A 56,673-nucleotide genomic window follows, 5' to 3' on the forward strand; every position below is an offset into this window, starting at 1 on the left:
GCACTACCAAGAAAAAGAGACGGACGAGAGTCTGCCTCGGCAGCGGGAGATGAGAATAATCGGCGGGGTTGGGAGCCTCACCCGCGGCCGGAACCAGCGAGACCACCGAATCCTGGGGCCGCTGCGCAACCCAGCGGGAGCAAGCTCCCTCGCCACAATAACCGCGCTCTACAATAAAATCGCAGGCAATAAAAAACCGTGCCCGGATCACTCCGAAGCACGGTTTTTTTGCTGCGTCTTACTTGTTAACAGCGTCGGTCAGGCCTTTAGCCACAACCAGCTTGATAACTTTCTTGGCAGCGATTTCGATGGCAGCGCCAGTCGAAGGGTTACGGCCAGTACGGGCAGGACGCTCGGTCACTTTCAGTTTGCCAACGCCTGGCAGAGTGATTTCGCCGCCATTTTCCAGCTGATCAGCAACAACTTGGCTCAGTTGGTCCAGCAGAGCGCGCACGGTAGTTTTCGGTGCGTCTACTGCTTCAGCCAGGTCAGCGATCAGTTGGTCTTTAGTAATAGCCATTGTGGTGTTCCTTCCCTATCAAATTCATATGGATTGCAGAGTGCAGTGTCAGCCGTCGAGCCCGACCGTCATGGCCTGGCATCCCCGGCCATAACCACGGAGATCGGGGTTATAGATGCTTGAAACGGGGATTGGTTCGACCTGACAAATGCTGAATGCACGCTTAACGCCGAGACTTGGCGTAAGACGGGGCAAAACTAGCACAGAGACGGGGAAATATCCGCCTCAACATACCCATTTGGTCAGCTTTATCGCTCTAAACCGTGAAAAAAAGGCATATGGCCAGTGGGAGGGCGTGCAAAATGCCGTTCGGGGCACGTCTTGACCAATGGGTGCGGTACACTGGGCGACTTTTCGGGGAGGCCAACCGCTCCCCTTCAACCAGCCGAGAAGCCTATGCCGATCCGTCATTGCATCGTCCACCTGATCGACAAAAAACCCGACGGCACACCCGCAGTTCTTCACGCCCGCGACTCGGAGCTGTCCGAGTCCGCCGCCATCGAGAACATGCTTGCCGACCTCAACGAGAGCTACAACGCCAAACAAGGCAAGGCCTGGGGTTTCTTCCATGCCGAGTCCGGCGCGCACCCGTTCAGCGGTTGGTTGAAGGAATACTTTGACGGTGGCCAGGACTTCACCACCTTCAGCCGCACGGCGGTAGAGCACCTGCAAAAGCTGATGGAGGAATCCAACCTCTCCACCGGCGGCCATGTGCTGTTTGCCCATTACCAGCAAGGCATGACCGACTACCTGGCTATCGCCCTGCTGCACCACAGCGAAGGCGTGGCAGTGACCGACGAGCTGGACGTGACGCCCTCGCGTCACCTGGACCTGGGCCAACTGCACCTGGCGGCGCGTATCAACGTCTCCGAGTGGCAGAACAACAAGCAGTCCAAGCAGTACATCTCCTTCATCAAAGGCAAGAACGGCAAGAAGGTCTCGGAGTACTTCCGCGACTTTATCGGCTGCCAGGAAGGCGTGGATGGCCCGGGCGAAACCCGCACCCTGCTCAAGGCGTTCAGCGATTTCGTTGAAAGCGAAGACCTGCCCGACGAGTCCGCCCGCGAGAAAACCAAGACCCTGGTGGACTACGCCAGCAGCCAGGCCAAGCTCGGCGAACCCATGGGCCTGGAAGAGCTCTCCGGACTGATCGATGAGGATCGGCCAAAAGCCTTCTACGACCATATCCGCAACAAGGATTACGGCCTGTCGCCGGAGATTCCGGCCGACAAACGCACCCTCAACCAGTTCCGGCGTTTCACCGGGCGCGCCGAGGGCCTGTCCATCAGCTTTGAAGCGCACCTGCTGGGCGACAAGATCGAGTACGACGAAGCCGCCGGCACCTTGATCATCAAGGGCCTGCCGACCCAACTGACCGACCAGCTCAAGCGCCGTAACTGATGCTGGGCGGGGTGCTCAAGAAAGTCCTGCTGGTGTTGCTGGTGGTGGTTGCGATCCAGAACTGGGGCAAGGTGGAGCGGCTGTTCAACCCGTCCCAGGTGGCGCCCGAGCACGTACGTGCCTCTGCGCGGGTGGTGCTCTATGCCACCGAGTGGTGTGGGTACTGCAAGCAGATCCGGCGTTTTCTGGACCAGAAGGGTATCCCGTACCAAGCCGTCGATATCGAGAAGGATGCCAAGGCGCGCAAGGCGTATGAGGCGCTGGGCGGTGGCGGGATTCCGTTTGTGGACGTGAACGGCACCTTGATTCGCGACTACAACCCCGAAGCAATCATGGCCGCCCTGAAGTAACACCCAATCAAATGTAGGAGCTGGCTTGCCTGCGATGGCGGTGTAACAGGTTCAATACCTGTGACTGACACACCGCTATCGCAGGCAAGCCAGCTCCCACACAAGTCTGCTCTGCGCATCGAGCTCTGGGGTGTGATTTAAAATTGGCCTCCAGCGACACCATCGCCGAGCGTGTCGAGCTGAGGTATTTCTTGCCTGACAGATTCAGCAGCGAAAACCCCAACGCAGCCCTAGCGCAGCACAATCATGCGGCCCAACAGGCTGTGCTGTTCAAAACCCAGCACCGCTTGCAAGGCGTTCAAGACCGCTACAGGGTCCTGGCTCGGAAAGCTGCCGCTGACGCGTTTGGCGGCCATGTCCTCGTTAAGCAGAAGAATTCGACCGGGGTAATAACGCCTCAGGTCCTCGACCACATCGGCCAGGGGGGCCTTGTAGTAGTTGAGCCAACCCTCGCGCCAGGCCAGGCGTGAGGCGCTGTCGACCCCATGCAAAGGGTCGGCAATACCATCGGCGTAGGCCACTTGCTGGCCTGCTGTCAGCACCTGTTGCTGGCCCTGTTTGGAGGGCGTCACGCCCACACGGCCGGACAGCACAGTGACCTCGGCGCCGTCAGGTTGCAGGCGCACTTCAAACTGAGTTCCCAGTACTCGCGTTTCACCGCCGCTCGCCTCCACCACGAAGGGTTGGCCGGTGTGGGTCACGCTGAAAAAACCTGCACCACGGCGCAATTGGATGTGCCGTTCGCCCTGGCTGAAATCCACGGCGATGGCGCTGTCGGCGTCGAGGGTGACCTTGGATTGATCGGCCAGGGTGAAGGTCTTCACCTCCCCCGGCGCCGTCACATAATCGGCGCCCCACTCATCGACCCAGCGTGACGGCTGCCAACCGATGCCCATCGACACCATCAGCAGCAAGCAGGCGGCGACGGCCAAGGCACCAGACCAACGCGCTACCCGGGAGCGTTTGGAGGCGTTGATCGTGTTGAGGTAGCCCTGCAACGCGAGCGCGTCCTCGTCGGCCAGCTGGCGCGCCGGTACTTCGCTTAATTCCCAGAGCACCTGGGCTTGGGAGTATGCCTCGACGTGTGCGGGATCTGCGCGTAACCAGCGGCTGAACGTGGCCTGGTCGCCGCTGCTGGGCTGGTCATGCAGCAGGCACAACCAATCGAGCGCGGCCTGTTCCTGGGCGGGCGTGGGCGTGACGTTCACGGGGCGTTCCCTGGCGTGCGTGGAGGCGATGGTTCGCGAAGGCTGGCCTTGCAGGCTTCGAGGGCGCGCATCATATGTTTTTCCACGGCGCTTTGGGACAGGCCCATGGCCTTGGCAATTTCGGTGTACTTGCGCCCGTGGATGCGGTTAAGCAGGAAAATCTGGCGGGTGCGCTCGGGCAAGCTGCGCAAGGCGGCTTCCACATGACGCAGATCATTGCCCGCCTCCAGCGCTGCCTGGGGTTCGCAGCCTTGGTGGTCGGATTGTTCCGGTAGCCAGCCTTCGCTGCTGCGCGCCCGTGCGCTTTCGCTGCGCAGGTGGTCGATGGCGATGTTGCCGGCGCAGCGCAGCAGGTAGGTGCTCAGCTCTTCGACCTGCACCAGCGGGCGACGCCAGAAGCGCAGGAACAGATCCTGCACCAGGTCGGCTGCCGTGGCGCGGCAACCCACACGGCGGCTGACCAACGCCTCCATTTGCGAGCGCTGGGACAAAAACACCTGCAGGAAATGCGCGCGTCCACCCGCTGCATCCGGGTGCGGAGTGTCCTGAGAAGATTGCGGTGGTTGGGTCCTCATGGCCGGCTCAAGAGAGGGCGAACGCCGCAACAGGGCTGGCCAGAAGAGCGAGCCCCGCGAGGATCAAGGCCAGCCTCGGCCGATACGGCAACAGCAACACCAGTAGCAAGGCGCTGAGCATCAACACCGCGCACCACTCCACCAGGCCCTGACTCCAACCGGCGCCCAGCACCGATGGCCAGATCGACACGCCCAGCAGCAACCAACCGCCCACCCGCAACCCCAAGCGCCGAATGGGCGTGGGTTTGCTGTGCAGCAGTTCGCCGTGGTGACGGTCGGTGGACAAGCACAGTGCCATGAACCCGGCGTAGCACATCAATAGCGCCAGAAGCATCAGTTGGCCTGCTGCTTGAGTGTTAACCCGCGGGCACGCTCGGCCTTGGGTAGCGGCGCGCTGCGGTGGTGCATCGTCCAGGCTGCCCAGGCGAGGAACACGCCACTCGCCAGGCAGGTGAGGTCGAAGCCGGCCATGGCCCAGTCGCCACTTGGCACGGAGACGCCCAAGTGGTGCGAGGTGGTGATGGCGTTAAGCAATGGAATGGCGGCAAACAATAGCGCGCCGAGGCTCAGTTGCTCGACCCAGCCCTGGCGACCGGGCCGCAGCAAGGCGTGCAACAGGCTCAGGCCCCAGGCGATAAAGAACGCCTGCACTTCCCAGTCCGAACGCTCGGTGAAGCTCACCGGCAGCAGGCGGTTGGCCCAGAAAAACGCTGCAATGGCGATCATCAATCCGGACATGCTGGCGATATTCAGCACCTCCACCAAACGCAGTTCAAAGGGCATCACCGAGGCCTTGGCGTGTTTGAGCTGGCGTTTACCCAGCCAGATCACCAAGCCTGTGCCGATCATCGCCGTGCCCGCCAGGCCGCAGATAAAGTACAGCCAGCGCAGCGCCGGACCGGCGAAATGGCCCATGTGCAAACCGTAGAAACTGCCACCAACGACCGCTGGCAACGATGGCTCGGCACTGGCCCGCAACAGCTCGCCAGTGGTGCCGCTAAACGACAACGTACTGCCCGACGCATGCACTACGCTGTCGGAGCCGGCGCGGAACACATTGACCGAGGCGTTGACATCGCCGGGGTTGTTGACCGCCACACGCCCTACATGACCACCTGCCCACTGCTCCCGCGCCTGCTGGTACATCGGCATCAACGGCAGCAGTTTGTCGGGCTGGTCGAGGGCCGGCGCATTGTCAGTAGCGGGGAACAGCTCACTGAAAAACGCCCGGCTGTCGTCACCGTAGGACGCCACGATGGGCGCGGGCATGACCATGCTCATGAAAATCACCAGGCTGCTGTAGGTGATCATCAGGTGAAACGGCAGCACCAGCACCCCCACCGCGTTGTGCCCGTCCAGCCAGGAGCGCTGGCCTTTGTGCGGGCGGAAGGTGAAGAAGTCCTTGAAGATTTTCTTGTGGGTGATGATGCCGGTGATCAGCGCGACAAACATCACCATGGCGGCGATGGTCGACAGCCAGCGGCCCCACGGGTAAGGCATTTGCAGTTGGAAGTGGAAGCGATAGAAGAACTCGCCGCCCTTGCTTTCCCGGGCCTGCACCGGTTGGCCGGTGACGGGGTCGAGCACTTTCTGGATGAAAGTGCCGCGCTTGCCGGGCTCGACCTTGTCTTGCCACATCACCGACAAGCCGGGGTCGCGGCGGTTCGGCAAGGTAATGAACCAGCGTGCGGCGGTAGGCGCCTGCTGTTGCAGGTAGTTTTGCGCGACGGCGAGGCTGCGCCCATCGTCCAGGGGATGGGCCTGCACTTCGGGCTGCATCCAGTGGGTTATTTCATCTTTGAAATAGGCCAGGGTGCCCGTCAGGAAAATCGCGAACAGCAGCCAGCCGAAGATCAAGCCGGCCCAGGTGTGCAGCCATGCCATGGCCTGGCGAAAGCCCTCTTTCATGTGCGAGCCATCCAGAAACCAATGCCGGCCAGGGTGGCCAAGAGTGCGCTCGGCACCATCACCCCTGCCCAGGCGCGCCATGCCGTGCGGCAGGCAAAACACCAGAGCACCGCCAGCAGGTAGAACACAAAGGAACTCATCATGCCGGTGACCACCGCATCGGCACGGGAGGTGGGCAGCCAGAGCGCCAGGCAAATGGCGGCCAGGGAAGCCATCAGGTAACCGCCAATCACCGCCGCCAGCACGCGCGAGGTGACGGCGAGGCGGTAGGACACGGGCAATGAGGTTTTGCTTTTCATGCGGCAGGCGCCTGGTTCATCAGCGCGCAATATTAATGATAAATATTCTCATAAGCAAAAGAGAACGGATGAATCACCTGCCTTGGCCGATTGCCGAACCTTGTCATGCGCCCTACAATGCGAACAATTCTTGTTCTCTAAAGCATGTCGAATGCTTGTGGAGTGATCGCGTTGCAGCCGTCCAACCCCGTCGAAGTGTTGTACAACGACCATCACCACTGGCTCACCGGCTGGTTGCGACGCAAGCTCGGCTGCCCGGAAAACGCCGCCGACCTGGCTCAGGACACCTTTATCCGCGTGCTCAGTGCGCGGGAAGCGCCAACGCTGATCGAGCCGCGCGCCTTCCTCACCACCGTGGCCAAGCGTGTGCTGTTCAACTTCTACCGCCGCCAGGACCTGGAGCGCGCCTACCTCGAGGCCTTGGCGCAGATGCCCGAACACGTGGCGCCGTCGGAAGAAGACCGCGCAATCATCCTGCAGACCCTGCTGGAACTGGACCAACTGCTCGACGGCTTGCCCAAGCAGGTCAAACGCGCCTTCCTGCTGGCCCAACTCGACGGCCTGACCTACGCGCAAATCGGCGCGCAACTGGGCATCTCCATCGCCACGGTCAAACGCCACCTGACCAAAGCGGCCATGCGCTGCTACTTCGCCCTATGAATGTCTCCAGCCAAGTCGCCGAACAAGCCGTGCACTGGTTGCTGGAAATGCAGCAAGGCACGCTCAACCCACGCCAGCAGGCGGCCTGGCAGCAATGGTTGAATGCCCACAGCGAACACCAACGCGCGTGGGAGCAGATCCAGCGCGTCAACCAACGCCTGCGCGGCGTGCCCTCGCCCCTGGCCCACGCGGCGTTGAACGCGCCCACCTCCACCAGCCGGCGTCAGGCGCTTAAATTGCTGTTGATTCTGGGTGCCGGTTCGGCCGCCGCCTGGAGCCTGCGCCAGCAACATATTCTGCCGCCGCTGACGGCTGACTATCGCAGCCCGGTGGGCCAGCGCCGCACAGTACAGCTGGCCGACGGCAGCCAGTTGCAGCTCAACACCGGCAGCGCGGTGGATGTGCATTTCGACGGCCAACAGCGCCTGGTGCGCCTGCTTGAAGGTGAAATCCTGCTCACCGCCCGTGCAGGCCAGGCGCCGTTGCACGTGCTGACCGGCCAGGGCCTGCTCAGCAGCCAGGCGGCGCGCTTGACTGTGCGCCAGTTCAACGACCACACCCAACTGGCGGTACTGGCCGGTCAGGTCGAGGTGATGCCCAACCGCTACAACGGCCTGCCGCTTAGTGTCGACGCCGCGCACCAAGTCAATTTCACCCGCAAAGGCTGGGACACCCCGCGCCCCACCGACGCCAACAGCGGCGCCTGGGCCGACGGCATGCTGGTGGCCGCACACATGCGCCTGGAAGACTTCCTCAATGAATTGGGACGCTACCGTCGCGGCCAGCTCCATTGCGATCCACAAGTCGCCAACCTGCTGCTGTCCGGCAGTTACCCACTGGATGACAGCGAACGCATCCTCGACCTGCTGGAGATCAGCCTGCCGGTGAAAGTGCGGCGCTTTACCCGTTATTGGGTGACCGTGCAGGCACGTGCGTGATGCATAGCGCTTTTTGTAGGAGCGAGCTTGCTCGCGAAAAACCTCAACCCACCGCGTTAAACCAGACAACCCGCGTGATCGTTGACGACCTTCGCGAGCAAGCTCGCTCCTACAGTGGGCGGTGAGCTCGAAATATTTTTTTGCAGCTGTGAGCCGTTTTCCGCACCTGGCGTGACAGAGAAGGAAAGCCACCTTGATCCTTCCTTCTCAGGACCGCCCTTCATGCCCCAGCACCCGACGCTTCTCGCCCGTACACTGCGCCAACTCCTGCTCGGTGCCAGTCTCAGCCTGACCACACTGCCGGCGGTGATGGCAGCCGACGCCAAGGCGTACCATATCGCCCCGACCACCCTGGAAGCGGCCCTGAATCAATTCGGTCGTGAAGCCGGCGTGTTGGTGTCCTTCGGTTCCGCCGTGACGGCCGGGATGCAAAGCCCTGGGTTGTCGGGCAGCTACAGCGCTGCCGAGGGCTTGCAAAAACTACTGGAAGGCACCGGCCTGCAAGCCCGCGCCGAGGGTGACAACGCCTACAGCCTGCAACCGGCTGGCGCCCCTGCGACCCTGGAGCTGCAGACCTCCAACGTGGTCGGCGACTGGCTCGGTGACGCGGCGCAAACCAACGTGTTCGAACACCCCGGCGCCCGAGATGTGATCCGCCGTGAAGAATTCGAACGCCAGGGCGCCACCCAGGCCCGCGAAGTGCTCAACCGCATCCCTGGCGTCAACGCCCCGGACAACAACGGCACCGGTAGCCACGACATGGCGCTGAACTTCGGCATTCGCGGGCTCAACCCGCGCCTGGCGTCGCGCTCCACCGTGCTGATGGATGGCATCCCGGTGCCCTTCGCGCCTTACGGCCAGCCGCAACTCTCCTTCGCGCCGATCAGCATGGGCAATATGGACGCGGTGGATGTGGTACGCGGCGGCGGTGCGGTGCGCTATGGCCCGCAAAACGTCGGTGGCATCGTCAACTTCGTCACCCGTGCCATCCCGGATGCGCCGACGGTCAAGGGTGGTTTGCAGACCGAGACCAGCCCCTCCTCCAGCCACGACGGCTTCAAGACCACCGGCAACTTGCTGGCTGGCGGCACCGCCGACAATGGGTTGGGTGGCGCGCTGCTGTACTCCGGCACCCGCGGCGGCGACTGGCGCGAAAACAGCAACACGCGCATCGACGACCTGATCCTCAAGGGCAAATACCAGTTGGACGACGCCAACAGCTTCAACGCCATGGCGCAGTACTACGAAGGCCAGGCCGACATGCCGGGCGGTTTGAACGTCAAGGACTACAAGGCTGATCCGTACCAGTCCACCCGCCCGTATGACAAGTTCTGGGGCCGCCGCACGATGTTCAATGTGGGCTATCGCTACGAGCAGGACCGCCGCGAATTCACGGTCAACAGTTTCTTCACCAAGACCCTGCGCAGCGGCTACCTGGACCAAGGCAGCTTCCTGTCGCTGTCGCCACGGGAATATTGGGTACGTGGCCTGGAAACGCGCTTCGCCCAGGGCTTCGACCTCGGCCCCACCAGCCACGAAGTGGGTGTTGGCTACCGCTACATCAATGAAGCCGGCCACGAGCTGCGCTACCGCACGCCGATTGCCGTCAACCAGCAAATCCCCACCACCAACAGCCGCAACGACCGCGACACGCGCGGCGGCACCGAAGCCAATGCGTTCTTCATCGACGACCGCATCGACATCGGCAAGTGGACCATCACCCCAGGCATTCGCTACGAGATGATCGAGTCCCAGCAGACTAACAACCTGAGCAACGTCAAATACAAGGGCGACTACAACACCGCACTGCCAGCGCTGAACGTGCTCTATCACCTCACAGATGATTGGAACCTCTACGCCAACACCGAAGGCTCGTTCGGCAGCGTGCAGTACAGCCAGATGCCCAACCGTGTGAACAGTGGCGAAGTGAAACCGGAAAAAGCCCGCACCTGGGAACTCGGCACGCGCTACGACAACGGCAGCTTGCGCGCAGAAATCGGCGCATTCCTGATCAACTTCGACAACCAGTACGACAGCAACCAGACCAACGACACCGTGATCGCCCGCGGTGAAACTCGCCACCAAGGCATCGAGTCGAGCATCAACTACGCCCTCGACGGCCTGAGCCCCGCACTGGCCGGCTTCGATGTGTACGCCACCTACGCCTATGTGGATGCGACCATCCGCGAAGACGGCCCCAACAAAGGCAACCGTGTGCCCTTCTCCTCCAAGCACAAAGGCACCCTCGGTGTGGGTTACACCGAAGGCCCTTGGAAGCTGAATGTGGACAGCAGCTACCAGAGCAGCCAGTTCGCCGACAACGCCAACACCCAGGCCGAAAGCGCCGACGGTGCCAATGGACGCATCCCCGGCTACATGCTGTTCAGCAGCCGCGCAGCCTATGACTTCGGCCCGCAGTTGTCGGACTTGAATGTGGCGGTGGGGGTGAAGAACATCTTCAACAAGCAGTACTACACCCGCTCGTTCGACGACAACAACAAGGGCAAGTATGTGGGTGAGCCGCGTACGGTGTATGTGCAAACCTCTATCGCGTTCTGACTGTATTTTGTAGGAGCGAGCTTGCTCGCGAAAAACTCACAGGCGCCGCGTTCATTCAGCAAACACGCGTTATCGTTGACGTTTTTCGCGAGCAAGCTCGCTCCTACAGATGGTTTTCAGTATGTTCAGGATCTAACTGCCCGCCAGGCAACTCGGGGTGGCCGCCACCAACGCGTCAATGGCACACCGCGTCTTGGCCGGCATATGCGCCGCCGTCGGCCAGATCACATGGATCGGCGCAGGTTGCTCACGGTAGCTGGGCAGCACGGCCTGCAACTGCCCGCGCAGCGCATAGTGGGCAATCAACCAACTCGGCAACCAGGCCAGGCCTACGCCCGCGATAGCGGCATCGGCTACCGCCTGGAGGTCGTCCACGATCAAGGGCGAAGCCAGCCGCGAGCGCTGCGCGGTGTTGCTGCGGTAGGCAATGCCACGATGAGCGGCCAGGTCTTCGATACTGCCAATAGCACCCTTGCGCTGCAAATACGCCGGTGACGCCGCCAGCCCCATGACCTGCTGACCCAAGAGGCGCGCACTCAGGCGGTCGGTGTCGGGCAACGGGCCGATGCGCACGGCCATATCGAAGCCTTCCTGCACCAAGTCGATCATGCGGTCGGAAAAACAAAGGTCGATTTCCAGTTCCGGATAACGATCCAGCAAGGCCCACAACGCTGGCGCGGCATAGTGATGCCCAAACGCCAGGGGCACACTCACTCGCAAACGCCCGCGAGGTTGCTGGCGGCCGCTTTCCAACACGGACTCGGCGGCCTCCAGCTCTGCCAATGCGCGCAGGCAATGCTCGTAGTACGCCTGCCCGTCCTCGGTCAACCGCTGGCGCCGGGTGGAACGCTGTAACAGGCACGTGCCCAGGCGCGCCTCCAGACGCGCCAGGCCCTTGCCCACCGCAGAACGCGTGAGGCTCAGGCGTTCGGCGGCTTCGGTGAGGTTGCCGCTTTCAACAATCTGCAGAAAGAGTTCGACACCATCAAAACGTGGGGTAGCCATGCTTAATTGTCGCCCTCTATTCCCTTGTTCAAGGAAAAATTATCGCTAATAAAGAACCTGATTCCCGAGAGAATAGCCCCTCCCGCTTTCGAAAGGAATGTCGTATGCCCCGCGCCGCCGCACTCTCGGCCCTCACTCCCCCGCGCACCGCCAGGAACGGCCTGGCCCTCACCGCCGTCTGCCTGGTGGCCCTGATGTTCGGCCTGGAAATCTCCAGCGTGCCGGTCATCCTGCCGACGCTGGAACAGGAACTGGGCACGGGCTTTCAAGACGCCCAATGGATCATGAATGCCTACACCCTGGCCTGCACCAGCGTGCTGATGGCGGCGGGGACCTTGGCGGATCGCTTCGGTCGTCGGCGTGTGCTGGTGGTGTGTCTGTGGGTATTCGCCCTGGCCTCGCTGGCCTGTGGCTTGGCCAACGATGCGCCGACACTGATCGCGGCGCGTTTCGTCCAGGGCATTGGCGCCGGGGCCATGATGATTTGCCAATTTGCGATCTTGTCCCATCAGTTCCGCGAACCGGCGGCGCGTGCGCGGGCCTTTGCGATATGGGGCGTGATCGCTGGCGTGGGCCTGGGTTTCGGACCGATGGTGGGAGCCATGATCCTGGCCGTGGCGGACTGGCGCTGGGTGTTCCTGGTGCATGTACCGCTGACCCTGCTCACCTTGGCGTTGTTGCACATCAGCGTGCAGGAATCCCGCGACCCGGCCAACCATCGCCTCGACATCGCCGGCATGCTGACCATGACACTCACGGTGTTTGCGCTGGTTTATTTCATCACCCAGGGCAGCGAAATCGGCTTTTGCGCCCCGGCGATGCTCGGCTGGGCTGGCCTGTCGGTCTTCGGGCTGCTGCTGTTTATCTTGATTGAGCGGCGCAGCGCCCATCCGATGTTCGACTTCTCGGTGTTCCGCATCCAACGTTTCAATGGCGCGTTGATGGGCTCGATCGGCATGAACTTCAGCTTCTGGCCGTTCATGATTTACCTGCCGTTGTACTTCCAGGCGGGCCTGGGTTACGACACGCTGACCACAGGCGCCGCCTTGCTCGCCTACACCTTGCCGACTTTGCTGGTACCGCCGCTGGCCGAACGCCTGGCCCTACGCTTTGGCGCCGAACGCATCATTCCCCTGGGCCTGGGGGTAATGGGCGCAGGGTTCATGGGAATGGCCGCCGTTAATTACGCCGAACAACCCAGCACGGCGCTGGTGCTGCTCAGTTGCGTGATCGCCGGTATCGGACTGGCGTTGACCAATTCGCCGACCACCAACACCACCACCGGCTCCGTCTCGAATGACCGCGCAGGCATGGCCTCGGGCATCGACTTCAGCGCACGGCTGATCACCCTGGCGCTCAATATCGCGCTGATGGGCCTTGTGTTGTTGTTAGGGATCAGCCACAACCTGGCCCATGTGCTGCCTGACAGCACGGCAATGGAGTGGGCAAGCCTCAGCCAGCATATTGCCGCCGGCAAGCTGGATGCGCCGGGGCTGACCATTCTGGATGCGCAAACAGCGCTGCGCAGCGGCGCCGGCTGGGCCATGTTGTTTGCGGGGTTGGGCGCCTGCGGGCTGGCGATGCTGAGCCGGCATTTCTTCCGGCGTGAGCGCTGAACGAAAAACGGGCCTGCATGTGCAGGCCCGTTTTCAGTGGGGGAATGAAAAAACAATCAGCCGTTAATGGCAGCGTTTTCGTTTTCCAGGAATTCCTCTTCCAAAGCGTCTTCGTTCACTTTGTTGATTGGCTGGTTTTTACCGGCAGCGCGCGGCTTGCCTTGCAGTTTGCCAAACAGATGTTCCAGTGCGTGGTCGAGCTTGACTGCGGCGCCATCGATCGCTTGCTCCAGCGTATCGGCTTTATGGCACACGGAAACTGGTTGATGGCCCTTTGGCCGTGCTTCCAGACGGCAACTCAAATCGTGGGGGCCGGGCTTGTCGCCGTTCTCGTCCCGCAGGTAGACCTCTACACGGGTCAGGTCTTCTTCATAGCGTTCGAGCGTGCTCTCAATGGTAGTACGTACCCACTCCTCCAGTCGGATGCTGCTTTCAATATGGTTATCGCTATTGACTTGGATTTGCATAGTTCTTCCCTTATTTCAGCTAGCTCGCCAGAGGTCACAAACTGCAACACCGGGGTGGTGAAACCATGACCTCTTGATTACACAATTGAGCACCTGCTGAAACATTTCAACCCCTTTGCAAAGATAAATCCTACATTACAAATTAACCCTGACGACGAGCAAAAACGCTGGTAGGGTGGGGAGTTAGTTACAACTTCTTACGTTCTGTTTTCCTCACAATTGCCCCTCTCCCAACGGGTGCAAGCTGCGAAAAATACCCGCTTCCTCCACCAGCCAGTCATGCACCGCACGCACGCCCGGATGGTTCAACGCGCCCGGCGCATACAGCAGCACGTAGCGTTTATGGTTGGGCACGGCCAGGCCGAACGGCACGATCAAGGTGCCGCGCTCCAGCTCATCGTTCAGCAAGGTGCGCCGCGCAATCGCCACGCCCATGCCGGCGATGGCGGCTTCGATAGTCAGATGATTGCGGTTGAAGGTGTGCCCGCGCCGTACGTCGGCACCGTGGTAGCCGATGGCATTGAGGTAAAACTCCCATTCGGCATATTCATAACTCCCACGCCAGGCCGTGATGTCGTGCAGCAGCGGGAAATGGGCCAGGTCCGCCGGGCCATGCAAGGGTGGGCGGCCACGCAACAGGCTGGGGGCGCACACCGGGAATATCTGTTCGTCCAACAGGGCTGTGGATAACAAGCCAGGGTAGCTGCCGTCGTTGAGGTCGATGGCCAGGTCGAAGTCGCCTTCATGCAGGGCGATGCTGCTGTCTTCGGCGACCATGCGCAGTTGAATGTCCGGAAAGCGCTGCTGAAAACGTGGCAGACGCGGGGTCAGCCACTTGCCCAGAAACGAGGGGATCGAACGCAGGCGCAAGGTGCCGCTGATCATCCCGGCGTCCAGGCGCTGCAGTTCGGCATCAATGCTGCCATAAGCCTCACCCACCACGGCCGCCAGGCGCTGCCCCTCGGCGCTGAGTTCAACGCCTCGCGCACGCCGATGAAACAGTCGAAAGCCCAGGCGCTCTTCTAACTGGCGAATTTGTTGGCTCACCGCTCCCGGCGTGATGTGCAGTTCCTCGGCGCAGCGGGTGAACGATAGATGCCGCGCAGCGCAGGAAAACACATGCAGCCAGACATAGGTCTGGCCATGGAGGGGGCGAGTCATAGCGTTTAGTCCTGCTAAAGGGTGTCTTAGGATAATTCGTTGGTCAGTACTGATCCAGAGGCTCAGTATCGCGCCAATTCCGCCTGCTCTACAAAACATGGCAGCGATTTCTACTCCATTGCTTGTAAGGCTTTAGCATGGCTATCAGTGTTTTCGATCTATTCAAGGTGGGCATCGGCCCTTCCAGTTCCCACACCGTCGGCCCGATGCGCGCTGCCGCGACATTCGCCCAAGCCCTGACCGACCTGCATTTGCTCAGCCAAACCCGTCGCGTCGAAGTGCGCCTGTATGGCTCGCTGTCCGCTACCGGTGTCGGCCATGCCACCGACCGCGCCTGTGTCATGGGCTTGATGGGTGAATGGCCAGATCGCGTCGACCCGACCTCGATCAATGCGCGTATCCAGCAACTGCGCGAGTCCGGCCAATTGCTGCTGGCGGGCTCTCAGGCAATTGCTTTCAACTGGCACACCGACTTGCTGCTGCTGGACGAAAGCCTGCCGTACCACCCCAACGCCATGTCCTTGCACGCCTATGGCGACAGCGGCCTGCTGAGCGAACAAACCTATTACTCGGTGGGCGGTGGTTTCATCATCGAAGCCGCCGAAGCTGCATCAGGCATTGCGCCGACCAGCGACGTGCAATTGCCCTACGACTTTTCCAGCGCCGTAGAACTGCTGGCCTTGTGCAACAAGCACGGCCTGCGGGTATCCGAGCTGATGATGGCCAACGAACGGGCGTGGCGCAGCGATGAAGATATCCGCAGCGGCCTGCTGCATATCTGGTCGGTGATGCGCGAGTGCGTGGAACAGGGCCTGCGCGATGAAGGCATCCTGCCCGGTGGCCTGGATGTGCCCCGTCGCGCCGCGAAGTTGCATCGCAACCTGTTGGAAATCGGTAAGCCCAACGTGATCACCTCGACCTTGTCGGCGATGGAATGGGTCAACCTGTTCGCCCTCGCCGTCAACGAAGAAAACGCCGCTGGCGGGCGCATGGTCACCGCCCCGACCAATGGCGCGGCCGGAATTATCCCGGCAGTGCTGCATTACTACATGAAATTCAACGCCGACGCGTCTGACGACGACGTGGTCAATTTCTTCCTGGCCGCCGCTGCCGTCGGCATCCTCTGCAAGAAAAACGCCTCCATCTCCGGCGCCGAAGTTGGCTGCCAGGGCGAAGTGGGCTCGGCCTGTGCCATGGCCGCCGCAGGCCTGGCCGATATCCTCGGTGCCACCCCGGAGCAACTGGAAAACGCTGCCGAAATCGGCCTGGAACACAACCTCGGCCTGACCTGCGACCCGGTCGGTGGCCTGGTGCAGGTGCCGTGCATCGAGCGCAATGCCATTGCGGCGGTCAAGGCGATCAACGCCACGCAGATGGCCCTGCGCGGCGACGGCAAACACTTCATCTCCCTCGACCGGGTCATCCGCACCATGCGCGATACCGGCGCCGATATGCATGACAAATACAAAGAAACTTCACGGGGCGGCCTGGCGGTCAGCTGGGTGGAGTGCTGATCGAAGCACTGCTACCCGCCCCAACGTGAGCCCGCGCAAAAATAATAACGAGGCAATACCGATGACTGATGTACGTACACCTGCTGCCGAAAATCCCGATGTCAGAGAAAACACAGTAACCACCGGTTGGACCAAACACGACACCACCTGGATGCTCGGCCTCTACGGCACCGCCATCGGCGCGGGCACCCTGTTCCTGCCGATCAATGCCGGCGTCGGTGGTTTCTGGCCGCTGATCGTGCTGGCGCTGCTGGCCTTTCCGATGACCTTCTTCGCCCACCGTGGGCTGACGCGCTTTGTGCTGTCGGGCAAATCCGGCGACATCACCGAAGTGGTCGAGGAACACTTTGGTGTCGGCGCCGGCAAGCTGATCACCCTGCTGTATTTCTTTGCGATCTTCCCGATCCTGCTGGTGTACAGCGTGGCGCTGACCAACACCCTGGGCAGTTTCATGGAGCACCAATTGCACATGGCGCCGCCGCCACGGGCGATTCTGTCGCTGGTGCTGATCCTCGGCCTGATGGCCATTGTGCGCTGTGGCCAGGGCGTGATCGTCAAGGCCATGAGCGTGCTGGTGTACCCCTTCGTTGCCGCCTTGCTGCTGCTGGCATTCAGCCTGATTCCCAACTGGAACGGCGCGTTCTTCGCCTCGGCCAGCGAAGGCATGCCGCTGCCGCTGTTCTTCAAAACGCTGTGGCTGGCGATCCCGGTGATGGTGTTCTCGTTCAACCATTCGCCGATCATCTCCGCCTTTGCCGTGGACCAGAAGCGCGTCTACGGCGCCCAGGCCGAGCGCAAAAGCAGCGGCATCCTGGCCACCGCCCACGGCATGATGGTGCTGACCGTGATGTTCTTCTGCTTCAGCTGCGTGCTGGCGCTGTCACCGGCTGACCTGGCCGCGGCCAAGGCGCAGAACATCTCGATCCTGTCGTACCTGGCCAACCACTTCCAGACGCCGGTGATTGCCTACGCCGCACCGTTGATCGCGCTGGTGGCAATTACCAAGTCCTTCCTGGGTCACTACATTGGTGCCAGCGAAGGCTTCCAGGGGCTGATCGTCAAATCTCTGCGTGGGCGCAACCGTTCGATGTCGTCCCAATGGCTGGAACGCTGCACCGCGTTGTTCATGGTGCTGACCTGCTGGGCCGTGGCCACCTTCAACCCGAGCATCCTGGGCATGATCGAAACCATGGGCGGGCCGATCATCGCGTGCCTGCTGTTCCTGATGCCGATGTACGCGATTCGCCGCGTGCCATCTTTGCGCCAGTATTCAGGTCAGGTATCGAATGTGTTTGTGGTGGTCATCGGCCTGATTGCGCTGTCTGCGATCGTTTTTTCCGTAATGCCCTGAATTAGCTCACGACATACATCCAATGTGGGAGCGGGCTTGCCCGCGATAGCGATCATTCAGCCAACTATTGATTGGCTGATACACCGCAATCGCGGGCAAGCCCGCTCCCACATTTGGATTTCTGTGCCGGGTAAATCGCTGTACGGCACGGCCTTTGCTGTAGAACTTTTGAGGAAAACGGAATTTGGCCAGTGGTCAGGCAATGCGAACTAATCCCGACACCGGCCGTCAATGACTGCATGTTCTTATCAGGCGGTAACGCACCATGGACAATCCTTTTCAGATCATCACCGACACGTTCAGCCCCCAATACCGCGTCAACCTGAGCATCCAACGGCTGGACGGCAGCATCATGCTCACCCTGTCTGACGAGACTGGCGTAGTGGCCAAGCGCATGATCAGCGCCGAACAACGCAACGACCCGCAGCGCCTCAGGCGCCTGGTGCAAAGCATCCAGTTCGGCATTGCCATCGAGCAAGGCCATAGCGCTGTAGAAATCCTGGAGCTGATGACGGACGGCGACAGCCACAAACTCCTGCAGCGACCGCCAGCCCGTACCCTGCCCTTCAGCGTCGGGCTTTAAAGCTCGCCCTTCTCGGTCTCCAGGCTCGCCTCGCCCTTGCGACGCGGGCTTTCGACCTTCACCGAAGGGAAGGCCGACGATGCGTAGCGCACCACCAGGATTGCAAACGCCAACAGCAAAATGCCGCCGCACAGGTAGATGATGCCCAGGTCCGGGGGGTTGTGGTGCGACACGTTGGAGATCAGCAAACGCGTGAGCGCAGTGATCGCCACGTAGATCAGGAAGCGCACCGGCATGTGGTTGGTCTTGAAGTAAATCCCGACCATGGCACCCAATTCCAGGTAGATGAACAGCAGCAAGATGTCATCGATCTTGATATGGCCGTTCTCCAGCATCCCCAGAAATTCCATCACCGCCGCCCAGGCGGTCACCGCACCAATGGCGAACAGCGCCAGGTAATGGAACGACTCGACAAACAGATTACCCAGCGACTCGGCCAGCCCGTGTACTTGCTGACGCAGCCTTTCGGCCCAATTGATTTTCACGATGATGCTTCCTTAGGTCGGCTCGACCGGATAATGCGGGGTGGACGTGACGGTTGTTCTGCATGCAGAAAAAAGGCCAGGGCTGGGGAATAAGATGGTGGCCGTGTGACACGAGGCACTTAAATTACCCCCCGATCGTTCCCACGCTCCGGGTGGGAACGCCGCCTGGGACGCTCCGCGTCCCTCAGACCTGCTCGTGGGTGACGCGGAGCGTCACGGGATGCATTCCCACGCAGAGCGTGGGAACGATCGACCTCAGCGTGCCGTGCGAAATTTCCGGTTCAGCCCCCTATTTCCCAACTACATTAAAAACCTACTACCCAAACCCCGACGTTTGGCTTATCCTTTTCGCTGTATATAAATACAGTAGTCGCAAAAGACAACTATCGTGAAGGCATGTGAGGTGGTGAATGGCCGTCGAAGTGGTATACCGCAGCAGCCGAGATCTGGAGCGTTTGTTCATGGATAAAGCCGAAGCTGACCGTCATGACAAGATGCTTGAACTCGCTGAGTTGCTGGCAGAGGTGTTGCAAAAAGCCGTGCCGTCGTTGAGCGAGCAGCAGGTGGAGGAAGCCGGGATTTACATGGCGAAGAACCGTGATGTATTTGCCAAGGCGTTCAAGAGCCAACCGGACGCGCTGTCCGAGTTGCTGAACCCGGCAGCCGAGTAAAGCCCGAATTGAACAGGCCCTGAATCATGGATTCAGGGCCTTTTTAATGCCTGGCCTATTTGTACAGCAAGCGTTCGGCCAGTTCATCGGCCACCCGCGCGGGGGAGCGTTTTTCGGCTTGGGCGTGGGCAAAGATTTCGGTCAGGCGGCTGCCGATGTTCGACAGGTGTGCGGTGATGCCAGGCAGGTCGGTGCCGGCGTGTTTGAGGGCGACGTAGATCAGCCCGCCAGAGTTGATCACGTAGTCTGGCGCGTAGAGGATGCCGCGGCCTTCCAATTGGTCGGCGATGTCCAGGTTGGTCAGTTGAGCGCTGGCCGAACCCGCCACGGCGGCGCAACGCAACTGGCCGACGCTGTTACGGTTGAATACGGCGCCCACGCCGCACGGTGCGAGGATGTCGCAGGGCGTGCTGAGCAAGGCGTCGTTGGCAATCGGGTGGGCACCCAGTTGCTCCATGGCCAGTTGCACCTTGCCGTGGTCGATGTCGCTGACCAGCAGCTCGGCACCGGCGGCGTGCAATTGTTCGGCCAGGGCATAACCGACATTCCCCAGGCCTTGCACCGCGACGCGCAGGCCCTCGAGGTTGTCGCTGCCCAGGCGCGCCATGGCGGTAGTGCGGATACCGGCAAACACCCCCATGGCAGCATGAGGTGCAGGGTCTCCGGCGGCGGTGGTGCTAGTGACAAAGCGAGTGTTCTGGGCAATGCAGTCCATGTCGGCGACCGAGGTACCGCTGTCGATCGAGGTGATGAAGCGGCCGTCGAGTTTTTCCACACAACGGCCAAACGCCTCGAACAGCGCCGCACGGCTTTCCACGTGCACTGGGCGGATGATCACCGCCGTGCCGCCGCCCACCGGCAGTCCGGCCAGCGCGGCTTTGTAGCTCATGCCTTGCGCCAGGCGCGCGGCATCGGCCACGGCGGTTTCATCATTAGGGTAAGCCAGGTAGCGACAGCCACCCAACGCTGGGCCCAGGCGACTGTTGTGGATGGCGATGATCGCCTTCAAGCCGGTCACCGGATCAACGCTCAGGTGCAGCGATTCAAGGCGGGTGCTGTGCATGAGCGCAAACATCAATGGGCTCCCGAATCACTTCTGGTAGTGGGCCAAGTATAGGCTTGCGGCAGAAAACTGCTGGATTGCGCTGGAATAAGCCGCGCGTTTTCGTGGGATCTACGACATAAGAGCGTGGGATATCTCTCAAGATGCTGGACGAAAATTCGCAGCAAGGCTAAAACGGGGGCATATGCCGGAGAACTCAATGAATCCCCGCACCGCCTTTTTCGCCTGCCTGGACCGTTCACCCCCCGCGCTGTTTGAGGCCGCGCTGTGGATTGCTGCCGAGCATGACGCCAGCGTGCAGCCGGCGTTGATCCTGCACGACCTTGGCGCGCTACGACAACAGGTCAGCCTGGGCATGCCCCTGCTACCGGCGGATGAACTCGGCCAGGCGCTGCTGCGGCGCATGAATGACCTGGGGTTTGCCCAGGATGACCACACGCCGTTGCGCCCCGCCGCCGCGCTGCTGGACAAAGTGCTGCAACGCAAACGCGGGCAACCCTTGGCCATGGGCCTGATCGCCCTGGAGATGGCACGGCGCCTGGATATCCCCATGGTCGGCGTGAACTTCCCTGGGCACTTCCTGCTGCGGGTACCGGGAGCCGATCACCTGTTGGACCCTTGCGGCGGCCGGCGCCTGTACCCCAACGACTGTCGCGAGTTGCTGGCGCGCCAGTACGGGGCGAAGCTGAAATTGCAGGCCGACCACCTGCTGACCGCCGAGCCACGGGCCATCCTGCAACGGCTGTCGCGCAACCTGCGCCAACTCTACCTTGCCAACGACGAGCCACTGGCCGCCCTGGTGGACGCCGAGCGCGTACTGGAACTGGGCAACGCCAGCGCCTCCGACTACCTGGCGCGGGCCAGCCTGTATCAACGCCTGGACTGCCCCAGCGCCGAACGCTTCGACCTGGAACACGCCCTGCTGCTCAGCGACGACCCGATCCAGCGCCTGCGCCTGACCGAGCGGCTGGGGCATCTGCCACCCAACTCAGTGGTGCACTGACCCAACTCCCAACTGTAGGAGCGAGCTTGCTCGCGAAAAAACCCAGGACACCCCGTTTAACCAGGATGCCCGCGTTATCGTTAACGTTTTTCGCGAGCAAGCTCGCTCCTACAGTTAGCGATTGAGAATATCGCCAGGCAATGGCGTGTTCGGTGTAGTGGGTCCCGGCGAGCGCACCTGAATAATCAGCAACGCTGCAATCACCGCCGGAATCGCGCAGAAGAAGAAAATCTGCTCGACCGGTATATGCATCGCCAGCAGCAGGCTGCCAAACAGCGGTCCCAGAATCGATCCGAATCGCCCCACACCCAACGCCCAACCCGTGCCGGTGGCGCGCACGTGCGCCGGGTAGAAGTTGCTCGCGAAGGCATTGAGGGTCAGTTGCCCGCCGATGATGCAGAACCCTGCTGCAAACACGCAGGCCACCAGGTAGCGTGGGTTGTCGTGGTTCAAGCCCAGCAGGATGGTGCACAGCGCTGCCGCCGCCAGCACGCCGGACAGCAACCGTACTTTGCTTTTCAGGCGGTCGGCAAACCAGGCCATGAGGATGGCGCCCAAGGTGCCGGCGAACAGGAACATGGAGGTGACCAGGTTGGCTTCGTTCAACGCCAGGCCGCTTTCGAGCAATAGCGACGGCAACCAACTGATCATGAAATACAGCAGGATCAGGCTGACAAAAAAGGTCGCCCAGATCAGCAGCGTCGGGCGCGCGTAGCCGTTGCGAAACAGCTCCACCACCGTCAGTTTGCTGCCCTGCTCCTGCAAGTTTTCCGCTTCGGTCGCGGGCGGTGGTTGCCAGTCGGGCAGCATCCGCGCCGTGACTTTGCGCAAACGCAGATAGGGCGGCGCATCGCGCAACAGGCGCGGCAAGGATTCGGGCAACAGCCACACCAGAAACGGGAACAGCAGCAACGGCGTCACACCGCCGGCCAGGAACACCGCCTGCCAGCCAAAGCTGTCGATAAACCCCGCCGCCACGAAGCCACCCGCCGCGCCGCCGAACGAAAAGCCACAGGCGGCCAGGGTCACCATCAAGGTGCGCAGGCGTGGCGGCGAATACTCTGACATCAACGCCATGGCACTGGGCATCGCACCGCCCATGCCGATCCCGCAGATAAAACGCGCCGCCATCAACGTGGTCAGGGAATTGGCGAACACCATCAATACCGTGAGGCTGGCGTAGATCAGCACGCATGCCAGCAGGATACGTCGCACGCCAAACCGATCCGCCAGCGGCGTCACCAACAGCGAGCCGAGGGTGAGGCCCAGCAGGTTGGCGCTGAACACGGGGCCAAACGCGGATTTTTCCAGGCCCCAGTCCTGAGCCAGCGCCGGCACTACATAGCCCAACACCTGGGCGTCGTAGCCATCGGTGACCAGTAGCAGTGCCAGCAGCAGGAGAATCAACCATTGGTAGCGCGACACCGGACGGGCGTCGAGTGCCGCACGAAAGCTGGCAATCTGATTGTGCATCGCAAGGTACCTGTTTTTTTATGATTGTTCCCACGCTCTGCGTGGGAATACAGCCCTGGACGCTCCGCGTCCGTTTTTAGAGCCGTGACGCAGAGCGCCACATGAGGCGTTCCCACGCTGAGCGTAGGAACGATCATTAAAGGGGGTTCAGGGGGTGTCAGGTTGACTGGCGGGGTGGGCCTGCACGAAGGCTGGATGTTGGGCCGCCAACCCCGCCACCCGCCCAATGCGTGGGTATGCCGCCAAGGGCACCTTGAAACGCTCGGCCGCGTACAGCTGTGGAATTAGAAACGCATCGGCCAAGCCCGGCTGCTCGCCAAAGCAAAACCCGGTGTCGCCAATCAACTGCTCCACAGCGCCCAGGCCCTGGCTGATCCAGTGCCCGATCCACTCCAGCAATTGCGCCTCATCGTGCCCCCACTTGCGCAGCAAGTTCTGGGTGCTGGAGTTATGCAACGGGTGGATATCACAGGCGATGATCGACGCCACCGCCCGCTCATGAGCGCGCGCTACCAGGTCTTTGGAGAGCAACGGCACCTGGGGATAACGCTCCTCCAGGTACTCAATGATCGCCTGTGACTGGATCAGCAACGCCCCTTCATCAGTACGCAATGCCGGCACCCGCCCTTGGGGGTTGATCGCCAGGTATTCAGGCTGGCGGTTGGCGCCGCCTGTCGGCACCAGCAGGTTGACCGGCAGCGCGGTGAAATCCAGGCCTTTGAGAGCCAGGGCAATACGTACTCGATACGACGCGGTAGAACGGTAGTAAGTATAGAGTTCCATGGCCCTGCCCTCTCAGCGCGCCGCAACCACGGTACCGCGGCATTCGCCGAAGCCGATGGAGGCAAAGCCCTCTCGGCTGCAACGGGCACGCAGAATGATTTCGTCGCCGTCTTCAAGGAATTTACGTACCTCGCCGGAGGCCAATTCAATCGGCTTCTTGCCGCCTTCGGTAATTTCCAACAGGCTGCCGAACTGCCCCGGCTGCGGGCCAGACAACGTGCCCGAACCAAACAGGTCACCCGCCTGCAACTGGCAGCCATTGACGCTGTGGTGTGCCACCATTTGCGCCACGGTCCAGTACATATGCTCGGTGTTGCTCAGGGTCAGGCGATGGGCGGGCAGGTTTTGCTCACGCATCGAGGCCGTGGTGAGCAGCACTTGCAGTTCGATATCAAAGGCGCCCGCGTTCTGATCGCGCTTATCCAGCAGGTATGGCAGCGGTTGCGGATCACCTTCAGGGCGTGGTGGCTGGGCTTTGCGGAAAGGCTCCAAGGCTTCGGCAGTCACCACCCACGGCGAGACGCTGGTGATAAAGCTTTTCGACAAGAACGGCCCCAGCGGCTGGTACTCCCAGGCCTGGATATCCCGCGCCGACCAGTCGTTGAGCAGGCAGAAACCGGCGATATGCTCGGCGGCATCGCCAATGGCAATCGCGTCGCCCATGGCATTGCCCTGGCCGATCCAGATGCCCAGCTCCAACTCATAGTCCAGGCGCGCACACGGACCAAAGGTCGGCTCGGTCTGGCCGGCGGGCAAGGTCTGGCCTTTAGGGCGTCGCACCTCTGTACCCGAGGGGCGAATGGTCGATGCACGGCCGTGGTAACCAATCGGCACGTACTTGTAGTTCGGCAACAGCGGGTTATCGGGGCGGAACAGTTTGCCGACGTTCTGCGCGTGCTCGATGCCGACATAGAAGTCGGTGTAGTCATTGATCTTGGCCGGCAGGTGCATCTGGCAATCGGCGGCACGGTGCAGCACTTGCGCCTCGCGGGTTTGCAGCTTGCTGCCTTCGGCCAGCAGTTCCAGCAGGCGCTGGCGCAGGGCAACGCGAGGCCCACGGCCCAGTTCGAAAAACGCGTTCAACTGCCCGCCCGCAGTGGCTTCGACGGCGCGCCGGGCATCACCGTCAAACTCATCCAGCGCGGCGTGCAGGTCGAGGATCATGTCGCCAATCGCCACGCCACTGCGCGGTGCCGAGCCGTTGATGCTGAACACGCCCAGGGGCAAGTTCTGCAGAGGGAAATCCGCGTGACCATTGGCCGAGGCCACCCAGCTGTGGGTCTGCGTTGGTTGAGTCATGGGTTATCTCCGGTTCGGGTTGAAGGTGGCGGGCAGCGAGGCCCAGCACGCGTCGTAAGCAGGTTGCAGTTGGGGGCACTCCAGGGCGAACTGGGTCGGACGCAGCACTTGGCTGGTCTCGAACATGAAGGCCATGGTGTTATCGATCTTGTGCGGCGCCAGGTCCACGTTGATGGCCTTGGTGCAGGTCTCGCCATCCGGGCCGTGGGCGCTCATGCAACTGTGCAGCGATGCGCCGCCCGGCAGAAAGCCTTCGGCCTTGGCATCGTAGGCACCCTGGATCAGGCCCATGTATTCGTTCATTAGGTTGCGATGGAACCACGGCGGCCGGAAGGTGTTCTCGGCCACCATCCAGCGCGGCGGGAAGATCACGAAGTCGAGGTTGGCCAGGCCATGCACGCTGGTGGGCGAGGTCAGCACGGTGAAGATCGACGGGTCCGGATGATCGAAACTCACCGTGCCAATGGTGTTGAAGCGACGCAGGTCGTATTTGTACGGCACATTGTTGCCGTGCCAGGCGACCACGTTGAGCGGTGAATGGTCCAGCTCGCAGGCCCACAGTTCGCCGAGGAATTTCTGTACCAGCGTGGTCGGTTGCTTGAGGTCTTCGTAACGGGCGACGGGCGTGAGGAAATCGCGCGGGTTAGCCAGGCCGTTGCTGCCAATCGGCCCCAGGTCAGGCAGGCGCAGCGGGGCGCCATGGTTTTCAGCGATGTAGCCGCGGGCTTGCGCGTCCAGCAGTTCGATACGGAACTTGAGGCCACGGGGCAGCACCACGATTTCCAGCGGCTCGACATCCAGCACGCCCAGTTCGGTGGCGATGCGCAAGCGGCCCTGCTCCGGCACGATCAGCAGCTCGCCGTCGGCGTTGAAGAACACGCGCTCCATGGAACGATTGGCGCGGTAGTTATAAATGCTGATGCCCGAAGGTTTTTCCGACCCCGAGTTGGCAACCATGCCGACCAGTCCATCGATAAAGTCCGTGGGTTCACTCGGAATATCCAGCGGGTTCCAGCGCAGGCGGTTGGGCGTCACCGCCCCCAGCGGGCCACCGGCCAATTGCCGCGCAAGTTTGACGAACGCCGGGTGATTGGCGGACGGCTGGATGCGGTACAGCCAGGTGCGCCGGGCTTCGCTACGCGCCATAGTGAAGGCAGTGCCGGAAAACAGTTCGGTGTAGAGCCCGTAGGGGGCTTTTTGCGGCGAGTTCTGGCCGACCGGCAGCGCGCTAGGCAAGGCTTCGCTGGCGAATTCGTTGCCGAAACCCGAAAGGTATTCGAGGTCCATGGATCTTCCTCTGTACAGAAGTTGTTTTTATCGTAATCCAGTTACGCATAACGTAATTTGATCACTGTCGACCGTCAAGCTATAAAGACGCCCATTCATCTCTCGGATTCTCGCCCTTCCATGGAAAAGCCCCGCGACACCGGTAAACAGAAAGTCCGCTCGGCGGAAGTCGGCACCGATATTCTCAAGGCCCTGGCCGAACTGTCCCCGGCCACCTCGCTGTCACGCCTGGCCGAGCATGTGCAGATGCCAGCGAGCAAGGTCCACCGCTATTTGCAGGCGCTGATCGCCTCGGGTTTTGCCGAACAGAACAGCGCCACCAATCATTACGGCCTGGGCCGCGAAGCGTTGCGCGTGGGGCTGGCGGCGCTGGGCAGCATGGATGTGTTGAAAGTCGGCGCCATGCCCTTGGCCGAACTGCGCGATGAGTTGAATGAAACCTGCTTTCTGGCGGTGTGGGGCAACCAGGGCGCGACCGTGGTGCAGATTGAGCCAGCCGTGCGCGCCGTCACCGTGGTGACGCAGTTGGGCTCAGTGCTGCCGCTGCTCAGCTCGTCCACCGGACTGGTGTTCAGCGCCTACTTGCCGTCGCGGGAAACCGTGGAGTTGCGCGAACGCGAGGTTCAAGCCGGCACCGCTCACACCTTGGCGGACGATCAAGCCTATGCCAGCGTGTGCGAGCAAATCCGCAGCCGCGGCCTGCACTTTGTACATGGCCTGCTGATGCCCGGCGTGGATGCGTTGTCGGCGCCGGTGTTCAATGCGGTCGGGCAAGTCGCGGCGGTGATGACCGTGGTCGGCCCAACCTCGCTTTTCCATGCCGATGAAGATGGCCCGGCGGCGCAGCACTTGCTGGCGGCGACCCGGGCCGTGAGTTGGCGGATGGGCTATCAGCCCTGAATTATTCTTCGCTGCGGGACAGCGCCACGGCCACGCGATCCTCCAACGCCTTGACCTGCGCGCCGGCCACCACGTAGTTGTTGGTCAGCATCGAGAACACCAGCTTGCGCCCGCCGGCAGTGGTGATGTACCCACTCAATGACGAAACGCCGCCCATGGAGCCGGTCTTGGCGTGCAGGTTGTTTTGCGCCTGCGTGTCGCGCAAGCGATAGCGCAGGCTGCCGCCGGTCATGCGGTCGGTGTTGCCGGCAATCGGCAGCGCGTTGTACCAGGCGTCGAACCACGGCTGTTTGCTGGCGGCCAGCAGCAGGTCGGTGAGGGTTTGCGACGACACCAGGTTGCGCCGTGACAGGCCGGAGCCGTCGACCTGGTTGAACGTGGCGGTGTCCAGCCCCTGGCGCTTGAGGAACCCGGCCACCGCCACAGCGCCCGCCGCTGCCGTGCCGCTATTGGCCGTCTTGCGCCCCATGGCCTTGAGCAAGGCTTCGGACATATTGTTGTTCGAAAGCTTGAGCAACGGTGTGATCAACGCCTGTAACGGCGCCGATTGGTGCTCGGCCAGCACCGTTACCGCCGCCGGGCTTGCCCCGCCCATCACCCGACGCCCCAGTACGGTAATGCCCTGTTGCGCCAGGGCCTGTTCAAACAGATTCGCGACCAGTTGCGTTGGCTCCCAGACGCTGACCAATTGCTGGCTCTGCTTTCCCGGCGCTACTGCGCCGCTGAGTTGCAGCAGGTTGGTGCCGTGACGGCGATTGATTCCATAGCTGTTGCCCGGTCCGCTCATGGCACGGTTGCTCAGTTGCAGGTAATCAGTAGGCGGGAAAATATCGACACTCACCGGCGAGCCGTTCCGCAATGGCGCCTTGGCCGTAACCAGTACGCTGCCCGCATCAAAATCCGCATTGGGCGCCACGGTCAGCGCCGAAATCTGCGCGCCGTAGTAGGTGGTTTCATCGTCATGGGACCAATCCACCCCCAATCGCTCGGCATCGAACCAGGTGTCGTCGAACACCAGATCGCCTTGTACCTGGCGTACGCCCTGGCTGGCCAACTGCGCGGCCAGCGCCTGGTAATCGGCAAACTGAATGCTTGGGTCACCCAGGCCACGCAGGTACAGATTGCCGGTCAGGCGGTCGCCCTGGCGTATGCCGTTGCTCAGCAGTTGGGTGGCGAAGCGGTATTGCGGCCCCAGCACACCCATGGCCGCCGCCGTGGTCAACAGCTTGAGGTTGGACGCGGGCACCAACCGGCTGCGTGGGTTGTGCTGATACAGCGTGGTGCCCGTGCGGGCGTCACGTACCATCAGCGAGACCGTAGCACCTTGCAGCGCCGGATCGCTCAGCAGTTTATCCAGGGTTGCCGAAGTGGAAGTTTGGGAGACGCTGGCGCAGCCGCCCAGTAAAAAACTCAAACCGACCAGCAGGGTGCCGGTGCGTAGCCATTTTCCAAAGTACATCAGTAGCGTTTTCCATAAGCATGCAATGGCGGCAACGCTAACAGCTCGCTATCAATGTGGCGACCGCTTTCCTGTAGGATCTGGCTTGCCTGCGATGCAGACAACTCGGTGTATCAGGTAAACCCAGTCGATGCCATCGCAGGCAAGCCAGCTCCCACAGATAAATGAATCAGAAGGTCAAGGTACTGGACACCGACACCTGCCGCGCATCGCCCATGGACACAAACTGCGTATTCACCGAGGACGTGTAGTAGGTACGGTCGAACAGGTTTTTCACGTTGAGCTGGAACTTGACCTTCTGCCCCTCAAGCCTGGTGTCGTAGCTGGCGAACACATCAGCCACGGTGTAGCTGGGCAGTTCGAAACTGTTGGCCGCATCCCCTGCCCGCTCGCCGACATAACGCGCCCCGGCGCCGACGCGCAGTTGATCACCGCCCAGGATGCTGCCGAAGTCATACACCGCTGACAGCGAGCCGGTGCTTTTTGCCACGTTCTGCAGGCGGTTGCCTTTGAGCTTGGGGTCTTCGGTGACCTCGGCATCGGTGTAGGCATAGCTGCCGATCAGGCTCCACTTATCCGTCAGCTGGCCGCTGGCATCCAACTCCAGACCACGGGAGCGCACTTTGCCGGCCACGCTGTACTCCGAGGTCAGGCCCTCGCCTACCTGCACCAACACGTTGCGTTTATCGATGGTGAACAACGCTGCGCTGGCGGTGATACGCCCCGGCAGGTCGAACTTGGTACCCAGCTCCCAGGCTTTGGATTCCTCCGGCTGCAAACTGCCATTCAACACGGTTTTATTGGCCAGTGGCGCGATGGTGGAGTTGGGTTTGAACGACTCGGTGTAGCTGCCGTAGAACGACAATTCGTCACTGTAGCGATACACCAACCCGGCCCGAGGCACCCACTTCTGGCCATTGCCGTCGGTGTTGGCGGTGAACGGCACGCCTTTGCCGGCGTATTGGTCGTACATCTGGTAGCGCGCACCGCCGACCAGAATCCATTGATCGTTGAGGTGGATGGCATCCTGGAAGAACAGCGAATCGCTGCGCAAAAGATCGGTCTGGTTGCTGTCCGGCGCGCTGACTTTGGAACCGGCGACTTCGTTGCCGTATACCGGGTTGGTGTAATCAAAGCTGCCCCGCGGTGCCTGGCGGATCAGGTCGGCACGGTAGATCTTGCGGTACTCATCGTCCAGGCCGAACACCAAGTCGTGCTGCATACCCGCGACATCTACCTTGCCTTCGAGGCTGGCGGTGGCGAAGCGGTCGGTGGTCAGTGCGCCCTGAGTGCCGTCCATGCTGCGGGTCAGGGTGCCGTTGGTGTTGACCTTGACCACGCGCACCTGGCTGGCGTCGTAGGTCTCGCGGTTCCAGCTGTAACCGAAGTGGGCTTTCCAGTCGTCGTTGAGATCATGATCGACAGTCAGGCGGTACAGATCGGAGCGGCCTTCCATGTTGTTGAACGGCTCGTCCAGACGGCGAGTGGCGGGGATGTTCAACGGATGGTTGGTCTTGGGATCGATGGCGGTGCCACGGTCGAACGGCGCGAGAAATTCGCGGTGCTCATAAGCCAGCAGCACTTGGGTGGTGTCGCCATACCAGGCCAGGGAGGGCGCCACCAGGGTTTCGCGGTGGGTGCCGTAGTTGCGCCAGTAGTCTTCGTCTTCATGGTCGACGATCAGGCGATAAGCCAGGCCGCTGTCACCCAGGGGCCCGGTGGTGTCGAGGTTGCCGCCGCTGCCGTTCTTGCCGCTGCCGAAGGTCGAACCGCGTGCGGTCAGGGAGGTGGACTGCACCAGCTCAGGCTTTTTGCTGACGATATTGACTACACCGCCTGGGTCCTGGATGCCATACAACAGCGACGACGGGCCCTTGAGCACTTCGACGCGCTCGGCTGTCGCGTTCAAGGCACGGCCCTGCACCATTGGCATACCGTCCTTCATGATCGAGCCGTTACGGTTGTCGCCAAAGCCGCGCAACATCACCGCGTCCTGGGTGCTGCCGAGGGTGTTTGTCTGGGTGATACCGCTGATATTGCCCAGCGCGTCATCCAGGTTGCGCGGTTGCTGGTCGCGCAGCACTTGAGCAGGCACTACGTTGACGGTTTGTGGGGTTTCCAACAGCAACCCATGGGAGCGCATTACCGAGCTGGTCGGCGGCGGTTGGTAGCTGGTGCTGTCCTGGGCGAGGTTGGCGCCGCTGATGGTGGTAGCGCCGAGGTTGACGGCGCCGTCGGTTGGCACCGGCTCCAGCGCCAGGGTGCGGGCATCGATCTGGCGGAACGTGAAGCCGGATCGGCTCAGCAGGCGTTGCAGCGCCTGCTGAGCCGTCATCGGCCCGCTGACTGCCGGGGCATTGAGGCCGTAGGGCGCTTCATCGGTATAGATCACGCTGATGCCGGTGACCCGGCTGAACTCGCTCAGGGCCTGGGGCAGTGGTTTGGCTGCCAGGGCAAAATTGAACTGGGCGCTGTGCTGCTCCTGCGCACGCGCAACGCTCAAGGGCAGCAACGCCAGCCCCGACACTGCCAAGACCGAAGCTCCCAGCCACTGTTTTACCCAACCGCCCGCCGTCGACTTCATGCTCTGAGAACCCGTGTTGAAAACGCTGTTAATGCGAATAGATCGCAGTTTCAAGCACTACACGGATGGGGCGCAGGTTTACCTCACATGGGTTCGCAACTATTTTTGTGTATGCCGCTCTCGAGGCCACTCGCGGCCAGGCACTCCTTGGCACTCTTCTTCAATTTCTTGATCAAGCGCTCCTGACGCAGCGCCTCGCCCTTGCTCGCACATTGCTCGGTATAGACCAAGGCCACGGCAGGGCTGGACAGAAAAAACCGTGCGCCCTTGCCGCTTTGGTGCGAGGCAAACCGGCGCACGGGGTCATTGCTGATACCGCAGTACAGCGAGCCATTGGCGGCCCGCACCAGATAGACGAACCAGGGTTTGGGTTCAGAGGGATCAGTCACAAGTCGATGTCGGCAAACCAGAAGAGCGCCAAGCTTATCAACGCCCGGCCTGAAATGCCTTCAAGCCTTTGAGCGCCTGGGCACGTACCGCGTTTTTCAGCGCGGGCGACCAACCCAGCAACAGGCCCTTGAGGCCCAACGCCTGGCGCGACCAACGCCACAGGTCGAAGTGGTCGTGGTGTTCACAGATCTTGCCGTCACGGAACACGAACCGCGCACCGATATCGTTGACCACGGTATTGCCGGTGGCGCTGAACAAATACGTCGCCACCCAATGGGCACTGCCGGTGCTGTCATCGCTGCGCACATGGTCGAACGTCAGGGAAAAATCCTTGGCCCGCGTGGTAAGCATGCGCCACATATCACCGGCATCCCGCCCGCGCAGTTCGCCGAACGCCGGGTCGCTGAAGACCACATCGTCGGTGTAGCAAGCGGCCATGGCCTCGGCGTCAAGGCGCTGAAAGGCCTCATAGAAGCGGTGGATCAGAGCATCGTGGGCAGCACTCATGGGCAGGTTCCGCAGCAATTATTGTCAGGCCTGCACGATAATCCGCACAGGCCGCGAAGACCATGGGCATTCATGACAAAAATAGCGCTGCCGTCGATCTGGATCTCTTCAGCGGTCGGCAGTGCGAACTTGGACACTAGCCGCGCGGCCTTGACGGCTATCAATGCAGGCGCGTTGCAACTGACCTCCGTCAGGGTCGCATCACTTACGGTCGATTAACCAGCGGTTACGCGGGCACAAGCAAGTACATCGCACAATGGGTATTTCGTCTCAACTAATTTGACCGGGAACTTAAACAACCCTCAACTAATGCCAGCAGGCGCTAACAACAAGTTAGAGCACTTAGCGCACCAACCCCATACAACTAATACGAATCCTGCACTTGGCCTTTAGTTAAACCACTGTCATAAAACTGCAACTTTCTAAGGCACCATTCCCGATGCACGCGCATAGGCGAACAGTTCAACATCGGTAGAGATACTCAGCCGCTGCATCGCTGTACTTTTCTGTTTGCTGATAGTGGAAATACTCCGGTGGACCTTGGCCGCGATCTGGCTGACAGTCATGCCGCTGGCCAACATACGCACCACCTCGCTCTCCTTGCCGGACAACTGCGGCTCATGGGACTGATTGCCTGTCCCCGCCTCCACCAGTTGCACCCGCAGGCATTCACTGGCGAAGGTCTGGCCTGCGCACACGGCTTTGATCGCCAGGGGCAACTCCTTGGCAGAGGCACTTTTGGCGACCACTGCCTTGGCACCATGGGCGAAGGAGGCACGCAAGGTGGCAACGTTGGCGAACATCGTCACCAGGATCACCGGCACGTTCGGGTACTGACGACGCAGCAGGCTCAACAGGCTGTAGCCATCGGCTTGCTGACCGCCCGGCATTGCAAAATCGGTGACCAGCACGTCACATGCCGTAGTACTCAACACCCCGAGCAGTTGATCGGGACCGTCGGCTTCGCCGACCACCTTGCACTTGCCATTCGCCTCAATCACGACTCTCTGCCCGACTCGGACAATAGGGTGATCGTCAGCAATAATTACTCGAAGCATAGATACCTACGAATGGTGGCAACTTGAATCCGCGCAAAATACCTCTGTCGGCGATTATCAACAACTGCTAACAAAGACCCGCTTGCAGCCGAAACCAATGTTTAGTAGTGGCTATTTTTTGGACTACAACATAATAGGAAACCACCTACAGCAAAAACTAGACTTCCAAATAACTTAAACCCTCTGTAAACACCTTTCACAGAGTGGACAGATAATCCAGATAGGTGCGCAAGCGTGCCTGGAACGATGTCAACTCCGCCTGGTGCGCAGACACGCCATCGCGCTGAACCTGCTCGATCAACCTCACGGCACAGGACTCAAGCCCTGTTCCTCCTATAAATACCAGGCTACCCGTCAATCGATGCAGGCGTTCGGCGGTCAATGATGCGTTCAATGCGGCACAGGCACGGCCCAACAGGTCGTGATCTTGCCAAGCCTCGACCAGCAGATTTTCCAACAGTTGATTGACCACCTGTTCACTGCCAAACGTCGCGACCAGGCTCGCGCGGGCGGGCCACCCCATAACCTTCGCAACAGGCTCCGCACCGATAGGCATGTGATCGGCACCCGGGAGCCATCGCGCCAAAACGGCACTTAATTGTTCCAGGGTCAGAGGCTTGAGCAGCCAGGCATCCATGCCCGCGTCGCGGCAGCGCTGGGGGCTGTCGTTTTGCAGGTCGGCGGTCAACGCGATGATCGGCACTCGCCTCAAGCCGACGTGGTGCTCATATTGGCGAATGGCGCGGGCCATGCTGTAACCGTCCATGACGGGCATCTGGCAATCAGTGATCACCAGGTCAAAGGGCCGACGAGCATAAGCCACCCGCCCGAGATACCCGTCGGCGACCAGCTCATGGTCCAACCCGAGTTTTCGCAGCAAGCAACCCAGCAATAGACGGTGGGCTGAATGGTCCTCCGCCACCAGGACATGCAACTGCCGCCAGTGAGGCGGGGGAGTAACAGGCGATTTCGATTTGCGGCTCGCGCCTGCGGTTGAACCTGACAGCGAACCCATCAGTACCTCTTCGTAGCTATTGATACGGCAGCAACCTTCGGCACTGGCGCAATAGCCATAGAGGCCTACTCAGGCAGCAACGATCGCCACATTCCTTTGAATGCTATCGACAAAAAACCAATAACCTTTTGAATGGCTTAAAGCCGATACAACAACTACGAAAAAACGCGAACTCACCCTATTCGATCCACCCTGCCAATGTCGTATTAGTTGTATTTCCCCCGCGCACACCTCTCGCTAAATTGTGCCCCACCCCAAAATAGGGACGGCTTGCCACTCCCCGGCCGCCGCAAAAAATATCGAGACCGTCGCACCGACAACCACCCGCCGACACCGAAGCGGGCGTTGCGTTGCACGCACCTCTATCTGCCAGCCTGCAATGGAAAAAACAGAAAAATGAAGAGCCCTGTAGCCCTATTGAGCAGTGCCCTGCTGCTCGCCATGAGTTCATCGGTATTCGCAGCCAGCAGCGTGGACTTGGCCGTCAAAGGGCTGATCACACCCAGCGCCTGTGCACCTAGCCTTTCAAGCGGCGGGATTGTCGACCACGGAAAAATTTCGGCCAAGGATTTGAGGCTGGATGGATGGACCGTGCTTAAAAGTCACAACCTGCAACTGGGCATCACGTGCGATGCGCCAACCCTGCTAGCCCTGAAGGGCATTGATAACGTTGGTGACGCCCACGATCCGATGAACAGCTATGGCCTGGGCTTGGTCAGCGGAAAAAAATTAGGCAGTTTCTCCCTGACCTTAAGCAATCCGATCGCCGATAGCGCAGCGATCTCCATGATTGAGTCCTCGGATAACGGCCTCACCTGGCGGGCAAGTTCCCCGGGTGACATGTGGCCAGCCTCCTACCTCGCTTCGTTTGGCGACAACACCACCGGCAGGTGGGCACCCACCCCGGTCCAGCAGGTGTTGGCAGACCTCATGGTGGCAACCATCATCGCGCCGACAGCAGGAATGGATCTGACCACAGAGGTTCCAATCAACGGGTCCGCCACGCTTGAAGTCAAATACCTATAACGCCTCTGCCCCATGCCCAAGGAGATTCACTGACATGAATGTTTTTGCATCCAGCCTGCTAGGTGCCTTGCTGCTCTGCCCGACCGCATTCGCCGCCAGCAACACAGACTTGCTCGTGCGCGGCAGCATCACCCCCAGCGCTTGCTCACCAGTCATCTTCGGCGGCGGGACTGTGGACTTCGGCAAGGTGTCGGTCAAGGACCTCAACACCGATACCTACACCGATCTGCCCAGAGAAACCATGCTGTTGAGTGTGCGCTGCGACGGGCCGACGTACTTCACCCTCAACACCATCGACAACCGTTCAGGCACCGCCGCCAGCCACTTCAGCTGGCATGGGCTGGGCACCACACCCAGCGATGAAAAAGTCGGCGATGCCGGGCTGGGTCTCTATATGCCCGTGGCCGACGGCGTCTCCGTGCGCACCATCACCTCAAGGGATGGCGGCGTGACCTGGATGCCTTCGGTGATGCTCAGCCATACCTTGCTGACGGCGATCGCCCACAGCGACGACGTGATACCGATTGCAGTTCAGGAACTGGACGCCGAGATCCGCCTGATCACCCACATCGCACCTGCCAACAACCTGACGTTGACCGACGAAGTCCCTATCGATGGTCACGCCACCGTACAAGTCAATTACCTTTAAGGAGTCCCTACGATGAAAACCCGATTGACCACCCTGGCCGCCGGCGTATTGCTGCTCGGCTCGGCCACAACCTTCGCTGCATCATCCGTTGACCTGGCCGTTAAGGGGCTGATCGTGCCCAGCGCTTGCACACCCAGCTTGTCCGGCGGTGGCGTGATCGACCACGGCAAGATTTCCGCCAAGGACTTGAATACAGACAGGCAGACATTTCTCGATAGACAGACCCTGGCAATGACAGTCAATTGTGACGCCCCGATTCAGTTTGCCCTGCACTCGGTGGATAACCGTGCAACTTCAAGCCCGTCAGGCTCAGGCTATTATGGGCTGGGCTTTATCAACGAGACCCAGCAACTGGGTTATTACTACATCCGCATGAACAACCCGGTCGCCGATGAAGGCGTGGTAGTGCAGACGATTTCCTCCAATGACCTTCAGAATTGGATGAGATGGCCAGAGTGGGACGCAGGCCTGTACATGTCGGTGGCCTCGATGGAGGACCACACCCAGCCCCTGGCAGTTAAGGATTTGACCGTCGACCTGAACGTGTACACCGCTATCAACCGCGCCGATGGCATGGACCTGAGCAACGAAGTGACCATCGACGGCTCCGCCACCCTTGAAGTGAAGTACCTCTGACCCATGGCGCCCCATGCCCTCATCCTTGATGGGCATGGGCTTCGCCGTGGGCTGTGTTCACCCGTGCCAGTGATGAATCGATGACTATGTTCACCCGTTTCCTTGCCGTGTTGTGGTTATCCCTGGGCGCTGCGACCAAGGCCAGTGCGGGCACCGCTGTCGACCTTACGGTAACCGGTCGTGTGACACCGGATGCCTGCTATATCGAGCTGTCGGATGAAGGTTTTGTCGACCACGGAAAGATCCCCGCACACACCCTCCTTGTCGACGAATTCACCGTGCTGCCCAGCCGGCAACTCGAACTGCAGGTGCAATGCGCCAGGCCCATGCTGTTTGCGCTGGTGGGTATCGACAATCGTACGGAGTCTTCCCTGGCACCGGATTTTTTCTATGGGCTGGGCAGAAACATCCATGCACCGGACGAACGCCTCGGCTCCGTGGCGTTGTCGTACCGCAACCCAGTGGGGGACTCACAGGCCATGCAAGTCCTGGCCTCCACCAACAGCGGCGAAAGCTGGACGCCCGAGCCCAATGGCTACCCGCGATCCTATATGGCCTTTGCCCCGACGGGCGACCGTCAACCCGACTTCATCAGCCAGTTGAGGGTCCAGCTTCAAGTGGACACCGCCATCAACTTTTCGCAGTACCTGACCCTGAATCAGGAAGTGCCCCTCGACGGCTCCATCGTTCTGGATTTGCGTTACCTCTGACCCACTCATTTCGCCTAATGGAAAACCCATCATGACGATGACATGCTCAAACACCGCGTTCGGCCTTATTGCCCTGCTGCTGATATTCGGCAACCAAGCAAAGGCTGACGGCATGGTCCCGGACACATCCGTGGTGATCGTCCACGAGGCCGATGGTGAAGCTTCCGTTTCGGTGACCAACTCCGACAATCAGCTCTCGTTGTTGCATGTGACCTTGCAGGACATTCCGGAAGACACCGAACCCCTGCTGGTGGTGACGCCGCCGCTGTCCCGAGTCGAAGCGTCCAAATCCCAGTTGGTGCGCTTTATTCTGCAAAACCAAAAACCGTTGCTCACCCAGCGGCTCAAACGCGCCGTGTTCGAAGGCATGCCCCAGGGCCGCGCAGCCACTGCCGCCGGTCATGCCCGCGTGGGCGTGACCGTGCGCCAGAACCTGCCGGTGATTGTGCATCCCAAGGGCCTGGCACCCAATCGCAGCCCCTGGACCGGCCTGACATGGACCCTGCGCGACGGCCAATTGCAGGTGCGTAATGACACGCCCTATGTGGTGCGCCTGGCCCAGGAGCTGCGGCTGTTGCCCGGTGACGGCAAGGCGATGCTGCCGCGCACCTACGTGCTGCCAGGTGAAGCCTTGAGCGTGCCTGCCAGCGGTGGCCAAGCCAAGACGGTCAGGCTGCAACCGGCCACTGTGTACGGGTTTGCGGTCAAGGCCTACGACGCCCCCATCACCCTCTGACAGAGAACCACAGGCGTCGCCAAGACCGCCGCCTGGATAACGAAGTGACGGCTTATCGACCGTCACCAGAACGCCCAAAGCCCCGAACCCAATGAGGGCTGTGCGTTCACTAAGCGAGTACCTTGCGTGAAAACAGTATTGAGTTACCGTGACGGCGAAGCCGTGCCCATTCGCCCAGCCTTGCCGCTGGTGTTGCTGCTGTATGCGCTTATGCCGGACAAGGCGTGGGCCGACGACACCAGCCCCGCAGGCTTCGACGCCCAGACCTTGCATCAGCGCGGCATCGATCCACAGTTGGCCAGCCTGCTGCTGGCAACACCGCGCTTTGCCGCCGGCCGTCATAACGTCAACCTGCGGGTCAATGGCCTGCGCCGGGGACGCCTGGAGGTCAGTTTCGATCAACAGGGCAACCCCTGCCTGGACCGTGCGTTGCTGGACGCCGCCAACCTGGTGATACCCGCTGACCCCGTGGGTTGTCAGGATTTTCTTCTGCGGTATCCGCAAAGCCTGGTGGAACCGGACCCGTCGACACTGACGTTGGCACTGGTCGTGCCCACCGAAGCACTGCGCCCCGTGCAACAGGACATCTCGGGCTACCAGACCGGCGGGTTTGCCGGGATGCTCAACTACGACCTGAGCGGGTTCTACAACCGCTTTGGCGAAGACGCCAGCCGGTTTGGTTCAGCCAACACCGAAGTCGGCTTCAACGCCGGCGACTGGATCGTGCGCAGCCGCCAAGTGCAGACCTGGCAGGATGGCTTATCGCGCAGCACCCACTTGGAGGCCTATGCGCAACGGACCTTCGCCAGCCATCAGGCAGTGCTGCAGGCCGGGCAGATCAACCTCTATAACCCGGTGTTGTCCGGCGCACAAATCACCGGCGTCCAGGTGCTGACCGAGCACGCCCTTCAGGAGCAAGGCCAGAGCGCGCAAATCCAGGGGATCGCCAACAGCCCGGCACAGGTAGAAGTGCGCCAGAACGGCGCGCTGATTCACTCCACCGTGGTGCCTGCCGGGCCGTTTGTGCTGAACGATGTACGTCGCCTGAATACGCGCTCGGACGTCGAAGTCACGGTCAAGGAAAGTGTCGGCGGGGAACGACGTTTCACCGTACCCGCCGCCATGCTCGGTCTCGGCCTGCCTGCACCCGGCTATTCGGTCGCAGCGGGGCGCGTACGTAACGTCGGCGGGGCCGAGGCAGAGGCGCCGTGGGTGGTCAGCGCCGGTTGGACCGGGAACTTGCATCCGCAACTGACCCTGGGCAGTGGCGTGCTGGCGACCGGCGAGTATCGCTCGGCGGGCGCCAGCCTGGGCTGGCTGCCGTGGCTGGACAGTCAGATCCAGGTGTCTACCCAATTGTCCAACACCCAGTCGTGGGAAAAAGTCTCGGGCGTGCAGACTGATCTTTCCTGGTCACAGCGCCTGAGCGAGCGATGGTCGTTCAGCGCCGCCAACTCCTGGCGCAGCAGCGGCTACCGCGAACTGGAGGAAAGCACCTACGAGCGCGACGACAGTCAGCGCAACTCACGCTATCGCGACCAACAAAGTATCAACCTGGGGTGGTCACATCCGCAGCTGGGCGCATTCAGCGCCGGCGTTTCACGTTCGAGTACCTTCGAGGGCAACAGCAGCAGCCGCGCGCTCGCAGCGTGGGGCACGAGCATTGGCGCAGTCTCGTTATCGGCCAGCGCCGAGTGGCAGATGGGCGGACGCCAGCAACAGGACAACGCGGTCTACCTCACTGTCAGCGTGCCGTTGGGCGAAAGCCGCCGGCTGCGCAGTTGGGTGCGCAACTCCGGCGGCCAAAACCGTACCGGTCTGGGCCTGACCGAACAGCTTGACGACCAACTGAGCTACCGCGTCAGCGCCGAACACGACAGCAGTGACCATGAGGTGGAAACCAGCGTGGGCATTTCGGCATTGCCACGCTATACCCAACTCGACTTGAGCTACAGCCGCTCCGATGCCGAGCGTTCTAGCTACCAGGGCGGCGCCCGCGGCGGTGTGGTCGTGCATGGCAACGGTATGACATTTACCCCCTACCCGGTGCGCGACACCTTCGCTCTGGTTTCCGTCGGCGACATGAGCGGCATCAAACTCAGCACCCCCAGTGGCCCGGTGTGGACCGACTGGCAAGGCCAGGCCGTGGTGTCGCAGGTGGCCGCCTACGGGCGCAGCCCAGTGGAAGTGCAGACCCGCTCTCTACCGCGCAACGCCGATATCAACAATGGCCTGGCCATGATCTCGGCGGGGCGTGGCGCTGTCGATCGGGTCGAGTTCGGCGTGGGCCTGACCCGCCGCATGCTGCTCACCGTCAGCGACGATCAGGGAAACCCCATGCCCGTGGGAGCGTCCGTTACGACGAACACAGGTGAGTTCATCACCTTGGTGCAGGACGCCAGCCAGGTGTTCCTGCCCAATGTGCTGGACCAAGGAGCGCTGTGGATCACCACCTCGCAAGGCAAACGCTGTGAATTGCGCTACCAACTGCCGGCAAAAGCCGACCCCACGGTGTATTTCGAAACCGCACCTGCTCGTTGCCACACACCATGAGGACTACTGCCATGCACCCTGCAATCTGTTTGCGCTACGTGAGCCTGGGGTTATTGCTCGCATTTGCCGGCACTGCTCAAGCCTTTGAGGAATGCCAATTCAACCTCAGCGAACCGCTGGTGGATTTGGGCTTGATGAGTCGCCTGGCGCAAAGCGACAGCGCGCCGCAACGCCTGCTCGGCGAGCGCCGTTTGAGCCTGACGTTCACCTGCCCCCAGGCCCAGGACCTGAGCCTGTTTTATCGCGGCACCGCCGCCTCCGCGCAACGCCTGCAATTCACTCCCAACGGCAGCTATGCCATAGAAGTCGGCAACGCCGTGCTGGACGGCCGGGCGGTGGAACTGGGCTTGTTACCCGACGCAGGCCAGGCGCCGGTGAGCAGCGCCAGCGTGCTGGAATGGCGGCCCGACCATGGCATCGCGCCGCTGCACCAAGGCACGGTATTGCAGGGGAAAACCCTGGCGTTGCAGTTGACTCTGCGCGCCTGGGCCGACCCGGCCGCCACCCAGGTGCGCGACGCCACCACCTGGGAAGTCAGCGGGATGATGTACCACAGCGCAAGCGGGCGTTACCGCGACCTCACGTTGCGCGCCCACTTCGCGCCGACCGCCTGCCAACCGACACTGTCGGACCAGGGCGTCGTGGACTACGGCACGCTGTACGCCAAGGATCTGAGTGCCACCCACGAAACACCGCTACCGACGCGCACCGTGCGCCTGAGCGTGACCTGCGATGCTCCGGCCCGCTTCGGCCTGCGCATGAAAGACAATCGCGATGGCTCAGCCACCGGCGGCACCGATGAAACGGCCTATGGCCTGGACCTGGACGCCAGCAACAACAAAATCGGACGTTTCTACCTGACGGTCGACCCAGCGGAATTCAGCGCCGACAGCGTGTCCACGCTGTACCGCACCGACTCCACCAGCAATGGCGCAGCCTGGAGCAGTTCGACTGCGCGGCAGATCCCCATGGCTGCCAACAGCCTCATGGGCTTTACCGACAAGACCGGCGTGACTACGGGCCCGCTCGCCATACAGGTCCTGACCGGCACGATGCGCATCAAGACGTACCTGGCCCCCATCCAATCGCTGGACCTGCGCGACGTCGTGCGTATCAATGGGTCCGGCACCCTCGAAATCATTTACTTGTAGGAGTGCGTACCATGAAAATTCCTGCCCTTTGCAGCCTTCTAATATTGACCAGCACCCAGGCGACGCTGGCGGCCTCGACGGTGGACCTCAGCGTCCAGGGGCTGGTCACGCCCGCCGCGTGCCTGCCGCAACTGTCAAACGGCGGCCTGATTGACTACGGCAAAATATCTCAACAAGACTTGAACCTGGAAACTCGCACCCGTCTACCCGCCAAGACCCTGTTCTTCGGCATGGCGTGTACCGGCCCGGTACGTTATGCCCTGCGCATGCAAGACAACCGCAGCGACTCGACCCTGGTCGAAAGCGAGATTTACTACGGGCTGGGGTTCGACAGCAACGGCACGCCCCTGGGCGTCTACTCCATGACCTTCGATCCTCGGCAGACCCAGGCCAGCAACAACGGGCAACTCTACGGCACCGAATCCACCACCGGGGGGCTGGCATGGCGCACGTCCAACCTCAACCCCATCGACATCGGTTCCCGCAGCTACCTGGGTTTTACGTCAATCGAGGGCAGCGTCAGCGGCCCCACCGCCATTGGCATAATAGGCAGCCACGTCACGGTGCAGACCGTGATCAATGCTCGCAAGAATCTGGATTTGAGCACGCAAACCCCGATTGACGGTTCGGCCACGCTGGAAGTGGTTTATCTCTAGACCTTCTCACAGGTGACGTGCACGTAGCGCGCACGTCCGGCGCCCAGGCCCGCCGCAATGGCGCCGAGGCCGATCACTGCGAAGATCCAGCCGATGGCCGTCCAGCCGCCGGTCCAGTCATGCACCACGCCCACAGCGAAAGGGCCAAGGGACGCCAGGGTATAACCGATCCCCTGGGCCATGCTCGACAGGTTGGCGGCTACGTGAGAGTCACGCGAGCGCAGCACAATCAAGGTCAGCGCCAGGCTGAAGGTACCGCCCTGCCCCAGACCGAGCAGAATCGCCCAACCCCACAAACCGTCCAGCGGCGCATACAGGCAGCCGAACAGGCCGCCGAGGGTCAGCAGCATCACCACCACGATCGCCAGGCGCTGGTCCTTGCCACGGGTAGCCAGCCATGGCGCGGCCAGGGAACTGAACAACTGCACAATGATCGAGCCGGACAACGCCAATCCCGCCTCTGTGGCACTCAGGCCACGGCCGATCAGGATCGACGGCAACCAGCCGAACACGATGTAGGCCAGGGACGATTGCAGGCCCATGTACAAGGTCACTTGCCAGGCCAACGGGTCACGCAGTAGCCCCTTCACACGGTAAGCGACGCGGTGTGCGCCGTGCTTCTGCCCGACTTGCGGCAACCAGAACAACGCCGCCAACAGCGCTGGCAGAATCCAGAACCCCAGACCAAGGGGCCAACTGTCGCCGAAGTAATGACTCAAGGGTACCGTGGCCCCTGCCGCCAATGCGGCGCCCAGGCACAGGGCCATGGTGTAGACGCCGGTCATGGCGCCCGCGCGTGCGGCGAAGTCGCGCTTGACGATACCCGGCAGCAATACGCCGATGATGCCAATGCTGGCGCCCGCGATCAGGCTGCCGGCAAACAGGCCCACTTCCCCGAATGAACTGCGCAGGATGATCCCGCCAGCCAGGGTCAGCAAGATGCCGAACACCACCCGCTCAGCCCCAAAGCGTCGGGCCAGGATCGGCGCCATGGGCGCGAACAGGCCCAGGCACAACACCGGCAGGGTGGTCAGTAAACCGGCTTGGGCGGCCGACAGGCCCAGGCTGTTGGAGACGTCGGCCAACAGCGGCGACAGGCTCGACAAGGCCGGGCGCAAGTTGAGCGCCACCAGGATCAGGCCCAGCAACAGCAACCAGGGCCGGCTCACCCGCGGGTGGCTGTGCTGCACCTCGTCGTCATCGGCCTCGGCGTCAATCAACAACTCTTCAAGTTCGGGCGTGCGTTGGGTTTCAGGGTTCATTGATCAACTGCCGGCAGAGGGATTTGGCACGTTCGGGGTCTTGCTGCTCCACGGCGTCAAGCAGGGCAACGTGCAAGTCGAACACGGCCTGGCGACGCGGTGAAAGGTTCAGGGTCTGGCGCAACTGCGCGCCGACGATAGCGGAGAAATACTGATACAGCTCGCTCAACGCCGGATTGTGTGCGGCGTCCACCAAGCGTTGGTGAAACGCCAGGTCAGCGCTGATATAGGCCTCGAGGTCGCCCTGATACAGCGCGGCGCTGGCATCCAGCGCTGTGCGCAATGCTCGCAGGTCACTTGCAGTACGGCGTTGCGCAGCAAGGCCGATGGCCTCCACTTCCAGAATCTGCCGCGTCTCCTGCGCCTGCCCCATGGTGCAATGAGACAACGCACGCATCGTGCCCAACGGGTCGGTCATCGAGCGCAGATAACTGCCGTCGCCCTGGCGGATTTCGATCAACCCGGAGAATGCCAACACGCGCATAGCTTCGCGCACGGTGTTACGGCTGATCCCCAGCTCGGCGCACAGTTCGGGCTCGGTGGGCAGGCGTTCGCCAACGGCCCACACACCCTGGGCAATGCGCAGACGTAGTTGTTCCAGCGTCTGGTCAACCAGGGAGCGTTTGATCAGCGGGGCAATGTCTGTCATGGGCTTTACGCTTTCGTCCAATCATAGGATGAATTTTCCTACAGCCTATTAGGAGTCGCCTACAAAGGCAACGCACTAGGGTTTTTAGGCAGGGAAAGGAGCAGTATTTTCGATTGGTAAAATTACCCTCAGAGGGTAATTATTGGACTCAGGTGTCTTATGGAAAAGTACACACCTCATTACGATCTGGCCTTGATCAAGGCGCAAGTCATCCGGCTGGGCCACAGAGCCTTTACGGCAACTGCGCGGGAGAGCGCTCGTCAACTTGAATTGAGCATCGGCCAGATGCGGTTGGCGGTCTGCGCCCTTGAAACGCGAATGTTGTACAAATCGATGACAACCTATGCAGACCACCGGATATGGCAGGACGTCTATCTGATCAAGATGTACGGTACGGAGATTTACATCAAGGTGACTCACCGCCCAGGCGGCGAAGCTCCCGTAATCTCCTTCAAGGAGAAAACCTTATGAAAACCCAACAATGCGTGAATTGCGGAACCCATGATGGAATGCAGTATTTCGCAGGTCGCACCTTCACCATCAACACACGCGGCATGATGCGCGACATTCCAAACATCGCGGGCTGGGAATGCCAGGTTTGTAAGGAAATCGAATTCGATCATGACGATGACAGCGCAGAGCGTTATTCCGATGCCAGTGACCAATTATTGATTGATGGCAGAAAAGTCATCGCGGCTGAAATGAAGCGAATCCGTCGCAAACTGCAGCTCACTCAGAAGGAGGCAGTGAAGCTGTTGACTGTGCGCGGGCAAAACTCATTTTCTCGCTACGAAAGGGCTGAGGTTTTCCCTCCTGAACCATTGTTTACACTCATGCGCCTACTGGATAAGCATCCGCATCTGCTGGCCGAGATCGAGGCGCTCAATGTCGGAGAAGACCTCAATCGCCTGCTCATTGCAAAAGATCAGCAACAACGTGCGGCACAAGCATCCTGAACAGACCAACAGGCAAAAATAAACCCGGCACCAGGCTAATGCCAGTCAGTTAAGACAGAATCGGTAACTGTGGCGAGGGAGCTTGCTCCCGCTGGGGCGCGAAGCGGCCCCCAAAATGGGACTGCTACGCAGTCCAGCGGGAGCAAGCTCCCTCGCCACAAGTCACTGGTTGTCTGCTCTAGCTCTTAACTGACTGGCATTAGGCACCAGGCCGGGTTTATTTTTTCAAACGTCGATCAATGCAATATCTGGCTCAAGAACAACTTGGTCCGCTCATTCTGCGGGTTATCAAAGAAGTCATTCGGCGCCGCCTGCTCGACGATCTCGCCCTTGTCCATGAAGATCACGCGATTGGCCACTGTGCGGGCAAAGCCCATTTCGTGGGTCACGCACAACATGGTCATGCCGTCTTCGGCCAGGCCGATCATGGTGTCCAGTACCTCTTTGACCATCTCCGGGTCCAGCGCCGATGTCGGCTCATCGAACAACATGATTTTGGGCTTCATGCACAGCGCGCGGGCAATCGCCACACGCTGTTGCTGTCCACCTGAAAGCTGCCCGGGAAACTTGTGGGCCTGCTCCGGAATGCGCACACGCTCCAGGTAGTGCATGGCGATTTCCTCGGCCTTGCGCTTGGGCATCTTGCGCACCCACATCGGCGCCAGCGTGCAGTTTTGCAGGATGGTCAAATGCGGGAACAGATTGAAGTGCTGGAACACCATACCGACTTCGCGGCGGATCGCTTCGATCTGCTTGAGGTCGTTGGTCAGCTCCACGCCATCGACCACGATGCGGCCTTGCTGGTGCTCTTCCAGGCGGTTGAGGCAGCGGATGGTGGTGGACTTGCCCGAGCCCGACGGGCCGCACAGCACGATACGCTCGCCCTGCTTGACGTTGAGGTTGATGTCTTTCAACACGTGGAACTGGCCGTACCACTTGTTGACGCCCTGCATCTGGATAATGCCTTCAGGGCTCACAGGCTGTTTGATTGCTTCGCTCATCAAAAAACTCCTAACGCTTGTGGCCAGTGTCGAGCTTGCGTTCCAGATGCATGGAATAGCGCGACATACCAAAACAGAAAATCCAGAACACCAGGGCGGCGAACACATAGCCTTCGGTGGCCATGCCCAGCCATTTGGGGTCGGCGGCGGCTTGCTTGACGCTGTTGAGCAGGTCGAACAGGCCGATGATGATCACAAGGCTGGTGTCCTTGAACAGGGCAATGAAGGTGTTGACGATCCCAGGGATCACCATCTTCAAGGCTTGCGGCAAGATCACCAGGCCCATGCTGCGCCAGTAGCCCAGGCCCATCGCCGCAGCGGCTTCATATTGGCCCTTGGGAATCGCCTGCAAACCACCGCGCACCACTTCGGCCACATAGGCCGACTGGAACAGGATCACACCGATCAGCGCCCGCAGCAGCTTGTCGAAGTTCATGCCTTCGGGCAGGAACAACGGCAGCATCACCGAAGACATGAACAGCACGGTGATCAACGGCACGCCTCGCCAGAACTCGATGAAGGTCACGCAGACCACCCGAATGGCCGGCATGTTCGAACGCCGCCCCAGCGCCAGCACAATGCCCAGCGGCAATGCGCCGGCGATGCCCACCGTGGCGATCACCAGGGTCAGCATCAGGCCGCCCCATTGGCTGGTCGCCACGTTGCTCAGCCCGAACACGCCGCCATGCAGCAAGCAGTAGGCAATGATCGGGTACAGCACCAAAAAGCCCAGGCCATAGATCGCCTTGCGTGGGAAACGCGAGATGAACAACGGCGCCACGCCCACGATGGCCAGCCATACCGTCATGTCCACGCGCCAGCGCAGGTCGACGGGGTAATAGCCATACATGAACTGCCCGAAGCGCTGTTGGATAAACACCCAACAGGCGCCCTCCTTGGTGCAGTCGGCGCGGGTGGTGCCCACCCAGTTGGCATCGAGGATGGCCCAGTGCAGGATCGGTGGCACCACCAGGTACACCAGGTAGATCGCCAGCAAGGTCAGCAGTGTATTGAGCCAGCTCGAGAACAAGTTGGCGCGCATCCAGGCCACCGGCCCGAAGACTTTGCTCGGCGGCGGCATATCAGGTTTGAACGTATGCGTAGTCATGGGTGTGTCCTCACCGCTCGATCAGCGCAATGCGCTTGTTGTACCAGTTCATCAGCAGGGAAATGCTGATGCTGATCGCCAGGTACACGCTCATGGTGATGGCAATGACTTCAATGGCCTGGCCGGTCTGGTTGAGCACCGTGCCGGCAAACAGCGAAACCATTTCCGGATAACCGATACCGGCGGCCAACGACGAGTTTTTTGCCAGGTTCAGGTATTGGCTGGTCAGCGGCGGAATGATCACGCGCAACGCTTGCGGGATGATGACCTTGCGCAGCGTCGGCCCCGGGCGCAGGCCCAGTGAACGTGCCGCTTCGGTCTGGCCATGGCTGACGGACTTGATGCCCGAGCGCACGATCTCGGCAATAAACGCCGCCGTGTACACCGTCAGCGCCAAGGTCAACGCCAGCAGTTCCGGGATCAGCACCCAGCCACCGACAAAGTTGAAGCCCGCAAGCTTGGGCATTTCCCAATGCAATGGCGTACCGAAGATCAACACGCACAACGCCGGAATCACCACCAGCAGCGCCAGGCCCGCCCAGAATTTATGGAAAGGAACCCCCGTCGCTTCAAAGCGTTTGTTGGCCCAGCGAGTCATCAGCACGATGGCAACGATGGCGACCGCCAGGCTGGCGACAAACGGCCAGAACCCATCGGACGCCAGCGCTGCCGGCATGTTCAAGCCACGGCTGCTGACAAAGAAGGTGTCACCGAAGTTATGGCTGTTGCGCGGCCCTGGCATGGTCAGGAACACCGCGAAGTACCAGAACAGGATTTGCAGCAGCGGCGGAATGTTGCGAAATACCTCCACGTACACCGTCGCCAGCTTGTTGATCATCCAGTTGGGCGACAAGCGTGCCACGCCGATGATGAAGCCGAGCAGGGTTGCCAGCACCACACCGATGACGGTCACCAGCAAAGTGTTGAGCAGGCCGATGACAAACACCCGGGCATAGCTGTCCGATTCGGTGTAGTCGATCAAGTGCTGCGCGATGCCGAAACCGGCACTGCGCTCAAGAAAGTCGAAACCCGAGGTGATGCCCCGGTGTTGCAGGTTGGTCTGGGTGTTATGGAACAGGTACCAGCCCAGCGAGACCACCGCCACGATCGTAATGATCTGGAACAGCCACGCACGCACTTTGGGGTCGCTGAAGCTGAGCTTCTGCTTGGGTGCGCCGATTTGATTTTGCATGAAGTGCCCCGAAAATAATGGAACAGAACATCACCCGGCAGTTGGCCTACCGGGTGACAGAACCATCAGCGATCAGCGCACAGGGGGTGCGTATTGAATGCCGCCGTTGTTCCACAGGGCGTTCAGGCCACGGTCGATTTCCAGCGGCGTGCTCTTGCCCAGGTTGCGCTCGAACATCTCGCCGTAGTTACCCACTTGCTTGACGATCTGTACCACCCAGTCCTTCTTCACTTTCAGGTCTTTACCGTATTCGCCGTCGGCACCGAGCAGACGCGCAACGTCCGGGTTCTTGGTGGCCTTGGCTTCAGCTTCGACGTTCTTGGAGGTCACACCGGCCTCTTCAGCGTTGAGCATGGCGTAGCCCACCCAGCGCACGATGGCCAGCCACTCGTCATCACCGTTACGCACGACCGGGCCCAGGGGCTCCTTGGAAATGGTTTCCGGCAGCACCACGTAGTCTTTCGGCGAAGCCAGCTTGCTGCGCTGGGCGAACAGCTGGGATTTATCGGACGTCAGCACGTCGCAACGCCCGGATTCCAGCGACTTGGCGCTTTCATCGGAGGTGTCGAAGGTGATCGGGGTGTATTTGAGGTTGTTGGCGCGGAAATAGTCGGAAACGTTCAGCTCGGTGGTGGTACCGGCCTGGATGCAGATGGTTGCACCGTCCAGTTCCTTGGCGCTCTTGACGCCCAGCTTGTTGTTCACCAGAAAGCCGATGCCGTCGTAGTAGGTAATGAAGCCCGGGAATTTCAGGCCCATGCCCGCATCGCGGGAGCTGGTCATGGTGGTGTTGCGCGACAGGATGTCGACTTCGCCTGACTGAAGCGCGGTGAAACGCTCCTTGGCGTTCAACTGGCTGAACTTGACCTTGGTGGCATCGCCAAATACGGCAGCCGCCACAGCGCGGCAATAGTCAGCGTCGATCCCGAGGATCTTGCCGCTGGCATCCGGCACCGAGAAACCCGGCAGGCCGTCACTCACACCGCACTGCACAAAGCCTTTCTTCTGCACGGCGTCCAGGGTGGCGCCCGCCTGGGCAAAACCACTGACACCCAGTACAGCCGCCGCAGAGACGATGGCCAGGGTGGATTTCAATACCTTCATTACAAACCTCCAATTGCTCTTGTTGTGTCGGAGCTCCAACCTCAGCGCACCCTTATGAGGCGATATCGACCCGTGTTGGTTTTTTTTGGGGCCGAGCAGCATGAGGTTTTTGCGGTAATTCCAGTTGCTTTCCCACGAGCGGCAGTCACTGATAGTGTTACCGCCCTGGGAGAGTTCTGACATCGAGCTACACATAGCAAGGCGCGTACCAGAGTCTTGGCCGAGTGGCTGTAACTGCGCTTCGATGGCAAAAGATTCAACCTTGCGACATTCTCTTAACAGATCAACCTGTCGCGCACCGTTCCGACGCACCTCATCGGAGCGCCCGCACACCTATGGAGCAGACATGACCGAACCCTTGATTCTTCAGCCCGCCAAGCCCGCAGACGCCTGCGTTATCTGGTTGCATGGCCTGGGCGCCGATCGCTACGACTTCCTGCCGGTGGCCGAAGCCCTGCAGGAAACCCTGCTGACCACCCGCTTCGTTTTGCCCCAGGCGCCCACGCGTCCGGTAACGATTAACGGTGGCTACGAGATGCCGAGCTGGTACGACATCAAGGCCATGAGCCCGGCCCGTTCGATCAGCCTGGAAGAACTGGAAGCGTCGGCAAAAATGGTCACAGACCTGATCGAGGCGCAACAGAGAACCGGAATAGACACCTCGCGAATTTTTCTCGCCGGTTTTTCTCAAGGTGGCGCGGTGGTTTTCCACACCGCGTTCAAGAAATGGGAGGGGCCCTTGGGCGGTGTGATCGCCCTCTCCACCTATGCGCCAACATTCGATAATGACCTGGAATTATCCGCCAGCCAGCAACGCATCCCCACGCTGTGCCTGCATGGCCAGTACGACGAAGTGGTGCAGAACGCCATGGGTCGCAGCGCCTACGAGCATTTGAAGGGCCGTGGTGTCACCGTGACATGGCAGGAATACCCAATGGGCCACGAAGTGTTACCCCAAGAGATACACGATATAGGCACCTGGCTGACTGAACGCCTGCGCTGAACCCCGTGTTTATGTAGCCGTATGACAGACGCACTACGCCGCGCCCGATTCTTGCATTACACTGGCCGGCGTACATTCCTTAATCAATTAATGAGATGACCGTGCTCAAAGCACTCAAGAAGATGTTCGGCAAAAGCGAGGCTGAGCCGCTCGCGCCTGTTCCCAGTGCTCCTGCCCCCAAGCCCGGCAACCGCAATGACGGTCAACAGCCCGGCCGGAACGCGTCCGCCGCCTCACCGAACAAAACCACGGTGACGCCGCCTGAACAGGTAAAGCCTGCCGCACCCACCCCGACGCCTGTGGTCAAGCCCCGTCGCGAACGTGCGCCCAAACCGCCCGTGACCCCCTGGAAACTCGAAGACTTCGTCGTCGAACCCCAGGAAGGCAAGACCCGCTTCCACGATTTCAAACTGGCCCCGGAACTGATGCACGCCATCCAGGACCTGGGTTTCCCGTACTGCACGCCCATCCAGGCACAAGTGCTGGGCTTCACCCTCGCGGGCAAAGACGCCATCGGCCGTGCCCAGACCGGCACCGGCAAGACCGCCGCGTTCCTGATCTCGATCATCACCCAGCTGTTGCAAACGCCGCCGCCCAAGGAACGCTACATGGGTGAACCGCGCGCGCTGATCATCGCCCCGACCCGGGAGCTGGTGGTGCAGATCGCCAAGGACGCCGCCGACCTGACCAAGTACACCGGCCTCAACGTCATGACGTTTGTGGGCGGCATGGACTTCGACAAGCAGCTCAAGCACCTTGAAGCCCGTCATTGCGACATCCTCGTCGCCACCCCGGGCCGCCTGCTCGACTTCAATCAGCGTGGCGACGTGCACCTGGACATGGTCGAAGTGATGGTGCTGGACGAAGCCGACCGCATGCTCGACATGGGCTTTATCCCGCAAGTACGCCAGATCATTCGTCAGACGCCGCCGAAAACCGAGCGCCAGACCCTGCTGTTCTCCGCGACCTTCACCGAAGACGTGATGAACCTCGCCAAGCAGTGGACCACCGACCCATCCATCGTCGAGATCGAAGCACTCAACGTTGCCAGCGAAAACGTCGAGCAGCATATCTACGCCGTCGCCGGTGCCGACAAGTACAAGCTGCTCTACAACCTGGTCAACGACAACGGTTGGGAGCGCGTGATGGTCTTCGCCAACCGCAAGGACGAAGTGCGCCGCATCGAAGAACGCCTGGTGCGCGACGGCGTCAACGCTGCGCAACTGTCGGGTGATGTGCCGCAGCACAAGCGCATCAAGACCCTGGAAGGCTTCCGTGAAGGCAAGATCCGCGTGCTGGTGGCTACCGATGTAGCCGGTCGCGGTATTCACATCGACGGCATCAGCCACGTGATCAACTTCACCCTGCCGGAAGTACCGGACGACTACGTGCACCGCATCGGCCGTACCGGGCGTGCTGGGGCTGCGGGTGTGTCGATCAGCTTTGCGGGCGAGGATGACTCGTACCAGTTGCCGTCCATCGAGGCGTTGCTGGGGCGCAAGATCAGCTGTGAGACGCCGCCGACGCATTTGTTGCGCGCTGTAGAACGCAAACGCCCTTGAGCTGAAATGCGGTAAAAAATGTGGAAGCGGGCTTGTGTGGGAGCTGGCTTGCCTGCGATGCAGACACCTCGGTTTTTCAGTCACGCCGAGGTGATGCTATTGCAGGCAAGCCAGCTCCCACATGGGTTTCAGCGTCTGGCTGGCTACTTCCAGCGATCCGCTGCGGCGTGGTCACTGCTGCGCCCTTCTACCCAACGCGGGCCCTCACTGGTGTTCTCCTTCTTCCAGAACGGCGCCCGCGTCTTCAAGTAATCCATCACAAATGCACAGGCATCAAACGCTGCCTGCCGATGCGCACTGGCCGCGCCGACAAACACAATCGGCTCGCCCGGCTCCAGCGCGCCGATACGGTGCAGCACCTCCAGCTTGAGCAACGGCCAACGCTGCTCGGCTTCCACAGCGATCTTGCCCAGGGCCTTTTCGGTCATGCCGGGGTAGTGTTCCAGGAACATCCCTGACACGTCGCGCCCGTCATTGAAGTCGCGTACATAGCCGACAAAGCTCACCACCGCGCCCACGCCCACGTTGGCCGCGTGCATGGCGTTGACTTCAGCACCTGGATCAAAGGCTTCGACCTGCACACGAATGGCCATGGTCAGCCTCCGGTCACGGGTGGGAAGAAAGCGACTTCATCGCCGGCTTGCACCGGCTCGTCCAGGCTGCACAACTCCTCGTTGCGCGCACACATCAGGCTCGCTTCGTTGAGCACGGCGAATTCCGGGTCAGCAGCCAGCGCGAGGCGCACGGCATCAACACTGGCAAACTCACCTTCCATCTCCAGCGAGTCGAAACCCACCGCTTCGGCGTAGCGCGCAAAAAACAGTACGTTGATACTCATTGTTCATCCGCCTTGAAATGCCCGCTCTTACCGCCCAGTTTTTCCAGCAGGCGAATACTCTCAATGGTCATGCCGCGATCCACCGCCTTGCACATGTCGTAGATCGTCAGTGCCGCGACGCTGGCGGCGGTCAGGGCTTCCATCTCAACGCCGGTCTGGCCGGAGAGCTTGCAGCGCGCGAGGATATGCACAGCGTCTACGCCGTCGGCGCGCAGCTCCACCTTGACGCCGGTCAGCATCAACGGATGGCATAAGGGGATCAAGTCGCTGGTTTTTTTCGCCGCCTGAATCCCGGCAATGCGGGCCACGGCAAACACGTCGCCCTTGGGGTGGGCGCCATCAACAATCATTTGCAGAGTGGCGGGCAACATGCGCACCCGCGCTTCGGCCACCGCCTCACGGAACGTCACGGCTTTTTCGGTGACGTCGACCATATGGGCGCGACCTTGGGAATCGAGATGAGTCAGCACAGGGATACTCCTGATCAGGAGCAGCGATTGTAAACCTGTGGGTCAAAATTTGCGCAGGGCTGTTTATCCCATCCTGTAGGAGCGAGCTTGCTCGCGAAAAACTCTCAGGCGCCGCGTTTACCCAGGGTGCACGCGTTATCGTTGACGTTTTTCGCGAGCAAGCTCGCTCCTACATTCAAGGTTAGAACCGGAAGCTAAACCCGGCATTGATCCCGTTGTTGTTGCCCCGGTTGGAGAGCAAGCCGCTGTAGTTCAACGACACCAGGGTGTCCTTGGTCAACGCCATTTGCGCACTGGCCTTGATCACCGCGCCATCCCTGGCCACAGGCACGCTGTTGACGGCGAAGGCCGTGTCACTGCCGGCAAACTTAAGAGAAGCTTCACGATCGGTATCACCAAACTGGTGCTCCCAACCCAGCTCACCGCGCAGGGTCACCGCCGAGGTGGACGTGAGCGGCAGCTGGGTATGGCCACGCACGCCCAGGGTGGAGAGTGTCGCGTCCTGGCTTTGCTGGCTGGCATGCAAGGCAGCGGCACCGCCTTTTTCCTTGAACAAGTCGCTTTGATAGTTCAGGTACGTGAGGTTGGCGAAGGGTTCAAGCAGGGTCCATTGGGTGTAACCGATCTCGGCAAACACCTGGTCGGTGCGTGCGTTGTAGTCGGCCTTGGCATGGTCCGACTGATTGGCATAGGCCACCCGTCGCGAAGTGTCCAGGCGGTGCCAGGTGCTGGCACCGCCCAGGCGCAGGGCAATCGCCTCGAAGCGTTTGCCACCATAGACCGACAGGTGATAGTTGTCGCTGTCCGCCGACGCCGACTGGCCGTTGAGGTGGCTTTGGGTATAACCGGTGGCTGCGCCCACGCGCCAGCCGTCGTTCACCTCGGTGTCCAGGCCCAGCAGTACGCCGCTGGTGGACGAGGAGTAACCGCTGGCGTTGTTGTCACCACTGACGTTGTTGCGTCCACCGAGTAGCTGTACCCAGCCGCCGTTGTCACGGCTGTCGATCTGCGCGTTGGAATCCAGTGCCTGCGCCTGTTGCAGGCGAGCGTTGACCGCTTCACGCAGGTAGCGGCTGTCGGCCATTTGCGCTGCGGCCACGTCCGAATGCAATTGCCCTGAAAGTTGCTTGAAGCCCTCCCGCGCCTGGGCGGCGGAATCCGATGACAGCAGGCTTTCGTAGACCGGGCTGCCAGTGCCCAATGTCTCGGCCACCGTCGCCACCGCACGCTCGTTGCGGGTTTGCGCGACACTGGCGAAGGTGGTCTGGTTGCGAGCTATCGCCAGGGTCAACTGATTCGGTTGATAGTTGAGCGCAGTGCCAATGAACAGGTAGTTGGGGGCGAACGCTGCAAACTGCCCCTGGATGCCTTGGCTGGCGCTGAGGATAGTGAACTGCTGGCCCAGCAAGCTGCGCGCCTCGGTGGCGGTCAACAGATTGGGGCTGTTCTCCAGGGACACGCTCACCACACCGCCATTGAGGGTCGCCGCGCCGCTGCTCTGCAACTGGTCGCTGCGGCCATCGGCCCCGACTTCGACGGCATACACCGAACCCGGGTTGAATGTGACGTCGCCGGTGCGCAGTGTGCCAATCGAATGCCCCGGGGCCACTCGCCCACCATTGTTGACGGTCAAGGCGCCCACCGTGCCGTTGCCGGCCAGGGTGCCGCCCAGTGTGGTCATCACGCCGTTATCGGCATTACGCGTACCCACGGCACTGCCATCCACCGTCATGGCCGAGATCAACGCACCGTCCACCGACAATTTGCCTCCGCGTACCCAGGTACTGCCCGAATAGCTGTTCTGGCCTTCCAGCACCAACTCGCCATCCCCGGACTTGACCAGGCTACCGACGTAGGTGCTGCCGGTGAGCACGTCCTGGCCGCGGGTGAGTGTTGCCTGCTCCCGGGCATGACCGATGTCGTATTCAAACTGATCGTCGGCCGAGGCATTGGCGGGCAGGCCATTGAGCCAGCCTTTTTGCTGCTTGGTGGCGGCCCAGGTCGCCTGCTCGGCAGCGTCTTCTACGCGGCGGGCGCGAATGGCTTCATCGGAAATCGGGTTGGCCCAGATATCGCGGGTACCGCTGGGCAACGCCACTGCCACCGCACCGAGGAACTGCCCCGGCCCTTGCATGGCTTTTTGCAGGTTGGGCAAGCCCCAGCCACTGACCACACCTGGTACTTGTGGGACACCCGGCGCGGCATCGTGCACCGGTTGCAGGTTGTCGTAGGTGCGGCCTCCGGTCAGCTCGCCAACCGGCGTGTCCGGTCCATCCGGCGCCTGCAGGCTGGAGGTGGTCAGCAACACGTCCCGCGCCTGGCTGGGCGTCATATAGGGGAAGCGTTGCATCACCAACGCCAGGGCCCCGGAAACGCTCGGCGCGGCGGCCGAGGTGCCGTTGGCATTCGGGATGATTTCGCCCTCGGGGCCGGCAGACGGAATGCCCGACACGCCCATCACGCACCACCACTTGGACGTACCGCAGCGGTTATAGACCTGGGCGCTGGTCTCGTCATAGCCCGTGATCGAAAGGAACTTGCCTTCGATATCCGGTTTGAAAAACGGCAGGTTCGCGTTGGTGTACGGGTTGGCACCGTGGCTGTCGTTGCCCGCCGAGATGATCTGGATAAAGGTGTTCTGACGGGCCGCGTCGGCCATGGCGTCCATCCAGGTTTTGTGCCCTGTATGAGCCTTGTCCCAGAACGGGCGATAGGCGGCGGTCATGTCACGCAGGTTTTGCGCGGCGCTGTCGCCGACGTTACCGAAGTGGTTCTCCACATCATCGCGCGAGCTCTGCCCCCAGCTCTGGTTGACAATCGCCACGTTCTTCGCGGCCAGGGCGTTGTAGCTGGCCATGAACGCGTTGTAGTCGAGGTCGTTGGAGCCTAGGTAGCGGTCGTTGTCGCTGCCGCCGGTGTTGGCGATAAACAGATTGGCGTCGAAGGCAATGCCGTGCATACCGGTGCCGTTGCGGCTGGCGGCCAGCACCCCGGACATTTCCGTGCCATGCCCGTCGTTGAACGCCGAGTCGTATTCCCCTGGAATACTGAAAGGCTCACCCTGCTTGAACTCGCCGGTGGGCACTTCAAGGCGGTAGCGCGGATGGGTGGCGTAGTACTCGCCGGTAGATGTCACCGCCTGCACTCGGTCCTGGCCCTGGGCGTTCTTGCCCTGGAACTCGGAGTGTTCGGTGAGGATGCCTGAGTCCAGCACGCCAACATTGACCCCCTTGCCGGTGATGCCCAAGGCATAGGCGTAATACGCGTTGGTGCGGTCCAGGCCGGAGTTGACCTGGGCCTCCGGCGTCTTCCAGGTTTG

Annotated in this window: 55 protein-coding genes (1 of these 55 only partly in view); 24 read left to right on the forward strand and 31 right to left on the reverse strand. The window is 61.1% G+C overall.

The features are described from left to right. Positions 1–238 precede the first annotated feature (238 nt). Positions 239–520: an HU family DNA-binding protein gene (locus GIV26_RS21135; protein WP_003188840.1), complete on the reverse strand. Its 282-nt coding sequence runs from the start codon at positions 518–520 to the stop codon at positions 239–241. Between the two features lie 396 nt (positions 521–916). Here GIV26_RS21135 and yejK point away from each other — a divergent pair, with 396 nt between their 5' ends. Further along, a complete protein-coding gene (yejK, locus tag GIV26_RS21140) occupies positions 917–1,921 on the forward strand; it encodes a nucleoid-associated protein YejK (RefSeq protein WP_003171997.1) in 1,005 nt (334 codons plus the stop codon). Next, the gene (locus GIV26_RS21145) at positions 1,921–2,271 is read left to right on the forward strand and encodes a glutaredoxin family protein (protein ID WP_054921114.1); all 351 of its coding nucleotides are present in this window, start codon (positions 1,921–1,923) and stop codon (positions 2,269–2,271) included. The genes yejK and GIV26_RS21145 overlap by 1 nt, the downstream gene beginning before the upstream one ends. 230 nt (positions 2,272–2,501) lie before the next feature. On the opposite strand, the gene GIV26_RS21150 is transcribed toward GIV26_RS21145, so the two are convergent. From GIV26_RS21150 to GIV26_RS21170, 5 genes are read right to left on the reverse strand one after another with little or no spacing between them, the layout of a single operon-like run. Then, complete coding sequence (locus GIV26_RS21150) at positions 2,502–3,479, reverse strand: FecR family protein (protein WP_236282072.1); 978 nt, start codon at positions 3,477–3,479, stop codon at positions 2,502–2,504. Continuing rightward, on the reverse strand, positions 3,476–4,054 hold the full coding sequence (locus tag GIV26_RS21155; protein ID WP_054897746.1) for an RNA polymerase sigma factor: 579 nt from the start codon (positions 4,052–4,054) through the stop codon (positions 3,476–3,478). Before GIV26_RS21155 ends, GIV26_RS21150 begins: the two co-directional genes overlap by 4 nt. Before the next feature lie 7 nt (positions 4,055–4,061). Further along, entirely contained in the window at positions 4,062–4,388 is a 327-nt protein-coding gene (locus GIV26_RS21160; RefSeq protein WP_034128665.1) for a DUF3325 domain-containing protein, read from the reverse strand. Then, entirely contained in the window at positions 4,388–5,962 is a 1,575-nt protein-coding gene (locus GIV26_RS21165; protein ID WP_236282073.1) for a PepSY-associated TM helix domain-containing protein, read from the reverse strand. Before GIV26_RS21165 ends, GIV26_RS21160 begins: the two co-directional genes overlap by 1 nt. Next, a complete protein-coding gene (locus tag GIV26_RS21170) occupies positions 5,959–6,261 on the reverse strand; it encodes a DUF3649 domain-containing protein (RefSeq protein ID WP_014717062.1) in 303 nt (100 codons plus the stop codon). The genes GIV26_RS21165 and GIV26_RS21170 overlap by 4 nt, the downstream gene beginning before the upstream one ends. Positions 6,262–6,432: 171 nt before the next feature. Here GIV26_RS21170 and GIV26_RS21175 point away from each other — a divergent pair, with 171 nt between their 5' ends. The 3 genes from GIV26_RS21175 (at position 6,433) to fecA (ending at position 10,418) form a co-directional block, all read left to right on the forward strand. Continuing rightward, positions 6,433–6,921, forward strand: a complete 489-nt coding sequence (locus GIV26_RS21175; protein WP_014717061.1) for a sigma-70 family RNA polymerase sigma factor — start codon at positions 6,433–6,435, stop codon at positions 6,919–6,921. Beyond that, positions 6,918–7,859: a FecR domain-containing protein gene (locus GIV26_RS21180; RefSeq protein ID WP_089041333.1), complete on the forward strand. Its 942-nt coding sequence runs from the start codon at positions 6,918–6,920 to the stop codon at positions 7,857–7,859. Before GIV26_RS21175 ends, GIV26_RS21180 begins: the two co-directional genes overlap by 4 nt. Positions 7,860–8,081: 222 nt before the next feature. Then, a complete protein-coding gene (gene fecA / locus GIV26_RS21185) occupies positions 8,082–10,418 on the forward strand; it encodes a TonB-dependent Fe(3+) dicitrate receptor FecA (protein ID WP_236282074.1) in 2,337 nt (778 codons plus the stop codon). Positions 10,419–10,550: 132 nt separating this feature from the next. On the opposite strand, the gene GIV26_RS21190 is transcribed toward fecA, so the two are convergent. Continuing rightward, positions 10,551–11,423, reverse strand: a complete 873-nt coding sequence (locus GIV26_RS21190) for a LysR family transcriptional regulator (RefSeq protein ID WP_197901204.1) — start codon at positions 11,421–11,423, stop codon at positions 10,551–10,553. Positions 11,424–11,527: 104 nt separating this feature from the next. On the opposite strand from GIV26_RS21190, the gene GIV26_RS21195 reads away from it, so the two are divergent. Beyond that, positions 11,528–13,039, forward strand: coding sequence for an MFS transporter (locus GIV26_RS21195; RefSeq protein ID WP_236282075.1), 1,512 nt, complete (start codon positions 11,528–11,530; stop codon positions 13,037–13,039). Positions 13,040–13,095: 56 nt separating this feature from the next. On the opposite strand, the gene GIV26_RS21200 is transcribed toward GIV26_RS21195, so the two are convergent. Together GIV26_RS21200 and GIV26_RS21205 are read right to left on the reverse strand one after the other, a co-directional pair. Next, positions 13,096–13,506 carry an HPF/RaiA family ribosome-associated protein gene (locus GIV26_RS21200; RefSeq protein WP_003188815.1) on the reverse strand — a complete coding sequence of 137 codons (411 nt, stop codon included), beginning with the start codon at positions 13,504–13,506 and terminating at the stop codon, positions 13,096–13,098. A gap of 213 nt (positions 13,507–13,719) precedes the next feature. Beyond that, a complete protein-coding gene (locus GIV26_RS21205) occupies positions 13,720–14,667 on the reverse strand; it encodes a LysR substrate-binding domain-containing protein (RefSeq protein ID WP_054897740.1) in 948 nt (315 codons plus the stop codon). Between the two features lie 137 nt (positions 14,668–14,804). On the opposite strand from GIV26_RS21205, the gene GIV26_RS21210 reads away from it, so the two are divergent. The 3 genes from GIV26_RS21210 (at position 14,805) to GIV26_RS21220 (ending at position 18,115) form a co-directional block, all read left to right on the forward strand. After that, a complete protein-coding gene (locus GIV26_RS21210) occupies positions 14,805–16,181 on the forward strand; it encodes an L-serine ammonia-lyase (protein ID WP_054897739.1) in 1,377 nt (458 codons plus the stop codon). 61 nt (positions 16,182–16,242) lie between these two features. Further along, positions 16,243–17,532 carry a serine/threonine transporter gene (locus GIV26_RS21215; protein ID WP_236282076.1) on the forward strand — a complete coding sequence of 430 codons (1,290 nt, stop codon included), beginning with the start codon at positions 16,243–16,245 and terminating at the stop codon, positions 17,530–17,532. A 265-nt stretch (positions 17,533–17,797) separates the two neighbouring features. Beyond that, positions 17,798–18,115 (forward strand): DUF3509 domain-containing protein, encoded by a 318-nt coding sequence (locus GIV26_RS21220; RefSeq protein ID WP_034128674.1) that lies wholly within the window; start codon positions 17,798–17,800, stop codon positions 18,113–18,115. On the opposite strand, the gene GIV26_RS21225 is transcribed toward GIV26_RS21220, so the two are convergent. Beyond that, entirely contained in the window at positions 18,112–18,600 is a 489-nt protein-coding gene (locus tag GIV26_RS21225; RefSeq protein ID WP_014717052.1) for a phosphate-starvation-inducible protein PsiE, read from the reverse strand. The two genes, GIV26_RS21220 and GIV26_RS21225, sit on opposite strands and share 4 nt — an antisense overlap. A gap of 410 nt (positions 18,601–19,010) precedes the next feature. Between GIV26_RS21225 and GIV26_RS21230 the strand changes: the two genes are divergently transcribed. Continuing rightward, a complete protein-coding gene (locus tag GIV26_RS21230) occupies positions 19,011–19,271 on the forward strand; it encodes a YebG family protein (protein ID WP_003188807.1) in 261 nt (86 codons plus the stop codon). A 55-nt stretch (positions 19,272–19,326) separates the two neighbouring features. Here the strand turns inward: GIV26_RS21230 and GIV26_RS21235 are convergent, their stop codons facing one another. Continuing rightward, a complete protein-coding gene (locus GIV26_RS21235; RefSeq protein ID WP_034128675.1) occupies positions 19,327–20,346 on the reverse strand; it encodes a Glu/Leu/Phe/Val dehydrogenase family protein in 1,020 nt (339 codons plus the stop codon). 187 nt (positions 20,347–20,533) lie between these two features. Between GIV26_RS21235 and GIV26_RS21240 the strand changes: the two genes are divergently transcribed. Beyond that, positions 20,534–21,337 (forward strand): SirB1 family protein, encoded by an 804-nt coding sequence (locus tag GIV26_RS21240; protein ID WP_236282077.1) that lies wholly within the window; start codon positions 20,534–20,536, stop codon positions 21,335–21,337. 114 nt (positions 21,338–21,451) lie between these two features. On the opposite strand, the gene GIV26_RS21245 is transcribed toward GIV26_RS21240, so the two are convergent. The 4 genes from GIV26_RS21245 to hmgA form a co-directional block, all read right to left on the reverse strand. Further along, the gene (locus GIV26_RS21245; protein WP_236282078.1) at positions 21,452–22,810 is read right to left on the reverse strand and encodes an MFS transporter; all 1,359 of its coding nucleotides are present in this window, start codon (positions 22,808–22,810) and stop codon (positions 21,452–21,454) included. A 147-nt stretch (positions 22,811–22,957) separates the two neighbouring features. Then, positions 22,958–23,593, reverse strand: a complete 636-nt coding sequence (gene maiA / locus GIV26_RS21250) for a maleylacetoacetate isomerase (protein WP_236282079.1) — start codon at positions 23,591–23,593, stop codon at positions 22,958–22,960. Between the two features lie 12 nt (positions 23,594–23,605). Then, entirely contained in the window at positions 23,606–24,892 is a 1,287-nt protein-coding gene (gene fahA / locus GIV26_RS21255; RefSeq protein WP_236282080.1) for a fumarylacetoacetase, read from the reverse strand. A gap of 3 nt (positions 24,893–24,895) precedes the next feature. Next, a complete protein-coding gene (gene hmgA, locus GIV26_RS21260) occupies positions 24,896–26,179 on the reverse strand; it encodes a homogentisate 1,2-dioxygenase (RefSeq protein WP_236282081.1) in 1,284 nt (427 codons plus the stop codon). 120 nt (positions 26,180–26,299) lie between these two features. On the opposite strand from hmgA, the gene GIV26_RS21265 reads away from it, so the two are divergent. Next, entirely contained in the window at positions 26,300–27,079 is a 780-nt protein-coding gene (locus tag GIV26_RS21265; protein WP_054897733.1) for an IclR family transcriptional regulator, read from the forward strand. Between the two features lies 1 nt (position 27,080). Here the strand turns inward: GIV26_RS21265 and dacB are convergent, their stop codons facing one another. The 6 genes from dacB to GIV26_RS21295 form a co-directional block, all read right to left on the reverse strand. Next, positions 27,081–28,538: a D-alanyl-D-alanine carboxypeptidase/D-alanyl-D-alanine endopeptidase gene (dacB, locus tag GIV26_RS21270; protein ID WP_236282082.1), complete on the reverse strand. Its 1,458-nt coding sequence runs from the start codon at positions 28,536–28,538 to the stop codon at positions 27,081–27,083. 169 nt (positions 28,539–28,707) lie between these two features. After that, the gene (locus GIV26_RS21275) at positions 28,708–31,122 is read right to left on the reverse strand and encodes a TonB-dependent siderophore receptor (protein WP_236282083.1); all 2,415 of its coding nucleotides are present in this window, start codon (positions 31,120–31,122) and stop codon (positions 28,708–28,710) included. An 83-nt stretch (positions 31,123–31,205) separates the two neighbouring features. Then, on the reverse strand, positions 31,206–31,511 hold the full coding sequence (locus tag GIV26_RS21280; RefSeq protein WP_034128684.1) for a GIY-YIG nuclease family protein: 306 nt from the start codon (positions 31,509–31,511) through the stop codon (positions 31,206–31,208). A 37-nt stretch (positions 31,512–31,548) separates the two neighbouring features. Then, the gene (locus tag GIV26_RS21285) at positions 31,549–32,019 is read right to left on the reverse strand and encodes a nuclear transport factor 2 family protein (protein WP_054897730.1); all 471 of its coding nucleotides are present in this window, start codon (positions 32,017–32,019) and stop codon (positions 31,549–31,551) included. Positions 32,020–32,441: 422 nt separating this feature from the next. Further along, positions 32,442–33,077, reverse strand: a complete 636-nt coding sequence (locus tag GIV26_RS21290; RefSeq protein WP_034128686.1) for a response regulator transcription factor — start codon at positions 33,075–33,077, stop codon at positions 32,442–32,444. 196 nt (positions 33,078–33,273) lie between these two features. Next, positions 33,274–34,092, reverse strand: coding sequence for a response regulator (locus tag GIV26_RS21295; RefSeq protein ID WP_236282084.1), 819 nt, complete (start codon positions 34,090–34,092; stop codon positions 33,274–33,276). A 396-nt stretch (positions 34,093–34,488) separates the two neighbouring features. Here GIV26_RS21295 and GIV26_RS21300 point away from each other — a divergent pair, with 396 nt between their 5' ends. From GIV26_RS21300 to GIV26_RS21335, 8 genes are all read left to right on the forward strand, one after another. Beyond that, positions 34,489–35,118: a DUF1120 domain-containing protein gene (locus tag GIV26_RS21300; RefSeq protein ID WP_236282085.1), complete on the forward strand. Its 630-nt coding sequence runs from the start codon at positions 34,489–34,491 to the stop codon at positions 35,116–35,118. 34 nt (positions 35,119–35,152) lie between these two features. Further along, complete coding sequence (locus GIV26_RS21305; RefSeq protein ID WP_236282086.1) at positions 35,153–35,767, forward strand: DUF1120 domain-containing protein; 615 nt, start codon at positions 35,153–35,155, stop codon at positions 35,765–35,767. 12 nt (positions 35,768–35,779) lie between these two features. Continuing rightward, positions 35,780–36,403, forward strand: coding sequence for a DUF1120 domain-containing protein (locus GIV26_RS21310; protein WP_236282087.1), 624 nt, complete (start codon positions 35,780–35,782; stop codon positions 36,401–36,403). 80 nt (positions 36,404–36,483) lie between these two features. Continuing rightward, positions 36,484–37,113: a DUF1120 domain-containing protein gene (locus GIV26_RS21315; RefSeq protein WP_236282088.1), complete on the forward strand. Its 630-nt coding sequence runs from the start codon at positions 36,484–36,486 to the stop codon at positions 37,111–37,113. Between the two features lie 31 nt (positions 37,114–37,144). Continuing rightward, positions 37,145–37,849, forward strand: coding sequence for a fimbria/pilus chaperone family protein (locus tag GIV26_RS21320; RefSeq protein ID WP_197901194.1), 705 nt, complete (start codon positions 37,145–37,147; stop codon positions 37,847–37,849). A 126-nt stretch (positions 37,850–37,975) separates the two neighbouring features. After that, on the forward strand, positions 37,976–40,402 hold the full coding sequence (locus GIV26_RS21325) for a fimbria/pilus outer membrane usher protein (RefSeq protein WP_236282089.1): 2,427 nt from the start codon (positions 37,976–37,978) through the stop codon (positions 40,400–40,402). Between the two features lie 11 nt (positions 40,403–40,413). Continuing rightward, positions 40,414–41,553: a DUF1120 domain-containing protein gene (locus GIV26_RS21330; RefSeq protein ID WP_236282090.1), complete on the forward strand. Its 1,140-nt coding sequence runs from the start codon at positions 40,414–40,416 to the stop codon at positions 41,551–41,553. Between the two features lie 11 nt (positions 41,554–41,564). Further along, a complete protein-coding gene (locus tag GIV26_RS21335; RefSeq protein ID WP_236282091.1) occupies positions 41,565–42,209 on the forward strand; it encodes a DUF1120 domain-containing protein in 645 nt (214 codons plus the stop codon). On the opposite strand, the gene GIV26_RS21340 is transcribed toward GIV26_RS21335, so the two are convergent. Continuing rightward, the gene (locus GIV26_RS21340; protein WP_236282092.1) at positions 42,206–43,471 is read right to left on the reverse strand and encodes a CynX/NimT family MFS transporter; all 1,266 of its coding nucleotides are present in this window, start codon (positions 43,469–43,471) and stop codon (positions 42,206–42,208) included. The two genes, GIV26_RS21335 and GIV26_RS21340, sit on opposite strands and share 4 nt — an antisense overlap. Next, complete coding sequence (locus GIV26_RS21345; protein WP_236282094.1) at positions 43,461–44,120, reverse strand: FadR/GntR family transcriptional regulator; 660 nt, start codon at positions 44,118–44,120, stop codon at positions 43,461–43,463. The genes GIV26_RS21340 and GIV26_RS21345 overlap by 11 nt, the downstream gene beginning before the upstream one ends. 159 nt (positions 44,121–44,279) lie before the next feature. Between GIV26_RS21345 and GIV26_RS21350 the strand changes: the two genes are divergently transcribed. Further along, positions 44,280–44,591 (forward strand): type II toxin-antitoxin system MqsR family toxin, encoded by a 312-nt coding sequence (locus GIV26_RS21350; protein WP_054897719.1) that lies wholly within the window; start codon positions 44,280–44,282, stop codon positions 44,589–44,591. Continuing rightward, complete coding sequence (locus GIV26_RS21355; RefSeq protein ID WP_236282096.1) at positions 44,588–45,076, forward strand: type II toxin-antitoxin system MqsA family antitoxin; 489 nt, start codon at positions 44,588–44,590, stop codon at positions 45,074–45,076. The genes GIV26_RS21350 and GIV26_RS21355 overlap by 4 nt, the downstream gene beginning before the upstream one ends. Positions 45,077–45,312: 236 nt before the next feature. Here the strand turns inward: GIV26_RS21355 and GIV26_RS21360 are convergent, their stop codons facing one another. From GIV26_RS21360 to GIV26_RS21375, 4 genes are all read right to left on the reverse strand, one after another. Continuing rightward, complete coding sequence (locus tag GIV26_RS21360; protein WP_010444394.1) at positions 45,313–46,077, reverse strand: amino acid ABC transporter ATP-binding protein; 765 nt, start codon at positions 46,075–46,077, stop codon at positions 45,313–45,315. A 10-nt stretch (positions 46,078–46,087) separates the two neighbouring features. After that, entirely contained in the window at positions 46,088–47,185 is a 1,098-nt protein-coding gene (locus tag GIV26_RS21365; RefSeq protein ID WP_014717022.1) for an amino acid ABC transporter permease, read from the reverse strand. Positions 47,186–47,195: 10 nt separating this feature from the next. Continuing rightward, positions 47,196–48,377, reverse strand: coding sequence for an amino acid ABC transporter permease (locus GIV26_RS21370; protein WP_105225837.1), 1,182 nt, complete (start codon positions 48,375–48,377; stop codon positions 47,196–47,198). Positions 48,378–48,449: 72 nt separating this feature from the next. Then, positions 48,450–49,481 carry an amino acid ABC transporter substrate-binding protein gene (locus tag GIV26_RS21375; RefSeq protein WP_034128697.1) on the reverse strand — a complete coding sequence of 344 codons (1,032 nt, stop codon included), beginning with the start codon at positions 49,479–49,481 and terminating at the stop codon, positions 48,450–48,452. A 346-nt stretch (positions 49,482–49,827) separates the two neighbouring features. Here GIV26_RS21375 and GIV26_RS21380 point away from each other — a divergent pair, with 346 nt between their 5' ends. Both GIV26_RS21380 and rhlB read left to right on the forward strand, forming a co-directional pair. Next, entirely contained in the window at positions 49,828–50,484 is a 657-nt protein-coding gene (locus GIV26_RS21380; protein WP_054921054.1) for an alpha/beta hydrolase, read from the forward strand. A 95-nt stretch (positions 50,485–50,579) separates the two neighbouring features. Further along, positions 50,580–52,046: an ATP-dependent RNA helicase RhlB gene (gene rhlB / locus GIV26_RS21385; RefSeq protein WP_236282097.1), complete on the forward strand. Its 1,467-nt coding sequence runs from the start codon at positions 50,580–50,582 to the stop codon at positions 52,044–52,046. 143 nt (positions 52,047–52,189) lie between these two features. Here rhlB and moaE read toward each other — a convergent pair whose 3' ends face one another. From moaE to GIV26_RS21405, 4 genes are all read right to left on the reverse strand, one after another. Then, positions 52,190–52,639, reverse strand: coding sequence for a molybdopterin synthase catalytic subunit MoaE (gene moaE / locus GIV26_RS21390; protein WP_125969552.1), 450 nt, complete (start codon positions 52,637–52,639; stop codon positions 52,190–52,192). Positions 52,640–52,641: 2 nt separating this feature from the next. Further along, complete coding sequence (gene moaD / locus GIV26_RS21395) at positions 52,642–52,884, reverse strand: molybdopterin converting factor subunit 1 (protein WP_032903342.1); 243 nt, start codon at positions 52,882–52,884, stop codon at positions 52,642–52,644. After that, a complete protein-coding gene (gene moaC, locus GIV26_RS21400; RefSeq protein WP_034128701.1) occupies positions 52,881–53,354 on the reverse strand; it encodes a cyclic pyranopterin monophosphate synthase MoaC in 474 nt (157 codons plus the stop codon). The genes moaD and moaC overlap by 4 nt, the downstream gene beginning before the upstream one ends. A 181-nt stretch (positions 53,355–53,535) precedes the next feature. Further along, positions 53,536–56,673: the 3' portion of an autotransporter domain-containing protein gene (locus GIV26_RS21405; protein ID WP_236282099.1), read on the reverse strand. Its footprint extends 591 nt past the window's final position; only the last 3,138 of its 3,729 coding nucleotides appear in the window; its start codon lies beyond the right edge, outside the window; it ends in the stop codon at positions 53,536–53,538.

This window comes from Pseudomonas sp. PA-1-3F (assembly GCF_021609665.1).
GTDB classification, from domain to species: Bacteria; Pseudomonadota; Gammaproteobacteria; order Pseudomonadales; family Pseudomonadaceae; genus Aquipseudomonas; species Aquipseudomonas paracarnis.

Coding starts and splice junctions, on each gene's coding strand:
- GIV26_RS21355 (WP_236282096.1), top strand. CDS start 44,588: ATGAAAACCCAACAATGCGTGAATTGCGGAACCCATGATGGAATGCAG.
- dacB (WP_236282082.1), bottom strand. CDS start 28,538: ATGTACTTTGGAAAATGGCTACGCACCGGCACCCTGCTGGTCGGTTTG.
- GIV26_RS21380 (WP_054921054.1), top strand. CDS start 49,828: ATGACCGAACCCTTGATTCTTCAGCCCGCCAAGCCCGCAGACGCCTGC.
- GIV26_RS21295 (WP_236282084.1), bottom strand. CDS start 34,092: ATGGGTTCGCTGTCAGGTTCAACCGCAGGCGCGAGCCGCAAATCGAAA.
- moaE (WP_125969552.1), bottom strand. CDS start 52,639: ATGGCCATTCGTGTGCAGGTCGAAGCCTTTGATCCAGGTGCTGAAGTC.
- GIV26_RS21300 (WP_236282085.1), top strand. CDS start 34,489: ATGAAGAGCCCTGTAGCCCTATTGAGCAGTGCCCTGCTGCTCGCCATG.
- GIV26_RS21365 (WP_014717022.1), bottom strand. CDS start 47,185: ATGACTACGCATACGTTCAAACCTGATATGCCGCCGCCGAGCAAAGTC.
- GIV26_RS21170 (WP_014717062.1), bottom strand. CDS start 6,261: ATGAAAAGCAAAACCTCATTGCCCGTGTCCTACCGCCTCGCCGTCACC.
- GIV26_RS21320 (WP_197901194.1), top strand. CDS start 37,145: ATGACGATGACATGCTCAAACACCGCGTTCGGCCTTATTGCCCTGCTG.
- GIV26_RS21360 (WP_010444394.1), bottom strand. CDS start 46,077: ATGAGCGAAGCAATCAAACAGCCTGTGAGCCCTGAAGGCATTATCCAG.
- GIV26_RS21220 (WP_034128674.1), top strand. CDS start 17,798: ATGGACAATCCTTTTCAGATCATCACCGACACGTTCAGCCCCCAATAC.
- GIV26_RS21235 (WP_034128675.1), bottom strand. CDS start 20,346: ATGTTTGCGCTCATGCACAGCACCCGCCTTGAATCGCTGCACCTGAGC.
- GIV26_RS21190 (WP_197901204.1), bottom strand. CDS start 11,423: ATGGCTACCCCACGTTTTGATGGTGTCGAACTCTTTCTGCAGATTGTT.
- GIV26_RS21310 (WP_236282087.1), top strand. CDS start 35,780: ATGAAAACCCGATTGACCACCCTGGCCGCCGGCGTATTGCTGCTCGGC.
- GIV26_RS21350 (WP_054897719.1), top strand. CDS start 44,280: ATGGAAAAGTACACACCTCATTACGATCTGGCCTTGATCAAGGCGCAA.
- GIV26_RS21195 (WP_236282075.1), top strand. CDS start 11,528: ATGCCCCGCGCCGCCGCACTCTCGGCCCTCACTCCCCCGCGCACCGCC.
- GIV26_RS21160 (WP_034128665.1), bottom strand. CDS start 4,388: ATGCTTCTGGCGCTATTGATGTGCTACGCCGGGTTCATGGCACTGTGC.
- GIV26_RS21200 (WP_003188815.1), bottom strand. CDS start 13,506: ATGCAAATCCAAGTCAATAGCGATAACCATATTGAAAGCAGCATCCGA.
- hmgA (WP_236282081.1), bottom strand. CDS start 26,179: ATGGACCTCGAATACCTTTCGGGTTTCGGCAACGAATTCGCCAGCGAA.
- GIV26_RS21370 (WP_105225837.1), bottom strand. CDS start 48,377: ATGCAAAATCAAATCGGCGCACCCAAGCAGAAGCTCAGCTTCAGCGAC.
- GIV26_RS21240 (WP_236282077.1), top strand. CDS start 20,534: ATGAATCCCCGCACCGCCTTTTTCGCCTGCCTGGACCGTTCACCCCCC.
- GIV26_RS21375 (WP_034128697.1), bottom strand. CDS start 49,481: ATGAAGGTATTGAAATCCACCCTGGCCATCGTCTCTGCGGCGGCTGTA.
- fahA (WP_236282080.1), bottom strand. CDS start 24,892: ATGACTCAACCAACGCAGACCCACAGCTGGGTGGCCTCGGCCAATGGT.
- fecA (WP_236282074.1), top strand. CDS start 8,082: ATGCCCCAGCACCCGACGCTTCTCGCCCGTACACTGCGCCAACTCCTG.
- GIV26_RS21245 (WP_236282078.1), bottom strand. CDS start 22,810: ATGCACAATCAGATTGCCAGCTTTCGTGCGGCACTCGACGCCCGTCCG.
- GIV26_RS21340 (WP_236282092.1), bottom strand. CDS start 43,471: ATGAACCCTGAAACCCAACGCACGCCCGAACTTGAAGAGTTGTTGATT.
- GIV26_RS21285 (WP_054897730.1), bottom strand. CDS start 32,019: ATGAGTGCTGCCCACGATGCTCTGATCCACCGCTTCTATGAGGCCTTT.
- GIV26_RS21205 (WP_054897740.1), bottom strand. CDS start 14,667: ATGACTCGCCCCCTCCATGGCCAGACCTATGTCTGGCTGCATGTGTTT.
- GIV26_RS21215 (WP_236282076.1), top strand. CDS start 16,243: ATGACTGATGTACGTACACCTGCTGCCGAAAATCCCGATGTCAGAGAA.
- GIV26_RS21330 (WP_236282090.1), top strand. CDS start 40,414: ATGCACCCTGCAATCTGTTTGCGCTACGTGAGCCTGGGGTTATTGCTC.
- GIV26_RS21145 (WP_054921114.1), top strand. CDS start 1,921: ATGCTGGGCGGGGTGCTCAAGAAAGTCCTGCTGGTGTTGCTGGTGGTG.
- GIV26_RS21155 (WP_054897746.1), bottom strand. CDS start 4,054: ATGAGGACCCAACCACCGCAATCTTCTCAGGACACTCCGCACCCGGAT.
- GIV26_RS21290 (WP_034128686.1), bottom strand. CDS start 33,077: ATGCTTCGAGTAATTATTGCTGACGATCACCCTATTGTCCGAGTCGGG.
- GIV26_RS21345 (WP_236282094.1), bottom strand. CDS start 44,120: ATGACAGACATTGCCCCGCTGATCAAACGCTCCCTGGTTGACCAGACG.
- GIV26_RS21305 (WP_236282086.1), top strand. CDS start 35,153: ATGAATGTTTTTGCATCCAGCCTGCTAGGTGCCTTGCTGCTCTGCCCG.
- GIV26_RS21165 (WP_236282073.1), bottom strand. CDS start 5,962: ATGAAAGAGGGCTTTCGCCAGGCCATGGCATGGCTGCACACCTGGGCC.
- rhlB (WP_236282097.1), top strand. CDS start 50,580: ATGACCGTGCTCAAAGCACTCAAGAAGATGTTCGGCAAAAGCGAGGCT.
- maiA (WP_236282079.1), bottom strand. CDS start 23,593: ATGGAACTCTATACTTACTACCGTTCTACCGCGTCGTATCGAGTACGT.
- GIV26_RS21210 (WP_054897739.1), top strand. CDS start 14,805: ATGGCTATCAGTGTTTTCGATCTATTCAAGGTGGGCATCGGCCCTTCC.
- GIV26_RS21275 (WP_236282083.1), bottom strand. CDS start 31,122: ATGAAGTCGACGGCGGGCGGTTGGGTAAAACAGTGGCTGGGAGCTTCG.
- GIV26_RS21335 (WP_236282091.1), top strand. CDS start 41,565: ATGAAAATTCCTGCCCTTTGCAGCCTTCTAATATTGACCAGCACCCAG.
- GIV26_RS21230 (WP_003188807.1), top strand. CDS start 19,011: ATGGCCGTCGAAGTGGTATACCGCAGCAGCCGAGATCTGGAGCGTTTG.
- moaD (WP_032903342.1), bottom strand. CDS start 52,884: ATGAGTATCAACGTACTGTTTTTTGCGCGCTACGCCGAAGCGGTGGGT.
- GIV26_RS21180 (WP_089041333.1), top strand. CDS start 6,918: ATGAATGTCTCCAGCCAAGTCGCCGAACAAGCCGTGCACTGGTTGCTG.
- GIV26_RS21135 (WP_003188840.1), bottom strand. CDS start 520: ATGGCTATTACTAAAGACCAACTGATCGCTGACCTGGCTGAAGCAGTA.
- GIV26_RS21315 (WP_236282088.1), top strand. CDS start 36,484: ATGACTATGTTCACCCGTTTCCTTGCCGTGTTGTGGTTATCCCTGGGC.
- GIV26_RS21265 (WP_054897733.1), top strand. CDS start 26,300: ATGGAAAAGCCCCGCGACACCGGTAAACAGAAAGTCCGCTCGGCGGAA.
- yejK (WP_003171997.1), top strand. CDS start 917: ATGCCGATCCGTCATTGCATCGTCCACCTGATCGACAAAAAACCCGAC.